This is a genomic window from Psychrobacillus sp. 05T411, assembly GCF_056396485.1.
Genome location: NZ_JBFTLO010000004.1, coordinates 115,343 through 172,504 on the forward strand (window position 1 = coordinate 115,343; position 57,162 = coordinate 172,504).

Below are 57,162 nucleotides of genomic sequence, written 5' to 3' on the forward strand. Positions count from 1 at the left end.
AAATTAGCATCTTGATAAAGAATATTAGAAGGTAATTTTCCTTCTATTAATTGTTCTAGTAAATCATTTTTAAAACGTTTGTCCACTTCGGCAACAGCGAATCTTTTAACTAATTCAAGGGAAAGTGAAGTTGCAGCATTTTCCACTGCAATAAAATCAAGTTCTTCCAAAGGTTTGTTCATTTCACCGATCAATAGATAAGTTTTAATATGGTTAATCGTTTCAATTGGAACAACTATTTGGTGTCCAATTCTCTCTTTTTGTTCCATGTACTTAACAATTTGACGGTAATGTGGAAATTTCATCTTTTCTGTTTCATCATAGTAATAATTTTTTTCAACAATTTCAAAGTTAGTTAAACAAGGGAGTGTGGAAGCTATGCAAAAGAAATTTCGGTCAAACAAGGCAACAGGATTTCCAATTAATTTTTCTAATGTCTCTATAATTTTTTCTGGACTTTCATCTGCTAGTGATAGGGCTGTAAATTGGTCATGGATTTCTTTATAATACTGAAGTTTTTTTACTTGAAGATTCAAAATTTCTTCCATCACAGGATACAAAATATCCACATATGGAACTTCTTTAGGTATTTGAATAATGGGCAATTTACACTTTTCCCCTTCATCGATGATGGACTGGGGAATCTCATTTACAAACCGATGATTTTTGATCATCAATGCACTTACTTCTTTTTCAGCTAACTTCGCGATAAACTGTTTTTGCTCCTCCTCATTAAAAAAACGAATCGGATATAAACTTGTTAAAATTAGCTCTCCACCTATTAACCAGTCCGTTATGTCTGGAGCTTCCATAATAGTTGAGCCTTTGACAACTTTATGCAAATACTGAGCACCACTTAATACAATTGCCTCTTTGAGCGAAGCTAATTTCAACACATCTTCCACACGAAATTCCACATAGCTCCCCTCCTTTCTACTAGGAAAAGAGCTGAAAAATACCTCAGCCCTTTGTAGTCCATTATTTCTTATTACGCACAGTATATCAACTGTTATATACTTTTAGTAAAATGACCGTTTTCATAAACGACCTTCCCATTTACAATAGTTTTCTTTACTTTTCCTTTAAATGTCATACCTACATATGGAGAATGTTGATGACGATAGAACAAGTCTTCTTTTTCTAATTTAAAGCTTTCATCTAAATTAACGATGGCGAAATCTGCATCATAACCTGCAGCGATATCTCCTTTATTGGACAAACCAAAAATTTTCGCAGGATTTGTTCCCATTAGCTCAACGATCTTTTCCAAAGGTAGATTACGTTTTGCATAGCCTTCTGTCAGCATAAGATTAAATGTAGATTGTGCCCCGGAAATACCGCCCCAACCTTCGAAATAATTATCTGTAATTGTCTTCATGGAAGCTGGCGCTGGAGAATGGTCAGAGGAAATCACATCGATTTCACCATTAGCAACTGCTACCCATAAATCTTCTACTTCATTCTCCTCTCGTAAAGGAGGTGCACATTTTGCCAATCCACCCTTTTCTTCTAAGTCTTTTACAGTTAAGGATAAATAATGTCCACATGTTTCAACCGTTACATCTACTCCTCTACGTTTTGCTTCTTCTACTACTTGGACTACTTTTCTGCTGCTGGCATGAACGATATGCAATTTACATCCTGTTGCTTCAGCATAAGAAATAATTCGTCGAACAGCTTCTATCTCGGAAATAATCGGTCTTGATTCCACAAAATCACGGGCAGATGTTTTCCCTTCTAGCAACTTCTGCGTTGCAAGCTGTTCACAAATTACTGTGCTTTCCGCATGAACACCAAGTAATGAACCTATAGAGGCGATTTCTTTCATCCCTCTATAAAGCGTTTCATCATCAGCATGATGAAAATCCTCTATGCCACTCGGCGACATAAATGCTTTAAAGGCGACGACACCATTATCGTAAAGTTCCTTCAAATTATCAATGTTTTCCGGTACTAGCCCACCCCAGTAATTCGGATTTACAACTGATTTTTCTTCAGAAAGTTTTCTTTTTAACGCTAGATTTTCTTTATTTATCGTTGGAGGTGTACTGTTTAAAGGCATATCACAATAAGTCGTTACTCCGCCCGCAGCCAAGCTTTTACTGCCTGTTTCGACACCTTCCCATTCCGTTCTTCCAGGTTCATTAAAGTGCACATGAGAATCTATGAGTCCTGGGAAAACATGAAGACCATTTGCATCTATTTCGTTCGTACCTGTTGCACTAATTTCTTTATTACTGGATACTTCGGCGATCTTACCATCTTTAATCGCAATATCTCCTTTGGCAACTGATTGTGAAGTTACAATATGACCATTTCTTATGATTAAATCGTAATTTGTCAAAATAATCGCTCTCCCTTTTTTCAAATATCTCACCACTTGTAGAAGTGGTAGACTTCTGCTCCTGCGTAAGCTCGTCGCAAAAAAAAATTTACTGAATAATGAAGTTAAAAAAGTTAGAATTCCTATTTTACTGCTGCTAATAGCTTGCCGATTGGTTCTCCTACAATTCCTTTTTGTAAATCGAAAACGATATTTCCTCGAACAACCGTTTTCGTTATACGACAGTCAATTTTTCTACCTTCATAGGCACTATGTTTGTTTTTGTAATATAGATCTTCTCTTCTTAAAACATAGGATTGATTTGGATCCAATAATATAATGTCTGCATCTTTTAATACAGCTATTTCCCCTTTATAAGGCAAGTTAAACCGCTCCGCAGGGTTAAATGAAATCAAATCAACAAACTTTTCAACTGCCAAGCCTCGTTGTTTAACAGCTAAATCAAACATCAAATCAACATTATTTTGAACCCCACTAATTCCGCCCCAAGCCTCAAATATATTTCCTTGTTTCAAGTCTTCCGTACATGGTGAATGGTCAGAAGTTAACCAGTCAATATTGCCATTCAATAACTCGTCCCATAATTTTTCTTGGTCTTTTGCTTTTCGGATTGGCGGCTGACATTTTGCTTCTGGACCAATTTCCGCTACTTGTTCAGCAGTCATCGCAAAATAGTGCGGGCAAGATTCAACCGTTACATCTAAACCTTCCGAACGCGCTTTTAATATTACTTGAACGGCTTCCGACGAGCTAATGTGTACTAAGTGTAATTTACAACCTGTTTCCTTTGCAAACAAAATGGCACGGCTAACAGCATCTACTTCCGTGAAAATCGGACGTGAATCAACATACTCCGCTGCAGATGTACGACCTTCTCTAATCATTTCTTCCGTAAGCTTAGACGTAACGGATGGGTTTTCAGCATGGATACATAAAATCCCACCTAATTCCGCTATTTTTTGCATCCCCTTATACATTGTATAGTCATCGACATTGGTAAAATCCCCAGGAATATCACTTGTAATATCGGAAAGAAAACATTTAAAAGCTAGAACTCCTGCATCCCATAATTCCGCAAGTTTATCTAGATTTTCTGGTACAAGCCCGCCATAGAATCCATAGTCAACATAGTTTTGATAAACTGCTGCTTCTAGCTTAAGATCAAGTGCTTCTTTATTAATCGTTGCAGGTAATGCATTCAGTGGCATTTCCACATAACTTGTCGTACCTCCAGCTGCCATTGCTTTTGAACCTGTTTCAAATCCTTCCCACTCAGTTCGGCCCGGCTCACTAATATGAACGTGCGTGTCAACCATTCCGGGCATCACATATTGCCCACTCGCATCAATAACTTCCTTTGCTCCCTCTGTTATTTCCTCCGCTATGCAAGTAATTTTTTCATTTTTCACTCCGATATCCACTTGGCGAACACCATCACGAAATACAACATTTCCATTTTTAATAATCAAATCGTACATCCTTGTTTTTCCTCCTCGATTAAATAGAATATATTAGGATCTTTCCTCCACTACTGGATGAGATACCCGTTTTTTAGCAATTAGTGAATATAAAATAAAAGCTATTATTGTCCCCGTGAAGAACGACATATCATAAAGCGGCTTAAAGACAGGAACAAATTGACCAACTAAACTAATAACCCCAGCAATAACAAGGGTTATAATTGCTTTCATATTAAACCCGTTGCGATAATTATAAATACTGTTTGAATGATACAATCCATTCAAATCAATATGCTTCTTTGCAACAACAAAATAGTGAGAAAGCATAATACCGAGTACCGGGCTTAATAAACCCCCAATGACTCCTAAAAAAACAAAAATACTAGTTGAGTTTTCCATAAGCTTCCACGGCATTATTATTATTCCTACTAGCGCTGCGATAAATGCCCCTGATTTGAATGTTAACTTTTTCGGGAACAGCGATGCTAATTGATAGCCCGCTGGAATGATATTCCCCGTAATATTCACTGATAAAGTTGTTAAACAGATGGTTAATACGGAAACCGCAACGGCAAATTTACTATCAAATTTTTCAACGACATCCAGTACATTCCATATAGGAGTGCCAAACGCAATTTCTGAGCCGACAATTACAGCGATACTTGCAAAGGCGAATAATAAGTATGAAAGAAGTATTCCTGCAATTTGTCCAATCGTTTGAACCTTTTGGGATACTGCTTCCCTTGTAAAATCTGAAATACTAACTGCAGGAGCTGCCCATGTTGCTAAGAGCGCACTTACGCAACCTAGGAAAACGAACAACTCATTTCCTTTCATTTCTTTCGGTATATATTGCAATATTGAACTGATGCCCCCAGCTAAATTAATAGCCCAAATGGCCATTCCTCCAAACACAATATAAATAATGGGGGAAAGTATTTTTGTGAATTTACCCAAAATCCCCATTCCTCCATAGACAAATGCAACGTTTACGGCCCAGAATAACAAGAATGAAATTAACCCCGGTAAACTTAAACCAAAGAAATTCCAATCGCCACCTAAAGTTAAATATACAGGCCAAAGTTTCCCGATTAAAATCGTTACCGCAAGACTACCTGCATACGTTTGAAAACCAAACCACATAATTGCTGCAATAACTCCTCTAATTACACCAGGTACAATTGCCCCTCTAATACCAAATGATGTTTTTAGTAACATAGAAGTGGGAATCCCATACTTTGTTCCTGCATGTCCACCTATAGATAAAATCGCCCCTAAAATAATGGCTGCAAGTATAATTGTCCAAAATACCTGACCGACGGATAATCCAAGGGCAAAAAATCCCCCTACTGTTATATAGGCTGGTACGTTATGTACCGATCCCATCCAAAGGGTAAAATAGTTTCCCAACCCCCACTTTCTGTCTTCTAACTTAACGGGCATTAAGTCCTTACTAATAGTTTGTTCTGGTGGAGTCGTTTGCTGTTCCACGGGACTCTCCCCCTTTAAAGATATTTTTTCAGCGTCATGCCAGCAAAGAACATTTAAGATGACCACTGTTTTACGTCACAATACTTCCACCAATCTCTATTGTTTACCCCAAACTATTCTGGGCTATTCGATTTGAATTTTGCAGTAGCCATTAACGCCATCGCATCTCGTGCTTCATATGTAGTGTTTCCACTAGGAGATGTTAATACAACATTTTTTAGTTTTTTCAAGCCTTCTCCAATAGAAGGTTCAAACTCAAATACATCTAGTGCTACACCTTCCATTACTTTTTCATTCAAAGCCTCTATTAATCATTCCCTAAATTCACGCTTTTATAGATGGCAATACGTCGGGCGAACACTTTCATTTTGTTTGGTTTTTTACTAGTTATTTTGAACTTTCTTCCACTGTTTATGAGCAATCCTCTTAGTTTACTGCTTATTTAAAGGAAATCTATTTTTATGATATAATTTATGAAGGATGATTCATAATAAACAAATGTTAAATATTTTATATAAGGTGTGTGTCACAACAAATGAAAACAACTGTCGTTTATAAAAAAAGTGAACAATTTGAAATAAAAGCAGACTTTTATCCTACTTCTATACAGTTTGCTCCTGTCATTGTTTATATTCATGGTGGGGGTCTATTTTGGGGATCTAGAGAAGATGTAAAAGCTGAACAGGTTGAATTATATTTGCAAGCAGGATTTAATGTATTTTCCATTGATTATCGTCTTGCACCCGAAACAAAAATTCCTGACATCATTACCGATATTGCAGATGCACTTTCTTGGCTAGAGCATGAAGGTACACAACAGTTTGACTATAATCCGGAAAAAATAGCAGTAATTGGCGGCTCTGCTGGTGGCTACCTTGCTCTTTTATCTGGAACTTTTGATACAAAACCGCAAGCCATTGTCTCGTTTTATGGATACGGTGATATTACTGGCGAGTGGGCATTAAAACCAAGCCCTCACTATCGAAAAATGACAGCTGTTCCAAAAGAACTTGCCGACATGCTTATAACAAATGAAGTCATTACCGTTGGACCGATTCAAAAACGTTATGCCATCTATATGTACGCAAGACAAAATGGTGCTTGGATTGGGCAAATAAGCGATAGGGACATAAAAGAGCTCCAGTCTTTTTGCCCATTATATTCTGTAAATGCAGATTATCCGCCAACACTTTTATTACACGGAACAATGGACGAAGATGTTCCATACGAGCAATCCGTATTGATGTCCGAAGCTTTGACAAAGTCCGGAGTAGAAAACCAATTAATAACTATTCCTAACGGCAAACACGTATTCGATGAAGATTGGCAAAGTGCTACTGTGCAAAATGCATTTGATGATGTCATTCAGTTTTTAAAAGAGCATCTTCAAAAAGATAATTAATCCAAAATCAAAGAGGGTGTCCACTTAACTTAAGTGGACACCCTCTTTCATTACTCAGTTGTACTAGATGGTCTAAATAGTTATTTTATCTACTTCTACAGTTACAAGACTCTGCTTTTTATACTCATCATATACGTTTAATGCCGCCTGTAAACTTTCGCCTCTATTAACATTAAAACCTTTTCGAATAAGCGTCCCTTCTAATGCTGAAAGAACATGAAGTATATTTTTCTTACGGGAACTATATCCCATTGCCCCAACTCTCCAAATCTTTCCGTGAAGCGGTCCAAAAGAACTGGCAATTTCAACTTCAAAGTCTTCTAACATCATGGAACGTATTTCATCTCCATTTATTCCTGAAGGTATCTCAATTGCAGTAACAACAGGTAGCTTGTGCTTTTGATCACCAAATAGTTCCAATCCCATCGCTTTGATGCCTGCTATTAATGCTTTTTCATTCAACTTGTGTCGGGCAAATCGATTTTCAAGTCCTTCTTCCAGAATAATACGAAGTCCTTCTCTTAAAGCATATTGCATACTTGTTGCTTCCGTATGGTGATTAAGACGGACAGGACTCCAATAATCCTGTAGCTGTGCTAAATCAAAATAATTACTCATAATTCGATTGTTCGATGACTCGCTCTGAGATGTTTTCAAACCTAATTCAATACTTTTTCTTTTATTTATCACTTCTTCAACCCGATTGTTGTAAGTAATCGGAGATAATCCGGATGGAACAGACAAACATTTTTGCGTGCCACCAATAACGGCATCAAGCTTGAGTTCATCCACCTTAAGGTCGACTCCACCCAATGAGGCTACAGCATCGACAACTAACAAGACATCTGCATTTCGGCAAGCTTCACCAATTTCCTTTAGTGGCTGCATGCAGCTAGTGGAAGTTTCAGCATGCACAATGGCAACCATTTTTGGAGAAATCTCATGAATTTTATGGATAATTACTTCAGGGTCAAAAACCTCTCCCCAAGGAACTTCCATCGTCGTAACCTCTGCTCCATAACGCTGGCAGATTTCAGTTAAAAGATAGCCAAACCGACCGTATATGGGAACCAAAACCTTATCTCCCGGTTCAATCATACTGCACAGGACAGCTTCGATACCTGCTCGGGAAGATCCATCAACCGGGAATGCCCATTGATTATCCGTTTGAAATACAGCTCGGAGCATTTCCATTGTTTCATTCATAATATTCGTAAATGCAGGATCAAATTGACCTAAAATCGGGGTAGCCATCGCTCTTAATACTCTTGGGTCAACTTCTACCGGACCAGGTGTCATTATTGTTCTAAGTGGGACATTTAAATCTCTATACTTTGTCATATATCTTAACTCCTATTTTGAATTTATTTTAACTCGAATGAATAATTATGAAACATTTTCGATTAAACAATATACTTTTAGAAAATAATAATTAATTTTAACAGGATAAAACCTTATAATCAATGGATAATTCAATAAATTAATTGAAAATTGTTTCCATTTCCCCTAAATATTTATACGCAAATCATTATTAAGATACACATATATCACTTTTTGCAAAGTATGGGTAGCACACAAACTAATCATGGATAGACTTGATCATTCCAATAATTAAATCAGCAAGAACGACTCTCCATGTGACAAATGAAATGAAAAAGAAGCCTCTCAAAAGTTTGCACAACTAATGAGAAGCCTCTATATTCAAAATGTTATCCTTTTAAAAAAATCGGAATACTTGTTTACAATATACTCAAAAAGGAGGGATGAATATTCTTCTTTATTCATTCCCTCCTTTTTTTATTCAGTTCAAACTATTGTGCTAGAGAGTTACTCTTATTTTAAGAAGTTCATAAAGTTAGAGAATGAAGCTACTAGGTCTTGATAGTATCCTAACATTTTATCCTGTAAAGAGACTTGGTCGGATTCTTTTTCTAGCTCATCTTGACTCACTTGTTCTGTTTCAGTAGCCGAAATTACTTCTTCATTTACTGTTTGTACTGGTTCTTCAAGATCTGATACTGTATTTTCCACTGATTCCACCGTTTCCTGCTCTGGTGTTTCTACATCAGAAGGTTGTTCTTCATTTTCTACAACGACTGGAGTTTCAAGATTAACGTCAGTATCATTTGCTAAACCTGTATTTTCGTTATCAACAGAGATTTCTGGAGATGCATCTGCCTCTAAAGTTGTTGTATCTGTTACACCAGCATCAGCAGATATATCGGATACTACATCAATAGTTTCCACGTTTTCAGATTCTTCACTTGTTTGAGCTAAGTTTTGCTCAATAAGGGATTGATAGTATCCAATAACACTTTGATAGCCATTACCGATAAATTGATAAGTATCATCTACCCATGTATTTGAGTCATCTTCTTGATTTTGTGAACCCGCTACTTGGCCATCTTCAGCTGTTGGGGCTTCCGTTTCTTCAGTCGCCGCGCCTTCTTCCACTACTTCTGTTTCTTCTTCTACTTGGCCGTCTTCAGCTACCGGAGATCCCGTTTCTTCAGTCGCTGCGTCTTCTTCCACTGCTTCYGTTTCTTCTACTTGGCCATCTTCAGCTACYGGRGMTYCCGTTTCTTCAGTCGCCGCRTCTTCTTCSACTGCTTCTGTTTCATCTTCTACTTGGCCGTCTTCAGCTGTTGGGGCTTCCGTTTCTTCAGTCGCTGCGTCTTCTTCCACTGCTTCTGTTTCATCTTCTACTTTCTCTTTTTCAGCTGTTGGGGCTTCCGTTTCTTCAGTCGCCGCGTCTTCTTCCACTGCTTCTGTTTCATCTTCTACTTGGCCATCTTCAGCTGCTGTATCGTCACTTATTTCGCCTTCTTGTGGCGCATCATTATTTGTTTCATCTATATTATCATCATTATCTTGATCAGCATTAGTTATGCCGGAATTATTTTGAGCTAGTTTACTAACCAATTTACCTTTTTCAGGAGAACCTGGTAGACTTTTCGCTAATGCAGATACTTCCTGACCATGATTTTTCACTTGTTCAATAACTTCCGGATTAACACCCTTTGTATCAAGCTCTGCTGCAGAAATAGGTGCACCAGCTGCTAAAAAGGTTGCTGCCAACATTGATGTTGACATCACTAGTGGTGCTACTTTCTTCGACAATTTTTTATTTACCTTCTTAGAATCCATTTGTTTTTTATTCATTACTTGATCTCTCCTAGTTCGTATTTTTTTCTACTGATAGGATGGATTTTTCATAAATTCCGTTATTTATCGTTTCACCTCCTAACAACCTGAGTAAGACCATCACCCAAATTTTCCGACAGCACCATCATCTGCCTGTTTCGAATATACCAAAGCTTTGTTACCATTTTGTGTTACTCTGATTAAAAAAAATGACGCTTCCATTACTAATTTATCGAATTTTGCAATATATGAAATAATATATACTACTTAAACAACTCTAATCGAAATATATAATTCCGCTCTCATATTTGTTCTCGCAGACATTTCAAGTGTTTTCCTAAGCCGTATAATTTGATAGAATAGTTCAATTTTTACTTTACAAATAAAACTAGAAAGTAAAGATTATTAAACAAAAGAATCATTATTTAATAAATCTTTACATTCAATCAACTTAATGAACCCCGATAAAAAAGCAAATTGAAGAAAGTGAGTATTTTCAATGCAGGAACATTTTTATAGTACTTTCCTTTTCACAAAAAAAACTCCACCATTAACGAAAAAAGTTAATGGTGGAGTTTATAAAACTACCAGGAATCCTAAATTTTTATAACTTAAAATGTCTGACTAAATCATTTAGTTCTTCAGCTAATTTTGCTAGCTGACCCGATCCTCCAGCTACTTCCTCCATAATACTGCTTATTTGTTGAGAAGATGCAGATGTCTGTTCAACACCAGCTGCGGATTCTTCCGAAACGGAAGCAATTTCTTCAATTGCTCCATTCATCTCCTGTGCATTAGCTGCAATTTCAGTTAAGTTTTCAGCAATAGTTGTAATACTATAAACCATTTCTGTTACAGCTTCACTAATTCCACGGAAAGTCTCGCCGGTGGATTCAACCTGTGCTTTTCCTTTTTCCACTTCTTCATATCCTACTTGTAACGAATCCGATACAAGACCAGATTCTTTTTGAATATTACCTACTATATCTGTTATATTCGTTACAGAATCAGATACTTGTTCAGCAAGTTTTCTTACTTCATTAGCTACTACTGCAAATCCTTTTCCATGTTCTCCAGCCCTCGCAGCTTCGATTGCAGCATTTAAAGCTAGAAGATTAGTTTGGTCAGCAACGTTCTGAATCACGGTTACTAAATTGGAGATTTCTTGTGACTGCTTGTCTAGCCCTTGAACCTTATGGACTGAGTCCCTCACTATTTTATCTATTTTGTCCATCTGAGCAATTGAATTCTTCATTAAGTCAGATCCATCTTTTGTCATATTTAAAACTTCTTTTGAATTTGCTTCAATACGGTAACCATTTTCATTTGCTTCTTGAACTTTTTCTGCAAAATTATTCATACCAAATGATAAGTCACTCGCACTATTGGCTTGCGTTTCAGAACCATACGCTAATTCCTGCATTGTAGATGCCACTTGTTCGGCGCCCATTTTTACTTCGTTTGCAGATTGAGTCAGTTCTTCACTTTGACTGCTTACCGTTTCAGAAACTGTATTGATTTGACTTACTATTTCTCGCAAGTTCTGATTCAACTGGTTTGTAGATGTTATTAATTGACCTATTTCATCTTTAGATTTTGATTGTAATTCTCCCTTACTTAAATTACCTAAAGCTAGTTGCTCCATTACATTTGTAACATGAGGAATTTCTCTTAACATACGTTTTAATAGGAAGAATACTAAGATAATAAGGATGAGACAAGCAATACCAAAATATAAACTCATCATGATTGTAAAAGTCTTAAGACTACTTAATGCTTCCTCTTGCGTTATAGACGTTCCGACAGACCAATTGGTTGTTGGAACTGGTGAATATCCGATGTATTCTAAGCCATCATTTACTTGCGTTAGTTCAAGTCCCTTTTCACCATCAACCATTTTCTTGCCTACATTTCCTATCTCACCAGAAAGTGATTGAAGTTTTTGTTCCAATATTAGCTTACTGTTTGGATGATACAGTATGGTTCCATCGCTGGAAAGTAAAAATGAGTATCCATTTTCCCCCATCTTATAAGATTGCATTAATTGCGGTAATTCATCTAAAAACAGATCTATCGCAACGATACCAACCGTTTTTTCACCCTCTTTAATTGGTTTCATCGCACTTAAAATCATTTTTCCAAATACTTCATCCATATATGGCTCCGTAAAATATACCTTATCTTCTGCTATGGCTTGTTCGTACCAAGGCCTGTTTTTTATATCGAAACTTGGATCTGATACTACATTATTACTTCCAACTAGAAAATTGGATGTATTGCTGGCAATCCAAGCCATTGCAACAGCATCATCTGTTTTAACAATCGCATCAAGTGATTTTAAAACCCCATCGTAATAAGCATTTGTTGTTGCCTCATCTCTTGATGCAACTGTATTTAAGTATTTTAGTATCTCTTGGTTTGTTGCAATTTGTCTTACAATCGTTCCTTTATCTGCAAACATATTATTAACTTGATCAGCAATTGCCTCGCTTTTCGTCGATACATTATCTTCTACACTTTGAACTAATATGGATTTCGTATATGAATTAATCAAAAACCCCGTAATTGAAAATACAATGATGATCGCTATAAAAAGAACAAAAGCTACTTTTGTTGAAATACTATTACTAATCCAAGAAAATAAGTTTAACTTCGTTTCATTATCTTTTTTACCCATTAATATATTCCTTCCTATCCTATGTAGACTATATCTTGTATCTTTTATAAGGCATTGTGTACCGCTTTTTTTACTATATCCTCGTTAAAAGTTTTACAACAAAATCAATATAGCCAGCTTATATAGACTCCAAAATCATACTTCACTGTCCCACCGCTAGAACAAATAATAACTTTACCACTGGAATTCGTCTTTTAAATTTTTACTGCATCGTTACCATTTTTCCCTTCCCTCTAGATAAGAGATACTTAGATAAATCACCTTATGCTTCATTATCCTCAGTGAAAGGATAAGCAATCTCCATGATTGCGTTGAAATTAAGCACATCTCATCCATTTCTTCGTGTAATCCAAGTTATTTGAATCAATTCCAATGTTAATGATTTTTATCTTTAAAAAAGACTCCTTCCCTACATAAACTTATACTCTGTAGTAAATCTTTCACATTAATTATAATTGATTTTCCAAGCCTTAAGAACCACCAAAATATAGTACTTAATGATTATATTTTAACGATTCTTGAAAAAAATATATCGAAAATACCAATTTACCCTTAATTAAAATAGAAAATTAGTTAAATTCTTATAATTAATAACACATTTTTTTCAAAATCTGTTGCAATTCTAGAAAAGGAATAAACACTTAAAGAAACAAAAAAAGGTTTCTCAAAAGTTCGGGAACTTATGAGAAACCTCTTTATTTATGTGTTTTTTAAATTTAGGAATCAATTGGGTATCAAATTCCTCTCTTGATATCCTTGAAACGTTGATGTAACAGATTTTTAAGTACTTGATTACATGACTGTTTAAAAAAAGAAGGCTGTCTCCATTTTCATTGGAGACAGCCTCTTTTTATGACTAGGATATACAATTTTGCATTCACCATCAGCATTAACGAGTAACTTTGATAGTTCCTATGTTTACAAACAAATGCCTGTTATGCTTTTGGAGGTGTTCCTTCAGCGTTTGACACAATAGCATCGATTTGGATTAAAGCATCTTGAGGTAAAGCTGATACGCCAACTGTTCTTCGTGCAGGAACTCCGCCTGGGAAGAATGTTTTGTAAGCTTCGTCTACAGCATCCATATCTGCGATGTTTTTAACGAAGATATTTACTTTAACGATATCTTCCATAACGTGATCGATACTTTCAACAATTGCCTTAATGTTTTTCAAGCACTGTTCTGCCTGCTCTTTTACACCACCAGCTACCAATTCACCAGTTTTTGGATCTACAGGTAATTGAGCTGAAAGGTTATTATAATGAGAGAACGCTACAGTTTGTGTAGATAGAGAACTTTTTGGTGCATTTTCAGTGTTATTTGCCCATATAACGATACCATGTCTGTCTTCAATAGCTTGTGGAGGTGTACCATCTCCGTGTGATACTACTGCTTCAATTTGCACTAAAGCATCCATAGGTAAGGCTGAAGCTGCGACTACCGTACGTGCTGGGACATAAGCTACGGCTCTAGCAATAGCCGAATCTGGGAAAAATGTTGAATAAACTTCATTTACAGCTTCAGTATCCGATAGATCTTTAAGGAAGATATTAATTTTAACAATATCGTCAAAAGGAACGTCAATACTTTCCAAAATTGCTTTAATATTTTTTAAACACTGTCCAGCTTGCTCTTTTACACCACCAGTTACCAATCTACCAGTTTTTGGATCGATAGGTAATTGAGCTGAAAGATTATTGTAATGAGAGAATGACACGGTTTGTGTAGATAGAGGACTTGTTGGTGCATTTGCCGTGTTATTTGTAAGTTTGATGAGGTCGCCTGCTTGTGGGGCGTTTGGAATTGTACCTTCACCGTGTGAAACAAGTGCTTCAATTTGTACTAAAGCATCCATTGGCAAAGCTGCAACTGCAACTGTTGTTCGTGAAGGAACATAAGTTGGGAAGAATGTTTTATAAACTTCATCTACAGCGTCAACATCTTTGATATCTTTAACGAATACTGTGATTCTAACAATATCGCTCATAACATGATCGATGCTGTTTACAATTGCCTCAATATTTTTAAAGCACTGTTCAGCTTGCTCTTTTATACCGCCAGCTACCAATTCACCAGTTTTTGGTTCGATAGGTAATTGTGCTGAAAGATTGTTGTAATGAGAGAATGCTACAGTTTGTGAATATAGACCGTTTCCGCTTGGAGCATTTTCCGTATTTTTTGCTGTTACTGCGTTATAGTTGCTCATGATAAGATTTCCCTTCTTGATAAATATTTACTAACATAAGTATGCACCGAAAAACACGGTCTTAACCGCTCGGATTGCACTACAAAATTATAGCAGGGTTTGTTCATTTCGTCTAACGTTTTGTGATAAATGAACAACTAAAAAATAAAAACAAAAAACTTCCCACAAGTCCATTGAACTTGTGAGAAGCTTTTTTTTTATAAGGGAATGTATTATTACATCATGCCGCCCGTAAGGTGAAAGTGTGTAATATCTTTCACGATGTAATCTAAAAGTGCGCTATATCAACATTTCTAAAAATGTTCATTGTAAGATCTTTAACGGAATTTTATCGCTTTTCATTTGGTTGCGTTAGCAAAATGTTAGCATCTATTCACACACTAATTCTGTGTTACTTGTAGGTCACAGAGGTATTAAATGATGTAGTCTTGTTAACCTAACTAAAACTACGTCTTGAGTTCTGCATTTATTTTTATAAAAAGATCTAGAGTTCTTCCTCCTGAGTAGTTAACCACTGATTTTTCGGAGTTTATTACTCCATTCTTCTGATAACCAGCTCATGGATAAAACTAAAATCTACATGGCGATAAATTTTTCGCAATAATTGATGTTCAGGTGATGAGTTATTTATTATCATAACGTACTAAGCCGTAGTTCATAAAAATACTGCACAATTGGATGCTTTAACTTCATTTTCTCGTTCATGTTTAAAATTCGTTTTTTTCCAACCCGTTTGTCCACCAAAGCTAAAATATTCAATAGGATATCATTACTCTCTATGCTTTCCTCTATAGAAGTGGATAAAAACTTATTAGCTACAACGGTAAAATTTGATTTACTTAATGATGACTGCGCTGACAAAAGCTCTTTTGCATATTCCGACAATTTTCTACCCCTTGCAATTACTTGGAGACGATCTTCCGGAACCATTCCCTTGGTTTCTTTTCTTACCGCTTCAATTTCCTCATTATTGATAGGAATTTGGATATCTGAATCATTCTTAATTTCCAGCTCCGTCTGATACCATCTGATTAAGGTAGTTTTATCACTCATATTGAGTACATTCTTTTTATCTACCGCAATATAACAAAGTCCTGCTTTATCAGGTAAATAACGGTAGCCGGTTGCACTGTATTCAACCCTTCCATCTAATGCAGGACAGAGAAAACTCTCCAGATTTTTCTTCAATTTACTCCATGCCATATAATTCTCCTTCATTTTTATATTATAAATATTTATTGAGGCAGTCGTTCTTTTATCCATAATACAATAACCAACACATCGATCATACTAAATACTAGATTTAAGTGTGACTTGAATTTCTGATGTATCGATAATAGTGAGCAAATAAAATTTATAGACTGATGAGACATAACTATAGGCTTAAGACAACAATATTATTTAAAAAGATATATCGAGCATATAGCATCAATAATAATCATCCTAACACAAATAAGACTCGAACAAATCAGGGATTGACTTGGCATTTAGATTACATATCATCAAGAATATCCATCTCCACGTTACTAAAGAAATGAAAAAAGAAGCCTCCCATAAGTTTAGTCAACTCATGAGAGGCTTCATTTTTAATCTTTTATGTTAGCATTTCACTTTCACCTTACATATAAACCCATACATATCAAGGGTTGATGCGACTTATTACATCATGCCGCCCATACCACCCATATCAGGCATGCCCATTCCGCCGCCTGCTGGTTCTGGAATGTCTGCTACTACTGCTTCTGTCGTTAAGAACAATGCAGCTACAGATGCAGCATTTTGTAGAGCTGAACGAGTTACTTTTGTTGGGTCTACGATACCAGCGTCGATCATGTTAACCCATTCGCCGTTCGCTGCGTTGAAACCAGTACCGATTTCTTCGCGTTTTAGACGGTCTACTACGATTGAACCTTCTAAACCAGCGTTGTTTGCGATTTGGCGAACTGGTTCTTCTAATGCACGAAGTACAATTTTCAGACCAGTTGCTACGTCGCCTTCTTGAGCTTCTGCCACTTCAGCTACTTTGTTATATACATTAACTAGTGCAGTTCCACCACCAGATACGATACCTTCTTCCACAGCTGCGCGCGTTGCGTTTAGTGCATCTTCAATACGAAGTTTACGTTCTTTTAGTTCTGTTTCTGTTGCTGCTCCGACTTTCACTACTGCTACACCACCAGCAAGTTTAGCTAGGCGCTCTTGTAGTTTTTCTTTGTCGAATTCAGAAGTTGTTTCTTCTAATTGTGCACGGATTTGACCTACACGGCTAGCGATGCGATCTGATTCTCCGTTACCTTCTACAACTGTTGTGTTGTCTTTTGTTACAACGACTTTAGAAGCTCGTCCAAGTTGTGTAATGTCTGTAGATTTTAAATCTAGTCCTAAATCTTCTGTAATTACTTCAGCGCCAGTTAGGATAGCGATATCTTCTAACATTGCTTTACGACGATCACCGAATCCTGGAGCTTTAACCGCTACAGCATTGAATGTTCCGCGTAGTTTGTTTACAACTAGCGTAGCTAATGCTTCCCCTTCTACATCTTCAGCAATTAGTAAAAGTGGTTTACCTTGTTGTACAACTTGCTCAAGCACTGGAAGGATTTCTTGAATGCTAGAGATTTTTTTATCCGTAATTAAGATATATGGATTGTCCAAAATTGCTTCCATTTTATCTGAATCTGTAACCATATAAGGAGATGCGTATCCACGGTCGAATTGCATACCTTCTACTACGTCAAGCTCAGTAGTGAATCCTTTAGATTCTTCGATTGTGATAACTCCGTCGTTTCCAACGCGTTCCATAGCTTCAGCAATTAGTTCGCCAACTTCTGAATCTCCAGAAGAGATCGCAGCAACTTGAGCGATAGACTCTTTGCCTTCGATTGGTTTTGAAATTGTTTTTAACTCTGTAACTGCCGCTGCAACTGCAAGGTCGATTCCTTTGCGGATTCCAACTGGGTTTGCTCCAGCTGTAACGTTTTTCAATCCTTCACGGATCATTGATTGTGCTAAAACGGTAGCAGTTGTTGTACCATCACCAGCGATATCGTTTGTTTTAGAAGCAACTTCTGCAACTAGTTTTGCACCCATGTTTTCAAATGCATCATCTAGTTCGATATCTTTTGCAATTGTTACACCGTCATTTGTAATAAGTGGTGAACCGAATTTTTTCTCTAAAACGACATTACGTCCTTTTGGTCCAAGCGTTACTTTTACAGCATCTGCTAGTTTATCTACCCCACGTAGCATTGCACTACGAGCGTCTTCACTGAACTTAATTTCTTTTGCCATGATTTAGTTACCTCCTAAGTTTTGTTTCGATTTTTTATTAGCCAATTACTGCTAGAACATCGCTTTCGCGTAATATTAAATATTCAGTGCCTTCATATTTTACTTCAGTACCTGCATATTTAGAGAAGATAATGCGGTCTCCTTCTTTTACGTCCAATTCTACGCGAGTGCCGTTATCAAGTACTCGTCCAGAACTTACAGCAACAACTTTCCCTTCCTGTGGTTTCTCTTTAGCAGAGTCTGGAAGTACGATGCCAAATGCTGTTTTTTCTTCTACTTCGATTAATTCGATTACGATACGATCACCTAATGGTCTTAACAAGTGAAACAACCTCCCTAAATTTGTCGAATTTTATATTATTAGCACTCTTAGTCTTTGAGTGCTAACACACTTATAATAATAATTAATAACAGAACATTTTGCAAGTAAGAAGGCTAACTTTTTCTTTTCTCCTATATTTCCTTTACAATAAAAGAAGATTGTTAATATAGAGAGGAATCATTTCAAATGAAACAACAAAAAACCGCACTATACATTTTGATCACCTACTGTGTAATGCAACTTTCAGGAGTAGTTTTTGTACCCCTCCTTCATAAATTACTCCAAACAATGGATGTGCAAGATCCAGTGCTCGCCACTTACGGTTGGTGGATGTTCATCAGCATGGGAATTGCTACCTTTTATACATTGTATATTATCCGCAAAGACAGCACATTTCTACGCCCACTAAAAGGACAGCAAGCTACTTTAGGGGGAGCAATCGGCTTTGGTATTATTGGATTTTTCCTTGTTTTTTTTGGTCAAATTTTTGCAGCAAATTTGGAGATTAAGCTGGGAATAGAACCAGGTTCTGAAAATACAGCGCAATTTATTGAGATTTCACATAGTGTTCCTTTCGCGATATTTGCCATTGTAATTTTTGCGCCTATACTAGAAGAAATTATCTTCCGTCGCATCATTTTCGGTTCTTTATTGCCTAAAACGAACTTTTTTGTAGCAGCGCTTGTTAGTGCGATCGCATTTGCAGTTATACACTTCGAGTTTACGCACATCCTACTATATGCGGTGTCTGGGTTTATATTCGCTTTTATTTATTACAAGACAAAACGCATTATAGCTTCGATTATTTCCCATATGTTACTGAATGGGTTTGTGGTACTTGTTCAGTTTTACGGCCCTGCGATTAAAAAGTTCTTGGAAACTTATTCGCAAATACCATAAAGAAAAGCCTTCCATTTGCTGGAAGGCTTTTATTCATTCTTCTGTATGCTCATTTCGTATCAAGTAAATCAACGTTTGCACCTCGACAGACAAGTCAATCGTATGTACTCGAATCGTATCTGGCACGGATAACCTCACCGGGGTAAAGTTCAAAATCCCTTTTATAGTTGTTTTCGCTAAACGGTCGGCAACTTCTTGTGCAGAACGACTTGGAACTGTAACAATTACTAATTCAATCCCGTACTCTGCCAGTTTTGCTTCCATCACACTTGGATGAAAAACCGGGATATCACTTTTCATTATTCCTTCTACTGGTGCTTTCGTGTCAAAAGCAACGACAATTTTTGTATTGTGATTTTTCTGAAAATTATACTTGAGAAATGCAGTTCCTAGACTACCTACACCTATTAATGCTACATGAGCAGCTTCGTCTTGGTCTAGCGTTTTTCGGAAAAATTCTAGCAGTGTCGGAACATCATAGCCGTATCCTTTTTTACCGAGTGCGCCAAAATGAGAAAAATCTCTTCGTATCGTTGCGGAATCTATTTTCATTGCCTCGCTTAGCTCTTGGGAAGAAACTCGTTTATGTCCTGCATTATGAAAGCTTTGCAAAAATCTATAATATAACGGAAGTCTTTTCGTTGTTGCTTGAGKAATTCTTGGAAGTTCAGGTCTCATGAAAAACCCTCCTATTTCATTGGTACAAATCGTTATTATATTACTAGACATTTCCTTCCTTGTAAAGCTAGGGCGTTGCAACGTTTGTCCCTATCTATTACACTAAGGAGAGAATTGAGGTGCCAATAATCGTGATTGTTTTACAAGTCAATCAAGTAACAAAATCCTTTAACGGAGAAGATATATTAACAAATGTAAAGCTAGAAGTCCAAGACCGAGATCGTGTCGCACTCGTCGGACGAAACGGTGCTGGAAAGTCTACTTTACTTAAAATAATTGCCGGTGACATGTCGTATGATTCCGGCGATATCATTATGCCAAAAACTGTTCGCCTAGGTTATCTAGAGCAACATGCAGGACTTGAATCGAAGCTTTCCGTATGGGAAGAAATGAAATCCATTTTTAGCCATCTGATCGACTCGGAAAAAGAGCTACGTTCTCTAGAAGCACAAATGGCAGATCCTTCGATATATGAAAATGCTGACGCTTATGCACGCGTAACTGCAGCGTATGATGAACTACAACTTGCTTTCAATGAAGCGGGAGGTTATCGATTTGAATCGGATATCCGCTCCATTTTACACGGCATGCAGTTTTTCCCTGAAGATTACGATAAGCCTGTACAAGCATTATCTGGTGGACAAAAAACAAGGTTAGCCCTAGCAAAAATGTTACTAAGCAAACCTGATTTGCTTATCCTTGATGAGCCAACGAACCATTTAGACATCCAAACACTTAGTTTTTTAGAAAATTATTTAAAAAACTATAATGGGGCCATTTTAATCGTTTCCCATGACCGCTACTTTTTAGATCAAGTCGTGAACTTTGTATATGAAGTTTCTCGCCATAACGTGACTAGATATGTTGGGAATTATAGTGCTTATTTAAATGAAAAAGCAAAAAACTATGAGCTCGACAAAAAGAAATATGAGAAACAGCAAGAGGAAAAAGCAAAATTAGAAGACTTTGTGAGCAAAAATCTAGCACGTGCTTCTACGACAAAAATGGCACAATCCAGACGGAAAGTCCTTGAAAAAACAGACTGGATGGATGCCCCAGATGGCGATGAAAAATCGGCAACTTTTGGATTTTCTATCGATCGGCCGAGTGGAAATGATGTATTAAGACTGGAAGAAGTGGCAGTTGGATATCCAAACAAAACAGTTTCCTCGAATATCTCGTTTTCCGTTTATAAGCAAGATCGTATTGCGCTTGTCGGGCCAAATGGCGTTGGGAAATCCACTTTACTGAAAACACTGATGAAGCAACTGGACAATGCAGCCGGAAAAATCCAATATGGAACAAACGTCCAATTCGGTTACTATGACCAAGAACAAGCTGCTCTCACTGGCAATAAAACCGCTTTGCAAGAACTATGGGATGAATGGCCACTGATGAACGAAAGAGATGTCCGCACTGTTTTAGGGCGCTTCCTATTTAGCGGCGATGATGTCCAAAAAACAATTGCTACCCTATCAGGCGGAGAGAAAGCAAGACTTGCACTAGCCAAATTAATGCTATTAAAAGCAAATACACTTGTACTCGATGAGCCGACAAACCATTTAGATTTAGATAGTAAAGAAGTACTTGAAAATGCATTACTAGACTTCCCAGGTACCATTATTTTTGTATCGCATGATCGGTATTTTATTAACCGGATTGCAACAAAAGTGATTGAGTTATCCAGCGATCAAGCGACCCTTTTCTTAGGCGATTACGATTACTATTTGGAAAAGAAAGAAGAACTAGAAGAACTTGCGCAGGAAAATGCCGTCATAGAAAACACGGTTGTTGTGAAGGCAAACACTTCTACAATTGATAAAGAAGCAAAAAAGAAGGAACGTCAATTACGTCGTCAACTGGAAGAGCTAGAAGCCCAGATGCCGACAGTAGATTCTGAGATAGCTTCCGTAGAAGAAAAACTTTGTGATCCAGCAATATTCCAAGACCACGAAGCAGTACAACAATTGCAAATAGAACTGGATACGTTAAAAGAAAAACAAGATGAACTATCAAATGAATGGCTAGAGTTACAAGAATCATTAGAAGAAATAGCTTCAAACTAAAGGGATTCCTATATGGGAATCCCTTTTTTGGTGAGTGGAGAGTTACTTTTCATATTCACAGGTTAGTTTGTCACGCTCAGCCATTTATTGCAAGATCATATGTCGAATTTTAGCTATATATGTTGGTCAAGTACTTTTTTTCTCGATTTTATTTTCCACAATCTTATTCACAAGAAAAATCTAGTAATACCAACATATCAACAGACTTATGCACACTATCCACAGATTTCAAACTACACTATCCACATAGTTGTGTGTAAATGAGACACAATATATAGAAAATACAAAACTTATGCACATCTTATCCCCAGTCTGTGCATAAGTACGAATGTTCTCTATTGACAAGTCGAATAATACCTGTTAAAAAATCCCCTTTTCTTGTCGAAGAAAAGAGGATTTCGATTAGTTCCAGCTATTTAATTCCATTCCTGGTCGACCATTCATCGACATATCACTTGTTTTTCCAGCAGAAAACTTAGAATTTCCAGCAGCTGCAATCATTGCTGCATTATCTGTACATAATGAAATCGAAGGCACGTAAAATGGAATGTTTTCTTTTTCGAATGTTTCTTCAAGCGATTTACGCAGCCCTTTATTTGCAGCAACTCCACCTGCAGCGATTACTTGTTTCACGTTAAATTCCCGTGCTGCTCTTAATGTTTTGGTCGTTAACACTTCAATAACACTTTCTTGGAAACCTGCCGCTAAATGATTGGGATTAATCTCTTCTCCGCGTTGCTCCGCGTTATGTTGATAGTTAATCACAGCAGATTTCAAGCCACTGAAGCTAAAATCATAAGATCCTTCTTCCAACCACGCTCTAGGAAATGGCACTGCTCCGTCACTCTCATTAGCGAGTCGGTCAATATGTGGCCCACCTGGATACGGTAAGTTTAATACTCGGGCCACTTTATCGTACGCTTCACCAGCCGCGTCATCGCGGGTTTCTCCGATTAGTTCGAACTGACCGTCTTCTTTCATCAATACTAATTCAGTGTGACCGCCCGATACGACTAATGCCAATAGCGGAAACTCCATCGGTTGCACAAGTGCATTTGCATATATATGACCAGCGATATGATGCACGCCTACTAGTGGAAGACTGTTTGCAAATGCAAATGCTTTTGCGGCATTTATGCCGATTAATAACGCACCTACTAGTCCCGGCCCTTCTGTGACCGCAACTGCATCTAGATCCTTTGCTGTCATATTAGCTTGCTTCAGTGCCTCTTCTATAACAATCGTAATTTGCTCCACATGATGTCTGGACGCTATTTCAGGTACAACTCCACCGAAACGCTTATGGCTTTCGATTTGAGAAGCGACTACGTTGGAAATGATTTCATGTCCATTTTTTACGATGGAAGCAGCCGTTTCATCACAGCTCGTTTCTATTCCTAATATAAATTGATCTTTTATCATTTGAACTCCACCCACATGACAAGAGCATCCTCTTGTGTATCTGTATAATAATTTTTTCGTATGCCACCATCTTGGAAACCTAGTTTATAATACAAGTTTTTGGCGATATCATTCGTCACACGTACTTCTAGTGTCATTAGGACAACATCTTGTTCTAACACTACACGAATCGCTTCACGCATTAAGCCTTCGCCAATTTTCAGTCCCCGCATACGTTCTGAAACGGCTACATTCGTTATATGACTTTCATCCATGACAACCCACATTCCACAGTAACCAACGATTTCTTTCGTTTCTGTCTCTGCCACAATATAGTGCGAATACAAATTCGTCGTCATTTCATGTTCAAATGCTTCTCTTGTCCATGGAACAGGAAATGCTTCTTCCTCTATTACTAAAATTTGATCGATATCGTCTATGGTCATTTTTCGATAGGTAATGGTTTGATTAGTTATCATGTTTCTTCTGCTCTTTCATCCAATTTGCTTCTGCCTCTGTAATGCGTAAGTATTCGGGCACGGTCGTATGTGCTTCTGTTGGTTGTTGTTTTTTAGCTAGTTCGATTAACACTGCGGCACTCGGTAAAGAGAATGCCGCATTCGCACACTCGACTTTATCTCCAAGCACTTCTTTTATTTGTTCCCAATGTATGTTAACGTCCATCCCGACAAATAAAACCGGTTGTCCCATTTCATCCACTGTTTTTAACAATTCTACAAGCGACATATGTGCCTCTTTCACTACTTCCCCATTCGTATAAATCCCTGCGAATACATTGCCACGTCTTGCATCCATAATAGCGCAAACAATTCCAGGAAAATAAGGTGCATTTCCGGCTAACGCTTGTAAGCTTGATACCGAAACAATCGGTACATTCAAGGTCCATGCAAGTGTTTTTCCTATCGTTACACCAATTCGAACCCCTGTATAAGAACCCGGTCCTTTCGCAACAGCAATCGCATCAATATCACTAGGCTTAATATCCGCTTTCTTTAATAACTCCTCTATTGCAGGCATTGCCCCAATGGAATGCGTAATTTTAAGGGATGACTTATACTCTGCAAGTACTTGGTCATCCTTTACAACAGCTACCGCAAGCGGAGTATGGGATGTATCTATTCCTAACCAAATCATTCAAAAAGCTCCTCACATAATCGTTCATATCGTTTTCCAAACGGAGTAAACGTAAATTTTCGCTTATCATCTTCTAGTCGATGAATTTGAATTGCCAAATGCTCCGGTGGCAAGTCTTCATTTATCAAATGAGCCCATTCGATAATACTTACTGCCTCTCCGTAAAACAACTCGTCCCACCCTAAATCTTCATCACTATCCGCTAAACGATATACATCTAAATGGTTTAAAGGCAGTCTGCCCTCATATTGCTTTAAAATAGTAAACGTCGGGCTATTCACATTCCTTGTAATTCCAAGCCCTTTAGCTATACTTTTGGTGAACGTTGTCTTCCCCGCCCCTAAATCGCCTTCTAGCGTAAGCACATCACTTGGCTTTAAAAGTTCGGCAAGTTGCTGAGCAAGCTGTTCTGTCTCCTGTTCCGAATTAATCATACGTTCATATATCATCAGTCGCTATCCTTTCAAGTACTTATCTGTTTGCTTCTATTATAAAGAAATAGTAGAAGGAATGTAAGTAGACAGCCCTTAAGGCAAAAAAAATCACTTCGCGAAATGGCGAAATGATTTTGCTTTCATTAGTGCACGAGACGTACAATTTCTTGTACGGCCTGTTCTCCAGCATGCACCCATCTATTTTTATCCTCAATTTTACCGTCTTTGTCGAGAGGTTCTTGGAACTGATTGAACCCACTAGAAGTTAATAATGAATTTTCATCCCTATCTAAACCAACATTCACAACATGCTTAATAACATAAGGAGTTTGAAATCTTATATATGCTTGTTGATGATCCAAGTCACCTTCCAGTACTTCAAATGGAAGCCTTAAATAGATTGTCTCTCCTGCTTCCCGCCATAAAACATTATCGAAGCTTCCTTTATGATAATCCCAGTTCCCTCCAATACTATATCCCAAGCGCTGAATGCTATCTCGCAATTGTCCAAAGTAAGCTTGCTTTCCTTCTAAATCTGTTTCTAGTTGTAACATAATCGATTCACTCCTTATTAAATACTCTGTTCTATCTTCACCAATAAAGAATGATTCAATTCAAGCGACATGTAAAAAGACCGATAAAAAGAGCAAATACTCCTTTTATCGGTCTTTTGATAGTAATTTAATATTTTCTTAATGCCAAAGGTTTTTTAGAAAACCATTCCCGGCGAATAAAGGAAGTACATAAGGCTAATAATTCTTCAATTCGTTGCGTGGAAGAAGCTAGAATTCGGATTGTGAACCCCGACTCATGAAGCATCGACATTCCTATTTTACAATCCCCGATATGACTCTCCAACTCTTCATACAATTGATTAAGAAAACTAGTTGTACATCGCACGTCCACAACAATCATGGAACCTAAATGCGTGAAGTTTTCCATAAATCCTATATCATCTACTTGTGAATCACTAGGTTGTAATTTTAAATGATCGAAAGCAATCAACTGGTCTTCCATATATATTTCATTCTTAAGCCTCAGATGATCATATTTAAACCACTTACCATCTGGAGACCAACCTGGTGTTAATATATCAGTATAAACAAGTGTGGATCCTTTTTGCATTCTAATTACTGTGTTTTGGTTATACCTCGCATCTCGATAAGCAATTAAGGGATCTGGAATATATTCGAGCACACTACCCTTTTTTAATATAAATTCCGTTTCCTGTAGAACTGGTGCTGTCGGCGTTCGATATACTTTCGTAGCAGATTGGGTTGTGAGTATTAACTCAGCCTGTTCTTCCAGCGTCACTTCTATTCGATAACGGTCCCCACCAACATAACCACCACCAGGATTCACGATAAAAAAGCAGGCCTGTCCCGTATTATCCAGATAGTTCGGGCGAAGCACCTTCAATGCACCTTGGAAATACACCGTTTTTGTGACGGTTTTTTCTTTCTTTTTTTCCATCACAAGTTGTAGAATCCCCGTCCAATTTTCCATCTTATTTCAATCCTGAAAGTAATGCATTTTTACGAATCCAATCCATTACTTCTTCTAAGCCAGTATTGTCTTTAAGATTTGTAAAGATGAATGGTTTATTTCCTCGAAACACTCTTGTATCCGAAGCCATCACGTCTAAGTTTGCACCTACATATGGAGCTAAATCAGTCTTATTGATAATGAACAAATCGGATTTAATCATCCCTTGTCCACCTTTACGAGGAATTTTTTCTCCTTGTGCAACATCGATAATATAAATGGAGAAATCAACAAGCTCCGGACTAAATGTTGCAGCTAAGTTATCTCCACCACTTTCGACAAAGATCAAATCTAAATCAGGATGACGTTTTTTCAAATCTTCAATTGCTGCAGAGTTCATCGATGTATCCTCACGAATAGCAGTATGCGGACACCCTCCTGTTTCAACCCCAATAATACGATCTTCTGGAAGAATCCCATTTGTCATTAAAAACTTAGCATCTTCTTTTGTATAAATATCATTGGTAATAGCAGCCATACTGATTTCATCTGCCATATGACGGGTTAGTTTTTCTACTAACATTGTTTTCCCAGCACCTACTGGGCCACCTATTCCTATTTTAATTGGTTCCATTATAAATAATCTTCCCTTCATTAAGACATGAATATGCGAATATTAACGCGCTCATGTTTCATCTGCGATATTTCTAATCCTGGCGCCACAGCCCCAAAATCGTCTTCTTCGAGAAGCGCTATCTTATCAACTGCTTCCCCGATGTGTGTTTGAAACTCTCTTAATAATTGTTGTCCGGCCGTTTGACCTAATGGAATGCCACGAACTGCATTTTGAACTAATCCTGAAATAGAGGAATAAAGAAACGCTGAAATCCCCATATTTTGAGGAACTTCCAACTGAAAAGCGATGATGGAGAATACAATAGCAGGGTGCGCAAATGACACACCTTCTGTTACACGTTGTCTATATGTTTGCAGGAGAGGGCTTGGATATAAATCTAAGCCTAAAGTGAGCATTCTCTCTCCCATTTTGTTCGTGCCTTCGCGCGTTTCACGAGCTAAGTTTTGAACCGTAATACGTCGGTCCAATTCCCATATTTTTTCGAAATCGTTCGTCGCTAATGCCTCGTAAACTAGTCTACTGGCAAGCCCATCTGAATAGACGAGTTGCTCATCTAAATACATTTTAAGCCACTTGGAAAAGCTTGTTTTATCATGCACTTTGTTTTCTTGAATATACGTTTCCAAGCCAAACGAATGACTAAATCCCCCAGTTGGCAAATTGGAGTCGCAAAGTTGAAACAAAGACAACAAGTAATTAGTCATGACTATGTCCAATATGTCGGAAGGCTTGTTTCACTTTTCGTTTCTCACGAGAGAAAGGAATCTCAAGTTGCTCTAATAACTCCTCTACCAAATAATCATATTGAACGAGCATTTGGTCTTCTTCAAACTGAGCAGGTAAATGTCTATTCCCTAATTGATGGGCGATGGTCCCCATCTCATGCATGCTCCGTGGCGAGATAATTAATAAATCATCCGGAAAAACTTCAATGATAATCATATTTTTCTCGTCCATGTACAGGACGTCGCCAGCTTGCAAATCCTTTGCTTCCTTTAAGCGAATTCCGATTTCTTTGCCATGGTCCGTCGTGACTCTTTGAATACGCTTAACAAGGTCACTACTTTCCAAATATATTTTTTCTTTATGTGTACTTTCTAAAACTTTTGGATCTATTTGATCGATATGTGTTATTACTTCTTCAATTATCATTTCGTCACCTCAGAATAGGAAATATCGTTGGCCCATTGGAACTGTATCCACCGGGTCACACGTTAGAAGCTCTCCGTTTACACGTACTTCATATGTTTCTGGATCTACGTCGATCTCTGGCGTTTCTCCATTTAGTTTCATATCTTTTTTCGTTAAATTACGAATACCATGTACAGGAAGAACTGTTTTTTGTAAACCAAGTTTTTCATGCACACCCGCTTCATATGCCGCAGTCGAAACAAATGTAATCGATGCTTTATATTTTGCTTTTCCCATCGTTCCGTACATAGGACGATAAAGAATAGGCTGTGGAGTTGGAATAGAGGCGTTGGCATCTCCCATTAAACTTTGTACCGCAATTCCACCTTTAAGAATCATGCTTGGTTTTACACCAAAAAATCTTGGTTCCCATAAAACCAAATCTGCAAATTTCCCTACTTCAATAGATCCTACATAGTCGGAAATTCCGTGTGCGATAGCAGGATTAATCGTATATTTTGCAACATATCTCTTTACACGATTGTTGTCGCCGATTCCTTTGTCGTTTTCAAATTTTCCGCGTTGTTTTTTCATCTTGTCCGCTGTTTGCCATGTACGAATGAGCACTTCTCCGATACGTCCCATTGCTTGAGAGTCCGAACTAGTTATACTAAAAACACCCAAGTCTTGTAGAATATCTTCCGCAGCAATTGTTTCCGCCCGAATACGAGAATCTGCAAAAGCTACGTCTTCTGGGATATCAGGGCTTAAGTGATGACAAACCATTAACATATCTAAATGCTCATCAATTGTATTTACAGTAAAAGGAAGTGTAGGATTGGTAGATGCTGGTAATACATTCATCTGACTCGCTACTTTAATAATATCTGGGGCATGTCCACCGCCCGCACCTTCTGTATGGAACGTGTGAATCACTCGATCTTTGAATGCAGAAACTGTATTTTCTACAAATCCACCTTCGTTCAATGTATCCGTATGAATCGCCACTTGAACGTCGTATTCGTCCGCTACTTTTAACGACATGTCAATTGAAGAGTATGTTGCCCCCCAGTCTTCATGCACTTTCAAGCCAATTGCTCCTGCACGGATTTGCTCAGCAAGCGGTTCTTCTGCCGCCGCATGACCTTTACCTAAGAAACCAACATTGATCGGCATATCTTCTGCCGCTTCTAGCATTCGATGCATATGCCATTCACCTGGGGTTACCGTCGTTGCTTTCGAACCTTCAGCAGGTCCAGTTCCCCCTCCGATTAACGTCGTAAGTCCAGCAGTTAATGCCGTCTCGATTTGTGCCGGGTTAATGAAATGCACATGTGTATCAATACCACCAGCTGTCAATATTTTATGTTCACCGGCAATTATTTCTGTAGATACACCGATTACGATATCTACATTATCCATTAATAATGGATTTCCAGCTTTTCCTATCGCGACGATTTTACCATCACGAACTGCTACATCCGCTTTGTAAATTCCTGTATAATCTAAAACAATAACATTTGTAATAACTAAATCTGGAATACCTTCATCACGTGTTGCAAGAGGATGACTCCCCATTCCATCACGAATTACTTTTCCTCCACCGAACACAACTTCTTCACCATAAGTTGTGTAGTCTTTCTCAATTTCGATAAAAAGTTCAGTATCCGCTAGACGAACAGCATCCCCGGTTGTTGGACCGTACATAGAAGCATACTGTTGTCTTGACATTTTGAAACTCATCGTATTACCCCCGATCTAATGATCCTTCAGTTTTATTATTCAATCCATAAACGCGTCTTTCTCCACCGAAAGCGACAAGTCCTATTTCTTTTGGATCTCCCGGTTCAAAACGTACAGCCGAACCTGCTGGGATATTCAAACGAAACCCAAAAGCCTCTTGTCGGTCAAATTCAATCCATGAGTTAATCTCAAAGAAATGAAAATGCGAACCAACTTGTATTGGTCGATCTCCATTATTTACGACTGATATTATTTTCGTCTCTTTTCCTTCATTACAAATAATATCGTCTTCTTTTAAAACGTATTCTCCAGGTATCATGTCGAAATCCTCCTTATTAACGAATTGGTGAATGTACGGTAACAAGCTTTACGCCATCTGGGAATGTGGCCTCCACTTGCACATCGTCGATCATCTCCGGAACACCGTCCATCACATCTTCCGCTGATAAAATAGTGGCACCATAAGCCATTAGTTCAGCTACCGTTTTTCCATCGCGAGCACCCTCTAATATTTCGTACGTAATTAGTGATACTGCCTCCGGATGATTCAGCTTTAAGCCTCTTTCTTTTCGACGTCTTGCTAAATCTGCTGCAACGACGATTAATAATTTTTCTTGTTCGCGCGGTAACAAATGCACGGCATTTCCTCCAATCTTAAAAATGAAATAGGTTTATCTCATTTTATACTCACAATCGTAATTTGAAAATAATGTTTTCGGACAATATTTGCACACTTCCCTGTAATCTGAAAATTTTCGATTTTGTATGAAAAGTACATTTTTAATTTTTACAATAAGTAGCATCTTTCATTGGTAAGTTTAGGTTAATCAATTAAGATTTATACAGTAAAAAAAGACCCCCATAAAAGGTGCGGAGTTCTTTTGGTCAAATTTAGTGGATTTAGAAGAAGCTTGCCCATCAAATAAGCAAGCAGGGGAAGGTAATGTAACTTTTCATCTTTACAGATTATCTATACGTGTACGTTTGTCTGAAAAAAAATTTCAACTACAATTCTCATTATAATAATTGTTGTTCATAAAGTCTATTTAATAATTCGTTGATAGAAAGAAAGACAGCACATTGGCTGTCTTATGAAATATATGGTCCCAGTTTTTTTAACACTGCAGCTTCCACTTCATCTGAAAGGATTTCTTCCGTAAGATGCCCAGGTTTTGGATGAAACCAACTAATTTCTCCGTCTTTAAAGTGACCCTTGAATATACTATCATCCATATTGAAACTAAATTCAATGACTTCGTGAGGCAAGCCTTCGAAAATTCTTTCAATTTGAAAATTATCCATCATTATAAATATTCCTAGCTCTTGTTCTATTTTTTTCAGCACTGCTTCCTCTATCTCATGGGGAAGCACATCTTCTACAAGCTGCTCAGGCTTGGGATGAAACCAATTAATTTCCCCATCTTTATAATGACCTTTGAATGTATTGTTTTTAAAAGAGAAACTAAATTCGATTATATTATGGGGCAGGCCTCCAAAAATTTCTTTTTCATATTGAAAATTTTCTATCATAAAAACCCTCCTCTCTACATTTTCATAATTTACTTATTCAATTATACCCCTTTTTTATATATAAAACCCTCCTTTTAATATTTTATCAGTTAATTTATCTAAGTAAGTTGGCAGTTTTTCACAAATATTATCGAAGTTTTTTATGTTAAATTAATACGTAACTTATAAGTCTATCGATAATCAAAATGTAATCGAATTGAAACATACTATACGTTTATATTCCCTTAATATAGGTTACATAAACATATAGAATGATGCTTTGGAGGAAATTGTATGTCGCAAAAAAGATTAGCATGGGTGGATGTTACCAAAGGGTTTTTGATGATTCTTGTGGTCATCGGTCATTATCCTGGAGAACTAAATGTCCCATTCATCAAATATATTTACTGGTTTCATATGCCCGCTTTCTTCTTGTTAAGTGGTATATTTTTCAAAGAAATAAAAGATGATCAAAACACTAAAGTAACGATAAAGAAAAGATTTATGCAGTTAATGGTACCGTATCTATTTTTCCTATTTATTATTACAGCAGTTCGTTATAGTATGGAACTAGCTTTAGGCAACTTTGAGTTATCTTGGTATTTACAAGACCTATGGAAGCTAGTTATCGGAGGACGTTTTGTAAGAGGTGCCTACGGAGTTTTTTGGTTTGTAACGACCTTATTTTTCACCTATTTATTGTTCATTTGGATGACCAAATATTTAAGTCGTGTAAAACAAATCATACTACTTGTTATTTTCTATTTAGTAGCCCATTTAGAAAGTATTTTTGCTATGCATGTTATTAATGGAGCTCCAGCAGAAGCTGCTCAAACGATTCCAATGTTATGGAATTTAGATGTAGTGTTAATGGCAATCGTCTATTTTTCCCTTGGTTATTATGCCAAATCTATTTGGATGAATATAAAGCTTCCCTGGTTATTTGGTGCACTCGTAGTAGTATTTGGTGCAGTTGCTACAGATTATGTAGGTTTGATTGATTATCATCTGAGCATGAAGTTTTTACGCTATGACCATTTGGTGCTTGACTTAGTGATCCCAATGGCCTTTATCTTTGTCATTCTTGGTCTTTTCCAAAGGCTACCAACCATTCTACCGTTAGAATGGTTGGCGAAAGTGGAGAAACACTCGATTGCCATTATGTATTTGCATATTTTCACAGATATCGTGATGAACGATTATTTCCATTATGGATTAATTGGATTTACAACATTCGGTTTGGCTATTCCAATTATCGCATCCGTTGCTATTCAAAAATTAATCCCATATGGTAAGTTTTTTCTTGGAGATATTCGCGCAAAAAAACCAATTCATTTATAAAAGTTAACCTCTTCCTTGCTTCGGAAGAGGTTAACTTTTTTTTACAATGCATGATATTTTTTCACCCGCTTATCGAATCCAACAAGCTTTTGAACCCCTAAACACTTCAGCATATCTACATTCACAACCGTGAATTTCCCTAAATCGTCTGGATAATGAGAATCCGAAGACACAGTAAACTCCACTCCACGTTCCACTAAAACCTTCACAAAATCAGGTCCAGGGCACATTTCTTTCACCGGATAGCGATAATAAAGCCCAGCATTCACTTCCGTTGCAGTCCCTGTTTCCACTAGTGCATCCGCAATCCGTTTATACCAAGTCATTCTAAAATCCATTTCATCCACTTGAAAATTGAACACTTTCAAATTATCCAAATGCGCTACAAAATCAAACAGCTCCGAACGAATTGCATTTTCCACCATCGTAAAAAATTGCTCATACAATGCTTTCAAATCGACAGTTTCAAATTTCTCCACCGTTTGCGGATTATCGAACCCCCAGCCATCTACAAAATGAACCGACCCAATCACATAGTCCCATGGATACTCACTTAATAGCTCTGTAAGCTCAGACTCGCATCCAACAAAATAATCCGCTTCGATTCCTAATTTTAACTCGACGCCTTCACTGCGCCATTTCTTTTTTGCTCGCAAAATTGTATGTACAAAATCATGCATATTTTCTGTCATCACGCTGTCCAACCAATAACGTTGTAGCTGTCCTAAATCCGTTTCATCCAAAATCATATTTTTTTCAAAATACGCTCTCGTCTCGTGAAAACGATATAAATGATCAACAATACCAACTTGCTTCAATCCCAGCTGTTTTGCTCGCATTAAGTACAAATCTAGCCACTCTTCACTATAACAACCTTGATCTAATCTATTTTTCAACGCATTTATTTGCCAAGTTAGAAATTCCTTCGAGCCTTTTTCCAATCCGTCTGGCGAATGAAAAGCGGTAATTGCTTGAGAAGTTCGCTCCAACCAACGAAATGAATACGGACCTTCTTCCAAATGTACATGATAATCCATTTTCATTTACACTTACCTCCATCTACCACTGTCCAATTTCCTTCAAACTCTGTCCAATTAGAAGGACGTGCTTCATTACAAATTACTTCCGAAACGTCATTCAAACTACATATGGTATAAAAAGACTTTTTATTTAACTTCATAGTATCCGCTAACAATATGCGACAATAACTATTTTCTATCATCTTTGCAGAAACAAGTGATTCATCCAAATCGTAATCATAAACGATCCCTTCATCGATTCCTCCACAAGATAAAAATGCTTTATCCAAATTCATGCGGCTTAGCCATTCTAATGTCATGGCTCCAGAAACAGAAGATTGTTCTGGATTCGTCGTCCCTCCAAGTAAAATTACTTTCCCAGTCATTCTTTTTTCTTCTAAGGCTACGTTGAATCTTATCGCGGCAGAAATGGAATTTGTTACAACTGTTACATTACTCACTTCCACGAGAAAATCGGCAATATGGACAGTTGTCGTCCCAACATCTACCGCAATCGTATCGCCGTCCTTAATACGCGCTGCTGCAACACGAGCTATTTCACGTTTTGCCTCTTTTTGCATATCCATTTTCCGCAAATACTCCGGCTCTTTTCGTAAATTAATAAACTTCACAGCACCACCATGCACTCTTGTTAACAAATGCTGTTCCTCCAGCTCATCAAAATCACGACGAATTGTTTCTGGTGCCACATTCAACTCTTCTGCAATAACAGAGACCACTATTTTCCGATCAAATTCTAGCTTACTTAAAATATGTTCAAAACGCTCTAATTTGGAAAAAGTCATAATAGGGCAACCACATCTTCTGGTGATACATAGCATTCATATGTATTGCCAATTACTACCGAAGCATCTCGATCATGTAACTGCTCTACGGAAAAAGTACGTTCCCCTACTTGAAAAACAGTTCGAATGACATTTCCACTCATCACAGCTTCTTTCGCAATACCTGTAAAAGGTAAATCTCCCGCATTCGCTTTCAAATGGATGGCCTCTGGACGAATCGCAAACTTTTCCCGTTCACCAGGTAATTTGCCGCCGATCATTTGCTCCAATTCTTTCCTTGTAAATACATTGTAATGCCCGATGAAATTTGCAACGAATTCACTTTTTGGTTTCGTATAAATCTCTGTTGGAGTACCTTCCTGCGCAATTTCTCCTTTATTCATCACGAATATTTTATCCGACACTGCCATCGCTTCTTCTTGATCATGTGTCACCAGGACCATTGTCATGCCAAGCTCTGTTTGAATCGAACGTAGATCTGCTTGTAACTTTTTACGAATTTGCGCATCTAATGCACTTAATGGTTCATCTAAAAGCAATACTTTTGGACGTACGATCAATGCTCTTGCTAAGGCAACCCTTTGCTGCTGTCCTCCAGATAATTCATGTGGAAAAGCATGCTCTTTGTCGGATAAATGTACGATTGCCAGCGCTTCTTTTACTTTTTGCTCTATTTCAATCGCGTTCATTTTTTTCATTTTTAACCCAAATGCGACGTTTTCCTTTACTGTCATATTCGGAAATAATGCGTAAGACTGAAACACCATTCCTACTTCTCTATTTTTCGGTTGGATATTGTTCATATTTTTTCCTTCGATATTCACGACCCCTGAAGTAGCATCGGTTAAACCAGCGATAATACGTAAAATGGTACTTTTCCCGCAACCACTTGGACCGAGTAATGTCACAAACTCGCCTTCTTCAATCGTCATATCAATATTGGATAACACTGCATTCGTGCCATATGTTTTATGAAGATCTTCTATTACAAGATAACTCATGCTTTTGCCACCCCTTTTGATCGTTTCGTTAACATGGATATGATAAATGTTAAAATACCCATTAATACTAAGTAAACAAACACTACGCTACTCGCAATATGTCCGCTCGTACTTAACTTTTTCATCAAATAGATTTGAACCGTTTCAAATCGTGAACCAACTACTAGGTTGATCAAAACAAATTCGCCGAACAACACGGAAAATGATAATAATGCACCAGCAAACAGTCCCGGATATACAGCCGGTAATAACACCTTCGTAAAAGCTTGTGCTTTTGATGCACCTAATAATTCAGCAGCATCCAATAACTGTTTTGCATTCACACTGCGTAAACTATTTCGCGTCCCTTGATAAATGTAAGGTAATATACTAATCACATATACCCCAAGTACAGCTAATATCATGGGCACCCCAATATGCGCATACGCACGGATTAACCCGACCGCCAGTATGACACCTGGAAATGCATAGACCATTACAACTGCGGCTTGAATCCATTTCTCATACTTAGGAAAATAAAGTACGATGACAAAAATGGCAGGAACGATGAACAATAAAGCAAGTATTACAGCACCTCCAGAAAGTAGCACCGATCTTCCAAACGCCTCGATAAAACTAGCATCCTGGAATAAGGTAGCTATCCATTTAAAGGTTAGCCCTTCTGGTAACACCGTTTTGTTCCAATTAGTTGCAAACGAATAAAGCATCGTCGCTAAAATCGGGAGGAATAGATATAAAAGAAGAAAGACAAAGAATAGATCCGCAAAACCTCTCTTTTTCACTATAAATTCCTCCTTGTTTTCTTAATACTCCACTCACTTAATAGCATGGCGATAACCATTGTCACTCCGAGTAACACTGCAATCGCACTAGCGAGCTCTGGCTGTGCGAAAATATCCCCACTTAATAAGGCCCCAATTCGAATAGCGACTAAATTATAATTACTGCCAGTCAGTGCGTAGGCGGATGCATATGCACCCATTGCATTCGCAAACAACACACTAAATGTCCCAACAATTCCTGGAAGCATAATAGGAATACCAATTTTACGCCAAAATTGAAAGGTCGATGCTCCGAGTAATGCCGCTGCATCTCTCCACTGCTGCTGAATTCCATAGTAAATTGGATATAAAAGCATTAAGGAAAGAGGTAGCTGGAAGTAAATGTATACAAGTAGTAACCCACCCCAGCTATATAAAGAAAACGACGATAAGGAATCGATTCCCCATTTTTCAAATAACAGCGTAAACAAGCCACTGTTCCCTAACAACACGATAAAAGCAAAGGCTAATGGTATACCGGAGAAATTCGATGTCAAATTCGAAACCATTAAAATGCGCTCGCGAATCGGCTCTGAAAAACGCATGATCGCATACACTGCAAACAACGTTACAATTAGCGCAATAATAGCTGAAACAGCAGACAATGTAATACTATTTTTAAATCCCTGCAAAATATAACTACTCGTCAAAGCCTCTTGAAAATGACCGAGCGTAAAACCATCTCCGCTACTAAAACTTGAAATGACCATATATAACAATGGTACGATGAAAAATAACAAGACGAGCACTAAAAACGGCAATATCCATACGAACAATTGCTTTTTAGAAGTCAAAACAAAATCACTACTTCCTTTATCAAATTCGACTCGGCGAATTTGCTCCTGCGCAAGCTCGTCGCAGAAAACAGTGCGTCCAGATTTTTCTCGAGCTAACTCGAGAAATTCCTCTAAAAAATCTGTGACATCCGCCGGAGGCTTTAACTTCATTCATCAGGAGTTCACTAACTTCTGATGAATGAAGTTAAATAGAAAAGAGGCACTAGGCCTCTTTTTTTGTACGTGCACCATTCAGAAGAAGAGGAACCATTTCCTCTGAAGGCTCTATATCTAGTAATTGACAAACTAATGGTGCTACTTGTAGCTGCGAAACAATTCCTTCATAAATACCTGGCTTCACTAACTTCGACAATACAAACATCGGAACATGTCGATCCTCTATCGTATTTCCACCATGATTTCCATCGCTCGTCATTCCGTGATCCGCAGTCACCACGACCTCATATCCTTGCTCCAAACAGAGAGGAATGAACATGGAAAGAATTGCATCTACCGCTAATACACGATTACGATATTCCTTGGAATCCGCCGTAAACTTATGTCCATCATCATCCACATTCATCGGATGAATATACAGAAAATCAGGCTGTTTCTCATTCATTAGCCATGCTGCTTCAGCAAATAGATGACTATCTGGATAATGATCTTCGAAATAAAATAAGCCATTTTCAATCGGAAGATCGGTATCCAATTGAATACGATCTGCAAAATGATTAAAAGGAGCACGATTATATAGTTCACTTACCCAATGATAAGCAGCAGCAGCGGTTGTTTTCCCACTCTCTTTTGCTAAATGGAATATGCTTGTTTGATTGGATAAGCGAACTGTTGCATTACTTATGACCCCATGAATAATTGGTGGTGTCCCCGTTAAAATCGTCTCATATAGTGGACGAGATAATGATGGTACTTCTGAGCGCACTTCATAGCGCGCAGCAACACCTCTTTCCACTAAATGTTGCATAAATCCCATATGTGTACATGCTGTATCGTACCTAAGTGCATCTACAACTATAAGAACTACACGATTATTTGACATGGATTAACACCTGTTCTTGGTACATTTGTGGAATTTGTTTTGTTGTTTCTTCCCACGCTTTTTGATCACCAACTGGTTTTGCATTTGTATACATTTCTTCCGGCAATAATAAAGCTTCTACTTCTGCTGAAAGTTCTACGTTTTCACGGATTGGACGAGCATATCCTTTTGCCAGATTTTCTTGACCTGCATCTGATAAAATATATTCACGTGTTAACATTGCAGCATGTGGATTTTTTGCGTATTTATTAATAACAGTTGCATATCCAGAAATAACAGAACCCTCTTCTGGAATGACTACTTCAAAACGTGACTCATCAATTTGGTTACGGTAACCTAACGAGTTGAAATCCCACATAATTGCTACATCAATTTCGCCTTTTTCCAAGTTCGCAACAGTTGCGTCTCCTTGTAAACGACCTTGTTTGGCAAGCTCCGCGAAGAAATCAATTCCTGGTTGTAGGTTTTTCTCATCCCCACCATAAGCCATAGCTGCTGCTAAAATAGCAAACTGTGCTTGGTTTGCAGTAAGAGCATCTCCAATACTTACATTAAAGTCACCGTTTTTAATATCGTCCCAAGATTTAGGTGGATTTTTCACATTATTTGTATCTGTTAAAAAGGACATTGTTCCTGTATATCCAACAATCCAGTGGCCTTCATCGTCTTTTGCCCAATCTGGAATATCATCCCAATAAGAAGTTTTATAAGCTAATGTTAAATCTTTGTCTTTAGCAATCGGCCCAAATGCAATACCAACATCTCCGATATCAGCTGTAGCATCTTCCTTCTCGGCTTCAAACTTTGCAAGTTCTTCTGCACTCGACATGTCTGTATCTGTGTGTTTCAAGTTGTACTCAGTGCCAAGCTCTTTCCAAGTTTCCACCCAGTTGGCCCAAGTATCTGGCATACCTACCGAATTTACTGTACCTTCTTCTTTTGCTTTTGTTGTAATCTCATCTAACGATAAATCGTTGCCATTAACTATTGACTTGGCTGAACTATCTGAACAAGCCGCTAAAATAGAAACTGCTAATACACCGATTAAACTTTTCTTCCAAATTCGTTTAAAAGACATGAATGAAAACCTCCGCTTGTTTATGTTTGTTTTGATTTGCTTACAAGGATTATGTTACAAAACAAACATTAAGCAAGTATATGAGATTTAATAATGTTAAGTAAAAATTGTTGAGGTTTTGTGAAGGGGAGGTTGTGCAATATAGGGAAAGTTCGTCGTAGTGCGTTGACTAGTAATCGCTGTGATTTTCGCTGCTGGGCGGACGCTTTCCATGGGGCGAGCGATGAGCCTTCACCGCCGCTTGCGCGTACGTTGTGAAGTCTCATTTTGCTCACTTGATCCCATTGGAGTCGCCGCCAGCATCCAAAATCAATGGAAATTGCTAACTTATTCAGTATCGACTTGCTAAAAAACAAAACTTTTGCAGTTTTTCGACTGTGTGAATCCAATAAATGGCTTAGAGCAACCAATCGGTCATCGAAAGCAACCAATTCTATTCTGAAAGCAGTCAAATCAGCATGAGAGCAACCAAATTGCTGATGAAAGCAACTAATTTCTTACAATAGCAAGTTTACTTAAATTGAGACAACCATGATTTCGACATATTATAGGAATAATATGCCTAAAAGCCCGACGAACTCGCCTGGCTGGCAACTGCGCGACTAGTTTGTCGTGTTCAGCAGTCTTATTGTCACGTTCGAGGTGTGCATTGTCGTCTTCAAAGGCGAGATTGTCGTGTTCGTGGTCTATATTGTCCCGTTCAACCATTTATTGTTAATATTGGATCTCAGTAAGTTAGCATATTCCATTGATTTTCGTGAAAGGATGCCGACTCCAGCCGGATGAATGGGCAGATGAGACTTCACATCGCACGCGCTAGCGTCGGTGCTGGCTCATCGCTCACCCGGCGGAAAGCGTCGATCCTGTAGCGAAAATCTTAGTGGATACTTCTTTCTCTTTAAGACGCATCATTTCTAAAAATTTCCATTCTTTATCGGTGAGAGAAAGTTATCCACATAACATATATTCGATAGCTTCTTATAGTACAAAAAAATCCAGGCTTGAAACGCATAACAATCGTCTCAAACCTGGAGCTATTTATTATTAATGAAAGACAATTGTTTTATTCCCTTCCACAATTATGCGGTTCTCTAAATGCCATTTCACTGCTTTAGCAAGTACCCGTCTCTCAATTTGGCGCCMAATTTTCTTTAAATGAACGACATTATCTCGATGGTCCACTCGTTCCACGTCCTGCTCAATAATCGGTCCCTCGTCTAGATTATTCGTCACATAATGGGAAGTAGCCCCGATTAATTTCACACCGCGTTCATATGCTCGCTCATAGGGTCCTGCACCAATAAACGCAGGCAAAAAGGAATGGTGAATATTAATGATTCGACTCTCAAAGCGGCTCACAAAATCTGGAGTCAAAATTTGCATATATCTTGCTAGAATTAATAAGTCGACTTCATACTTGTCCATCAAACGCGTTTGCTCTTCCTCTACCTGTTTCCTAATATCTTTATTTGCAGGAATGTAATAGAAAGGAATTCCCAATGACTCTACGAGAGGACGAGCATCTTCGTGATTACTAATAACAATGACAATATCCGTATCAAGATCACCATTTTGCCATTCCCACAAAAGCTCCATCAAGCAGTGCGTTTCTTTTGAAACAAATATTGCAGAACGCTTTCGCTCATTACGATAAGAAAAATCGTAATCCATTCCGTGAATGGCCGCAATATCGCGAAAATTATGTTCCATTTTTTCCTTCTCGTTTAGCAAGTTCTCTCGATGATACTCAATCCGTATAAAAAAGATTCCGTTTTCCGGGTTACTTGAATATTGGCTTGATTCGATAATATTAGATTGGTGATTATGTAAGAATGTAGATAGAATGGATACTATCCCTGGTTTATCAGGACATTTAACTAACAAACACCCTCTATTTTCTAGTTGTTTATGTTCTTGCTTCGAGTTCACTTTAACCTGTGTATTAATAGACATAAAAGCACATCCCCCAAACTACTTATCAGTTTTCTAATTATGCACTATTATTAAAATATTCTCAATACCACTTTTCATATAAAAAATCCTATGCAAAGCGCTTTGCATAGGATTCCTCTCTTAATTGAGTACTTTAAGTTTTACCTTTTTGACTCCCCATTCCATCGCACTATCATAAGAAGGAATGAATACATCAATTTTATGTCCTTTAATAGCCCCACCTGTATCACCAGCAATAGCCTCTCCATACCCTTCCACCCAAACCTTTGTGCCGAGTGGAATAATTTTTGGATCTACGGCTATCACTTTCTGATTCGGATTGGAACGCAAATCAATTCCATATGCCGTCGTTCCGGAACATCCTGGACAGTAGGCAGTATAAGCAGTCGCTGTAACTGTCAGTTCATTCGCCACCTGCGCTTCTTCCACTTCTACTTTTTCTTCCTTCACTTCCGGCACTTCGACTGGTGGGGATGTCACAATTGGGGTGGATACTGCCGCCACCTTCCGATCAGGTTTCTTATGAACGGTCTCTAATTCCAAGCCCGTACCGCTCACAATCAGTTCATCCCCAGGGTGTATAGTATTTCCAGATATATTATTCCACTCAATCAATGACTCTAGTGAAATATTATGGTTCAGCGCGATTCGAAACAAATTATCCCCTTCCGTGACCTTATAAGTTTCATGCTCTTCCTCCAGTTCCATCGGCGGATAATTGACTAATCCTAAATCTAAAGCATATTGGAATGGCAAATCATATTCTTCTGGAAAACCATAAAAAGTCTCGAAATCGCCTCCTCCTGTTCCTAAAGGGGCAGGATCGGCCGCTTGTGTTACGGTGTTCATCGAGAATGCTATAAGCACCGTGAACAATAATGTTCTAAACTTCAAAATAATACTCCTCCTTTACAAGTAAACTGTGAAACATTTTTATTACGACACAGTCTTGCCCAAAAACTTCGAAAAACAAACATTCTAATTAAATAAAAAGAAGCCATCCTCTAAAACAACTAAAATCTGTTTTAGAAAATGGCTCTATATTCTAAACAATTACAATGTAAGAAAATAGAAATTTAGTAGAAATTAATGGCGAAGGGAGACTAACTTACTTATGAGGGCAAACGGTTCTATGAAGTAAACAATCAAATAGAACACCAGCAACTAGTTCGCTCACAAAAGGAATCAGTCTTCCATAGTAATAAGTAAACTATGGTAAAGATAGCTCCTTAAAAGCGCGTGGTGGAATTATTTTCTTTTATTAGTTACAAAATGGCGAAGGGCGACCAATTTACTCATGAGAGCAACCAGTTCCAAGAGAACAGCAACCAAATCGAGCACTTAAGCAACCAATTCACTCGCGAAGGCAACCAGTCTCCCACAAAACAAAAGAGCTGCCAAAGCAGCTCTTCCTCAAACTTGCATATTCTCAATAATAGTTGCAATGCCCATACCGCCCGCGATACATAGCGTCACTGCACCATATTTCTTACCAGTACGTTCTAACTCATGCACCAACTTGGTCAATAAAATTGCACCAGTTGCACCAATTGGATGCCCCATCGCAATAGCTCCACCATTTGGGTTCACTTTGCTAAACTCGAGACCTAACTCATTCACACATGCAACGGCTTGTGAAGCGAACGCTTCGTTCAATTCCACCACATCTAGATCTGCTATCGTTAGGTTAGTCTGCTTCAATGCTTTTTGTATCGCATAAACAGGACCCATTCCCATCAACTCAGGTGCACAACCAACCGAAGCTTGAGCGATAATTCTTGCTTTTGGTTTGTAACCGCGATTTAATGCTTCGTCTTCAGACATTACTAATAATGCCGCTGCTCCATCATTGCGACCACTCGCATTTCCTGCGGTTACCGTGCCGCCTTCTTTGAAGACTGGCTTAAGTGTTGCAAGCTTCTCTAAAGTTGTTTCTCTTGGATGCTCATCCACTTTAAACTCTACAATACCTTTACGAGTCTTCACTGGATAAGGAGCGATTTCTTTTTCAAAATAGCCTTTTTCAATCGCATTTTTCGTTTTTTCCTGACTGCTTAATGCGAATTCATCTTGCGCATCTCTTGAAATCCCGTACTTTTCTGCGACGTTTTCCGCTGTAATTCCCATGTTTAAGTCGCCATAAGTTTCCCTTGGCTGGGAGCCTGGTTGACTTGCGGTATTTGGATCTTTCAGCGAAACATCCCCAGACTTTGTACCAAAGCGCACACTATTTACATAGTAAGGCGCAGTACTCATTGACTCTGCCCCACCCGCAATAATAATATCACTTAGTCCTGTTTGAATCTGTTGCATCGCAGAGTTTACTGCTTGCACGCCTGATCCACATTGACGGTGGATGGTATACCCAGGAATCTCTACAGGAATGCCTGCACGAAGCATGGCAACTCTTGCTAAGTTGGATACATCCGCACTTTGTTTTGCCTGTCCCAAAATGACTTCCTCGACTGCAGTTTTATCTAGATTTGTACGACGTATTAATTCTTCTATTACATGTGCCCCTAAGAAGTCTACTGTCTCATTGCCAATGCTACCACCAAGTTTTCCTATTGCTGTACGAACTGCATCTACGATTACTACATTTTTCATCTTCTCATCTCCACCTTAAAGACTTCTCGCATAGTGTTTTACTTTTTCGCGATCAATTTCTACTCCGAAACCTGGTCCGTTCGGTATAACTACTTCAAAGTTTTCGTATTTAATAGGTTCCAATGTAAGATCATCTTTAAATAATAAAGGTCCAAATATTTCTGTGCCGAATTTCATCTCTGGAATTGTGGCATACAACTGTGCACAAATAGCTGTTCCTAAACTCGACTCAATCATCGTGCCACCATACAATCCAATTCCTGCTGCTTCTGCGATGCCCGCGACTTTCTTTGTTTGCGTTAATCCCCCTGCTTTACAAGGTTTCAGTGCAATGCAATTCCCTGCACGATGCTTAGAAATTTGAAACACATCTTGTATACTGTTTGCAGCTTCGTCTGCCATAATCGGCACTTTGAAACGAGAAGTCAACCTTGCCATTCCTTCATAATTCCAAGTTGGGAGCGGTTGTTCTACCATCGAAACGCCACCATCCTCTAATGCAGCGATACAATAATTGGCCGTATCCTCATCCCATGCTTGATTGACATCGACAGTAACGCGCGCCTCGTCTCCAACTGCTTTTTTAATCTCACGAACATGCTCCACATTTTTAAATGGATCGCCTTTTCCGATTTTCAACTTGAAAATATTATGACGTTTTTGATGCAAAAATTCTTTCGCTTCTTCAATATCTTTTGCTGTATTCCCACTTGCTAGCGTCCATGCAATTGGCAATGAAGTATGGATTTGTCCACCAAATAATTCAAAGGCTGCCACTCCTTTACTACGTGCGGCTAAATCGATAATTGCTGCTTCCACAACTGTTTTAGCAAAATTATTGCCTCTAACTTGCTTCGAAACTTCATGCATAATCTTGTCAAAGTGAATAGGATTTTTTCCAATAACTAGTGGCGCAATATACGTATCAATATTTGCTTTAATCGCTTCAGGTGTAGACTCCCCGTAAGAAGCTCCACCAATAGTTGCTACTTCGGACCAACCTTCTCGTCCTTCTTCATCCGTGACACAGCCTACAACAACCGATTGGGAGACAATCGTATGCATCGCCAATTGATGCGGGCGAATCGTTGGTAAATCTACTATATAAACTTCAAAAGAATGTATTTTCATTTGGAACCAACTCTCTTAGATTTAGGATAAAAAATCAGCTTCCGTTTTTTCTCGTACCTCTTCAATTGTGACACCCGGCATTAACTCAACCAGTTTCAACTGCTTATCTACAACTTCAAATACTGCAAGTTCCGTAAAAATCATATCGACATTTCGAGTAGAAGTAATCGGGTATGTACACTCTCTTAATAGTTTGCTACTACCATCCTTCGATGTATGGCTCATCGTTACAAACACTTTCTTCGCACCGACCAATAAATCCATCGCACCGCCGACACCCATAATATTCTTTCCAGGAACCGCCCAGTTCGCAATAACGCCCGTCTGATCCACTTGAAGTGCTCCCAGAATCGCTACATCTACATGACCACCGCGAATCATCGCAAAGGAATCCGAACTATTAAAGTAAGATGCTCCAATTGCTTCTCCAACTGGTAATTTTCCTGCATTTACAAGGTTTGGATCGATATCCGCCTCTTCCACGTCCGTTACTCCAAGCAGACCATTTTCCGTATGCATATAAATATCCGCTGCATCCATATATTCCGCAACGAGCGTAGGAATACCAATTCCTAAATTCACGACACAAGGTCCTTCGAGTTCCGCCGCTACACGCTTGGCGATTAAATGTTGCATATCTGTTTTACTCATTGTAGTCATTTGTTCACAACCCCTTCCTTCGTCAACACTTGCTGCGCCAAAATGATTGTATCAACGTACAAAAATGGTGTGACGATTTCTTCTGGATTTAACTCACCAGGTTCCACAATTTCATCCACTTCAACGATTACTTTCTTCGCAGCAGTTGCCATGAGCGGGTTAAAGTTACGTGCTGTTTTGTAATAAACGAGATTACCTAGTGTATCTGCTTTATGCGCACGAATAAGTGCAACATCTGCCCGAATCGCCTTTTCGAAAATATAGGTTACTCCATCGATTTCACGCTCTTCTTTTCCTTTTGCAAGATCGGTTCCAGCACCAGTCGTTGTATAATATCCTCCAAGACCTGCTCCACCAGCTCGTAAAGATTCAGCTAATGTCCCTTGAGGAAGCAATTCTAACTCAATTTCCCCTTTTTGATACTTGTCCCCGACATCTCGGTTACTCGTAAAATAGGAACCGATTCCTTTTTTGATTTTGTTTTGATTGAGTAAAATCCCTAGCCCTTTACCGGATTCACCAAGATTATTACTAACAATCGTTAAATCTGTTACGTCTTTTTCTGTTAAACCTTCTATTAATGAAAGAGGTGCTCCTATCAATCCAAAACCACCTACTAAAACGGTATGTCCACTTTCTACAGAAGTTAAAGCATCTTGAATATCATTCATAACTTTTGACATATGAAACCCTCCTTACTGGGTAGCTAATTTTAATGAATCGCTCAATTCAAACCACGCTGGAATACCAGCTGTTAATACGCAAATATAGCCAATATCCGCAAGTTCTGCTTCGGTTCCCCCTACATCTCTTGCCTTTTCTATCCAAGGAACAGCACCTGCACCACGTAGTTGTGTAATATAGTTTCCAACCATATTCAAATGCTTCATACGAGTGGATACATGCCCCTCACTTAGGAGCTTGGCTTCTATTTTATCCTTGTCGCCACTTTGAATGATTGCAAGAGAATCTACTAAAAAGCTCGTATCCTCGTCGCCTAGCCACGTGATCATCGTTTCGAAAATCTCTTCAATGGTCTCTGGATCTTTTGGGTTTTGTGCTACTTGCCGTCCTTTTAGTTCTAGCGCATAAGCAAGTCCCTCCAGTGATACTTTTAAAGCAGCCGTTCCTCCGTATAAATAAGAAACTAAAAAGTACTCCACTAGTTCAGGAATCGTCGAACCAAAATCGACTGCACCTTTCGTATGGTAACCCATGCTACGTGCATATAATCGAGCAGCGTTCATACTCGCTAAAAGTACATCTTTTTCCTTTCGAGATAATGCACCATCTTGCATAATCTCTCCACGTAATCCCGTGTAATGATCGAGTACAATCGGGCTATAATCATGCATTTTCTGGACCCAACCCGGAACCTCGTCATATACCTCTTTAAAATATGCCAATCCTTTACTCATTTTTTCACTCCTAAACTTCAAATTATTTTAGAATTTCCGGATATTCAAACTGATTGATACCAAATATTATTGGAAGCACGAAATAAACAAACAAAACAATTAGAACAAATGCCAGAACCGTCAGACCCGTCCCTTTTCTCAGCATATCCATCATGGTGATTTTGCCGGTCGCAAAAATGATGGCATTCGATGGAGTACCAATCGGCAACATAAATGCAAATCCAGCTCCCATAGCGACCGCTGTCATAAGCGGAAGCGGATGAACATTCATTGCTAGCGCCAAAGCTGCAGTAATTGGAACAAGAATCGTCACTGTAGCTGTATTCGGCGTCATTTGCGTCATACCAATACCAAGCAAGGTAGTAACACCTAGAATCACAAGGTAGGTAGCACCATCTAGTAAAAGTAATTGGCTACCAATCCAGCTCGCCAGATCCGTTCCGTTAAAACCAGCAGCAAGCGCAAGTCCTCCTCCAACTAAAAGCAGAACATCCCATGGCATATTCTTGAGTGAATCCTTGCCAAGGATACGTTCGCCCGGTCTATTAGATGATGGAATAATATGTAGTAGAACTGCAGCTACCATAGCAATCATCGTATCGCTTAAACCAGGGATGATATCACTCCATAAGAATGTTCTTGTCATCCACATGAATCCAGTTAGAAAGAAAATGGACAAAACTACTTTTTCTTCATACGACATTTTCCCAAGTTCTTTTTTCCGATCGCTTACAAACTGACGACCGTTCTTGATTTTTTTAACTTTCATTGGATAAGCAATTTTTGTAATGTAAAAAATGGAAAACAGCATTAACAATGCAGTTAGCGGAAAAGCAAAAAGAAAAAATTGGGCAAAAGATATTTCAAACCCTAATAGTTCTTTGGAAAGTCCTGCAAGCACAAGGTTCGTCGGTGTTCCTATCAATGTGGCGCTTCCCCCAATTGTTCCTCCAAAGCCTATTGCAAAAATAATTGATTTCGTGAATTTCATTTCCTCTTCTTTGGAATAAACATTATCTTCTTTCATGAGGGTCACGACTTTTGCGATGATGGCCGTACCAATTGGAAGCATTAACATAACTGTGGCCATATTCGATACCCACATTGATATTAATCCTGTTGCTAGCATAAATCCTAAAACGAGTCCCGGAGTACTAGTCCCTACCGCACTGATAATCGTAATCGCAATTCTTTCATGGAGATTCCAGCGCTCCAAAGCTAAAGCTAGCGCGAACCCTCCGATAAATAAAAAGATTAAAGGGTTTCCGTAGCTAGCAGCAGCAACACCCTCCCCGACCGCACCCATGACTGGCAATAAAACTAGAGGCATTAAAGAAGTAATACCTAATGGGATAGATTCCAAAATCCACCAAACAGCAATCCATGCAGTAATTGCAAGTACAGATCGTCCTCCATCACTCAGTCCTGGAAGAGGCAAGAAAAACAATATTAAAAGAAATAATAATGGTCCTAAAAAGAGACCAACAAATTGCGTTGTGCTATATGAATTATTACGTTTTGTCTGTTCATTCTTAGTGGTGCTCATTTTTCCAATCGGTAAATCAGCAGATACCACCCCTGCATTGCTGTGATTCCGAAGCTCCGCCATTGTCAATAAATCTTTCGTTTGCTTGTGAGATTTCCACAGAGTTTTATTTAAATTTTCGAACGAAATTTTCATTTTTTTCTCCCCTTAAACCAATCCTTTGTAGTTGTTCATTATAATTTTTGCAGGAATGCATCTATAGCTTTTTCAATATCTTCCCGATTCTCAAATACCATTGTGTAATGATTACAATCCGAGATGACGGTTTCTATTTGCTTTGTATAGGCTTGTGTTTCTTCATAATCTGCTAGGTAAAAAAGTGGTGGCATCGAACCAATATCGCCTTTTGCGTAAACGAGCAATACTGGACATTCAATTTGGGAACAAATCTCTTTCGGACTAAAGGTATAGAAGCTATCAAAATCAGCAACTATGCGTGCTTCTGTTGACTTATTCTCCCAATGTTCTCCTACAGGACCTACCTCGTATTCGACAGTATCCTGTAATACATCGTTCCACTCAACACCTAAGTTCGTATATATTTTTCTGATTTCTTCTACATAATGTTCTTTTGACGTAAACTTTCTGCTAATTCTTCCTAGAGATGGCTGTACAATTCCTCGCTGATGTTCCGTCGCTTTTGCAGCACCGTCCAGTAATATTAAACCTTGTACAGACTTCAATCGACTTGCAACTATGGCTGAAATAAAAGCACCCATTGAATATCCTAATAGAATAGGATTTTCAATCTTTAACTCCTCAATAAAACCGACAATATCATCCGCATGTTTGAATATGGAAGGTTCTACATCTGTCTCCTCACTATTTCCACGGCCGCGCAAATCTACAGAAATAAAACGATACTCTCCCTTGAACTTTTCTGCATAGTAATGCATGTTCTTATGTGTGCCAGTTAGCCCATGAATGGCGATGATTGGTCCCTTTTCACCCGGATAATCAGCAACTTGAATAGCTTTCCCATTTACATTTACTTTGTAAAAATCCATTTCGCACCTCTTTCACTGTACGTTAATCGTATACATTTACTTCATTCGTACAAGTTATATATTTATTTTATCAAAATAATCAAAAAACTATAATAAGAAATAGCTGTCAAGATATACTCGACAGCTATGAAATTGAAATTTTATTCAGTTCGCATAACAAAGTTTAAAGCAGCCTCTTTATGGTCACCTTTATCAATTAGTTTAGTAGTAAGCGTTGAACGAACACCGCCAGCTACGTCTGTTTCTAACCATTGGTCTCCTTCAAAGAACACTTGCGTAATTAATGTCTCGTGCCCTTCGTGTTCGAATTTAATATGAATATGTGCCGGACGGTATGCATGATAACCAGCAGCAAATGTAAATTCACCAGTAGGACCATTCGTTGGAATTTGATATGGAATTGGTACGATCGATTGTACTTCAAAATCTCCATTCTCATCTGTATAAAATTGACCTCTTAAGTTGAAATCTGGTGCGGTAGAATCATAGTTTGAATATAATCCATCCGCGTCATCTTGCCACCACTCGACTTTCGTATTTCCGATTGGTCCATTTACAGAGCTAACGTTTCCGAAAAACGTCAATTTATCTCCCGGCTCATCTTGACGTTGCGGAATAACGACTTTAGATCCTTCAAGTAATGGTGAGTTTTCTTCATAGTAAGGTCCAAGTAACGACGGCTCTGTTCCAGGAGTATTTTTATATTTTGCTTCTAATACATATGTTTCTACAAAAACATCTAAGAATAATGGAATTTCACCACTTCTACCTAATCGATCTGCCCATTTTACAAAGTTTGTATATTCCTCATGGTTGAACTGTTGCTCATCTAAAAATGCTTTCATATGTTTTACGAATCCTTCATACGCCTCTAATACTCTCGCGTTTTTCACTGCTACTTCTGCCATTTCCATTTCCCCCTCAAATTTTGTTTGATAATCCCCATCATAAAAACTAATTGTAAGCGTATTCATACACTTCCAAAAAAATTAATACTCCTTCGTAAAGCACTTGCAAAATTCGCTTTCTCGTTGTACGATATACGTACACATTTATATTATTCGTACAAACTTATTTTAACATGAAGGGTGATAGTTTTGTCAATAGAAAAAACAGACAATTTTAAACAGTCAGGAGACTACATACAATCATTGGAGCGTGGACTTCAAGTAATCCAAGCATTTTCACAAGAAAACCAAGCACTTACTATTAGTGATGTTTCAAAATTAACAGGGCTTAGTAGGCCAACTGCTCGTAGGATATTGTTGACCCTGGAACATTTAGGTTTCGCCGAATCCAACAACAGTGTATTCTCATTGACAGCTCGTACACTATCGCTCGGCTACGCATACTTATCTTCTAATAATAGTTGGAGCATTGCCCATTCGTTCATGCGTGAATTTGTCCATAAAACTGGAGAGTCTTGCTCCATTTCGATTTTAGATGGAACCGATATTATTTATGTAGCACGCGTTTCCACCAAACGAATTATGTCCATCAATTTAGACGTTGGTTCGCGGCTACCAGCATATGCAACATCCATGGGACATGTGCTACTGGCATATTTACCAAAAGAGAAGCTAGAAAATTACTTAGATACAATTGACTACGAAAAGTTTACAGACAAAACAATTGTGGATAAGGCACAATTACTTGCTATTTTAGAGGATGTCCGGGAGCAAAGTTGGGGTGGTGTCGACCAACAATTAGAAGAAGGTCTCCGCTCTATTGCTGTGCCCCTCCGCGATGGAACCGGCAAAGTATTCGCCGCCTTTAACTGCTCCGTTCATGCAGGGCGCATTTCAAAAGAAGTACTACGTGATGAATTTTTGCCGCTTTTACAAGAAACCGGTGAGAAAATTAGCCAGGCGATGGCTATTACGAAGAGTTCAAGATATGTATAACATTTGATATATACACAAAACAAAATCCAGGAAAAAAACATTTCTAAAATGTTTCTTTTCTGGATTTTTACTTGTTTACTGTCCGTATACCAAAATGAAAGTTTAATTCATTTGGAGTAGCTTACTTTACAAAACAATCATAAAACTAACTAAACAGATGGATACTCTTTCTCATCAACTTTACGTATTCAGTATAATCTGAATTATGTGAAAAGTCGTTGTGCAAATAAGGTTTAGGTGGTAAACTATTTTTTAATAACACACCATTCTAAAGTTTTGGCGGTGTTTGAATGAAGTAAGGAGTACTTTACAATCGACAATCATTAAAAAAGGGGAGGGCTTATAATGAAAATAAGAGAGACCGTTGCATCCGTCGAACAATATGTGCTTGATATCCGACGTGATTTACATCAATATCCTGAAATTGGATTACAAGAAGTGCGGACAATGAATGTTGTAACCAAGGAACTATCCAATATGGGGATTCCTTATGAAATTGTACAAGATGGTGGCATTATTGGTTTTATACATGGGGCACAGCCAGGAAAGACGATTATTTTACGAGCCGATTTAGATGCATTGCCAATGAAAGAAAGCCTATTTAATCTAAAACAAAAGAAAGCGATTACATCTAATACACCAAATGCAGCGCATACATGTGGACATGATGCACATACCGCGATGTTACTTGGTGCCGCAAAGATTCTATCCTCTCAGAAGGAACAAATAGCAGGAACGATTATTCTTGCCTTTGAACAAGGTGAAGAAATGGGTGGTGGCATTAAAAACTTACTAAATCGACTGCATCAAATCGGAGCAGATGGTATTTGGGGAATCCATTTGAAATCCGATTTAGAAGCTGGAAAAATTTCCGTAGACGCTGGCCCACGTATGGCGGCCGCTTCTGGATTTAATGTCGTACTCAAAGGGAAAGGCGGACATGGTTCTCGTCCCGATTTAGCTGTATCACCCGTCGATTGTTTCGTTGATTTTTACCAAGCGTTACGGAATATGCGTCATAGTCTATTAAATCCATTTGAAACAATAACGTATTCTATCGGAATTGTGGAGGCAGGTTCAGCACTCAATATTATTCCAGATACACTACAGTTTGCAGGATCATTCCGTTATTTGAAAAAAGAACAAGGAGAGCAAGCTATTCAAATTTTCAAGGATTTACTGACACATGTTTGTGGTATGAACAACTGTACTTTCGAATATAAAATGGAGCCTGTCGTTTCTGATTTAGTTGTAACCAATGAAGCAACATGTGCTGAGATTGCAACTGCAGCAGTAGAAAAAGTGCTTAGCAAAGAGGTATTGGCTACTATTCCAGCATGGATGGCTTCGGAATCATTTAGTTTCTATTTGAAGTATTTCCCTGGGGTTTTCGCTTTTCTAGGTGTACAAAATGAAGAACAAGGAATGGGCGCTGAGCATCACAATGAGCATTTCGATATCGATGAATCCGCCTTAATAGTTGGCGTCACGTCGACTATACAATATGCCTTGGATTTTCTTTCTTATAAAGGAGGAATAACGTACACAAAGGAAGAAAAAGACGTACATGAATTACTTGCACAATACGGGTTTTAGTTAAGGGGATGAAATTAAAAATTTGAAGGGGTGATCTCGAGTGAATGCTGTGGAGATACAAGAAGAAAAAGCGAAGAAAAGTTATTTAAGGAAATTGCAATTTAAATTACCAAATGTATTAGTAATGATGCTGTTGATTATGATGTTCGCTTGTTTATTGACGTACATTGTACCTGCGGGGGGATTTGAATACACAGAAGACAAGAAACTAATTGCTGGTTCTTATCATACAGTAGAGCAAACACCCGTCAATCCAATTTTAGCAATTACGCTCATTTTAGAAGGTGGAATTGCAGCAAGCCCTGTTGCTATTTTACTTTTATTTATCGGAGGTTTTTTAGGCGGGATTTTCATGTTGGATTCGGTTAATAACGTTATTTCCATGCTCATTAATAAGTTTGAAAGAGCCGGTTCCAATGTATTGGTTTTAGGGTTGTTCTTATTAATGTCGTTCATCGGATTCTTCATCGGCGGGGATATGATGATTGTCTTTGTTACATTAGGGGTCATTTTGACTCGTAAATTACGATTGGACCCAATTTCAGCACTTGCAGTCACTTTTTTACCGTTATTTTTAGCCTTTTCAATCGCTCCATCTGGAGAAGCACAAATTGCTCAATTATTTGCTGGTATTCCGCTTTACTCAGGTTATCTGGAAAGAACGGGCATGTTTATCCTGTTCGCTATTGTTACTGCGGTGTATGTAGTATTTTATACAAACCGTGTAAAAAATAATCCGCTAAAAAGTGCGATGTCTGATACAAAATGGCTAACAGAATTAGATGAAGTGCAAAATGTTTCCATAGAGAAAAGCGGGAAAGTCGATTGGAAAGATTTTCTTGTAGTTGCAATTATTATTATTGCACCAATTACTCTAGCATATGGGAATACTATTCTCGGATGGCCAGCAAAATACGGGAATGGTGCTGTTATTACCGTGTTTGGTATCGCCTTCATAACGTGCTTTCTTTTAAAAAGAAAAAATACAGAAGATATGATTATCGCATTCTCTAAAGGTGTGCAAGACATAACGATTGTTGCAATTGTGATTGTACTAGCCCGAACAGTCAGCGTCATTCTTGAAAAAGGAAATATTTTAGGCACGATTGTTAATGGCTTAACAGGTTCCTTGAATGACTTTTCAAGTGGTATGACAGCTATTATTATTTTTATCGTTGCAACGATTTTTAACTTCCTCGTTCCATCTGGTTCAGGTATGAGCGGTGTCATGATGCCGATTTTACAACCTGTTGCAGGAATGCTAGGTATGACAGACCAAGTACTCGTAACAGCTATCCAGTTCGGTGGTGGTTTAGGAAACCTAATCATTCCAACATTAGGTGCTACGATGGGTGCGATTGCTCTAGCAAAAGCAAACTTTGGTTCTTGGATAAAATTTATGGTTCCTCTGTTTGCGCTATGGATAGTGCTTGGTTCCATCATTTTATACTTTATCGCATCTGTTGGCTGGGTTGGTTATTAAAATAAATAAAGCTTGTCCTAAAAATCGGTGAAACCCAATTTTTAGGATAAGCTTTTTTCGATCTTCTTATAATAAGGATTATCTTGCATTTGCAACCATCGGTGTATCAGATGTTATCCCCTTTTTATTGCATTACGTACCCCAAAGCCCACCAATACCGTGCCAACGAGCAAATTCAATCCTTTCAGTACAACTGGCTCTATAAAAATTAATAGGAAAGTCCCTAAAATAGAGATTATTGTTAGAAAAAAGAAAGTAGATAACACTGCACCAAACCCAAAGAGATACATATCCTTCTGCTGTATATTTTCTTCCACAAGTTTGGTTGAAAAAACTCCTATCCAAAATAATATAGTTAATGGATTGGAGAGAGTTAAAACAAGTGTTTTCCAAAATATAACGTTCGCACTTTGCTCCGAGAGAAATTCTAAACTAGGGATTATAGATACTTCAAAAATACTCACTATGTTACTTAAACCGAACAATACAAGGACTGCTGCTCCAAAATAACGAATGACCTCTTTCATTCTGGGATACTTATTCAGTATCTTTCCTATTCCAAAAATTGCTGCAAGTATATAGAGCCCATCAATTATGGCTACTCCCAATACACCTGTTTCTGCTGCAAAAAATCCAGAAGTAGCTGCAGTTTGAAAAATAAAAAGACAAATAGGTCCCACAGCAAACTGCAGAAACATTCCAAATCGAAACCCTTTCCAAATCATCTGCTATTCTCCTACCTATTTAACTTCTCTTTTAATGTGGATAACACGATCAAAGTGTTGGAAGTTTGAACTCCTTGAATCGATTTTAGCTTTTCACTTAAGAAATCCTCTAATTTGGCAGTATCTTCTACTAGTACCTTTAACATATAATCATATTCCCCCGCCATATGATGGCACTCCATCACTTCGGAAAACTGAATAATCGCTTCTCTAAATTGTTGGATATTCGCTGTATGATCGATATTTACAAAAATAACTGCTAACAATTTGTATCCCATTTTTTCACGGTTTACTTTAACTGTATATTGTTCAATGACGTTTGCTTCTTCTAATTTTCTAATCCGCTCTGATACAGCAGGAATAGAAAGGTTCACTTTTTTGCTAATGTCAGAAGCTGTGGACCTTCCATTTTGTTTTAACACTTCTAAAATTTTTGCATCGATAATATCCACCACTTCATCATCCTTCATTATTAATTTAAATATATTATATAAAATTCTTTAGATTAATAAAGAGTTTTAAGAAAAACAAAGAATAAATAAGGTATTTTACAAATATTCTTTATTTCTTTCTTTAAAATTACTAATATTTGATTGAATACTAAATAATTTAAAGCCCCATTGCTCAACCATTAGTGTTTTTTTGGGGAATCTTAGTACATGTTTTATTAATAACAGAGCAAAATAAAAGAGAGGTCTCAATCAAATAAGGAGGGAAAGAAACTTGAAGAACGAAAAAAGGTTCAATGAACAAGCTGCTATGAATAACAATTTAGATTCTGCAACTATACAAATGAACCCTGATATTGCTAAACAACACGGAAAACCTAAGCCAGATATACAAAAGACAGAAAAAAACGATAAATTCAATAAAAAGGAGAGCCTAGGCACTCTCCTTTTTATACATAATTAAAGTTATTTCCGCCCACTAAACCTATTCCAATAAAGTCATTACCGCAAAGAAATGCAAGATAGATGCTGCTAAAACAAAAATATGCCAAACCGCATGATGATATGTAAATCCGCGCCATACATAAAAAACTGCACCTACTGTATAGAGCACGCCACCTACAGCAAGATAAATAAGCCCGTGAGTCGAAACGTTTGCCAGAAGTGGTTTCCATGCAAATACCATCAACCAGCCCATGACTACATACAATAACGTTGACGTATGCAAAAAACGCTTCACAAAATATGCTTTAAATACCGTACCAGCTATCGCAAGCCCCCACACAATCCCAAACAATGTCCAGCCAAGTGCCCCTTTTACCGCAAGAAATAAAAAAGGAGTATATGTCCCCGCAATAAAAAAGTAAATGGCCGAGTGATCCATTATCTCAAACACATTTTTTGCTCGACCTGCTGGAAACCCATGGACGAGTGTGGATGATGTATATAACAGCACCATCGTCACTCCAAACAAAGTAAAACTTACCACATGCCACGCTGTTCCTCGGGTCACAGAAGATACAAGCAAAATGACAAGCGCCGCAATACTTAAAAGAGTTCCAATTCCATGAATGATTGCATTCGCGATCTCTTCACGCTTGGAAAATATATGTGTATTACTCACCCTGGTTCATTCCCATCTGATGATATATTATTGGTTCAACGTCAAATGTTGGGGTGATGTGATTTTCACCCAGCCCTTAACCAAGATGTACCCCTATTTCTTTATACTTTATATTTAATAAAATCTTTGCCCGAAAGTGATCGAAGCGACGAAAACCATATGCGTTACGCTTCATCACTTT

The 57,162-nt window shown here is 38.1% G+C and carries 53 protein-coding genes and 1 pseudogene (1 of these 54 running past the window's edge); 8 read left to right on the plus strand and 46 right to left on the minus strand.

Going from position 1 to position 57,162, the window contains the following annotated elements; genetic code table 11:
* The 5 genes and pseudogenes from AC1DFT_RS04715 to AC1DFT_RS04735 form a co-directional block, all read right to left on the minus strand.
* Nucleotides 1–917, minus strand: the 5' portion of a protein-coding gene (locus AC1DFT_RS04715; protein ID WP_477918038.1) for a PucR family transcriptional regulator. It extends 748 nt beyond the left edge of the window; 917 of the gene's 1,665 nt are visible here — the first part of the coding sequence; the start codon lies at nucleotides 915–917; its stop codon lies beyond the left edge, outside the window.
* Nucleotides 918–1,009: 92 nt separating this feature from the next.
* Nucleotides 1,010–2,344 carry an allantoinase gene (locus AC1DFT_RS04720; protein WP_477918039.1) on the minus strand — a complete coding sequence of 445 codons (1,335 nt, stop codon included), beginning with the start codon at nucleotides 2,342–2,344 and terminating at the stop codon, nucleotides 1,010–1,012.
* 122 nt (nucleotides 2,345–2,466) lie between these two features.
* Nucleotides 2,467–3,822 carry an allantoinase AllB gene (gene allB / locus AC1DFT_RS04725; RefSeq protein WP_477918040.1) on the minus strand — a complete coding sequence of 452 codons (1,356 nt, stop codon included), beginning with the start codon at nucleotides 3,820–3,822 and terminating at the stop codon, nucleotides 2,467–2,469.
* 33 nt (nucleotides 3,823–3,855) lie between these two features.
* On the minus strand, nucleotides 3,856–5,295 hold the full coding sequence (allW, locus tag AC1DFT_RS04730; protein ID WP_477918041.1) for an allantoin permease: 1,440 nt from the start codon (nucleotides 5,293–5,295) through the stop codon (nucleotides 3,856–3,858).
* A 113-nt stretch (nucleotides 5,296–5,408) separates the two neighbouring features.
* A pseudogene (locus tag AC1DFT_RS04735) lies at nucleotides 5,409–5,606 on the minus strand (NAD(P)-dependent oxidoreductase); the annotation flags it as partial.
* 224 nt (nucleotides 5,607–5,830) lie between these two features.
* On the opposite strand from AC1DFT_RS04735, the gene AC1DFT_RS04740 reads away from it, so the two are divergent.
* Nucleotides 5,831–6,697, plus strand: coding sequence for an alpha/beta hydrolase (locus AC1DFT_RS04740; RefSeq protein WP_477918042.1), 867 nt, complete (start codon nucleotides 5,831–5,833; stop codon nucleotides 6,695–6,697).
* A 72-nt stretch (nucleotides 6,698–6,769) separates the two neighbouring features.
* On the opposite strand, the gene AC1DFT_RS04745 is transcribed toward AC1DFT_RS04740, so the two are convergent.
* From AC1DFT_RS04745 to groES, 7 genes are all read right to left on the minus strand, one after another.
* Nucleotides 6,770–8,038 carry a pyridoxal-phosphate-dependent aminotransferase family protein gene (locus tag AC1DFT_RS04745; RefSeq protein ID WP_477918043.1) on the minus strand — a complete coding sequence of 423 codons (1,269 nt, stop codon included), beginning with the start codon at nucleotides 8,036–8,038 and terminating at the stop codon, nucleotides 6,770–6,772.
* A gap of 492 nt (nucleotides 8,039–8,530) precedes the next feature.
* Nucleotides 8,531–9,859, minus strand: a complete 1,329-nt coding sequence (locus AC1DFT_RS04750) for a hypothetical protein (RefSeq protein ID WP_477918044.1) — start codon at nucleotides 9,857–9,859, stop codon at nucleotides 8,531–8,533.
* A 586-nt stretch (nucleotides 9,860–10,445) separates the two neighbouring features.
* The gene (locus tag AC1DFT_RS04755) at nucleotides 10,446–12,518 is read right to left on the minus strand and encodes a methyl-accepting chemotaxis protein (protein WP_477918045.1); all 2,073 of its coding nucleotides are present in this window, start codon (nucleotides 12,516–12,518) and stop codon (nucleotides 10,446–10,448) included.
* A 935-nt stretch (nucleotides 12,519–13,453) separates the two neighbouring features.
* Nucleotides 13,454–14,725 (minus strand): RidA family protein, encoded by a 1,272-nt coding sequence (locus tag AC1DFT_RS04760; RefSeq protein WP_477918046.1) that lies wholly within the window; start codon nucleotides 14,723–14,725, stop codon nucleotides 13,454–13,456.
* A 633-nt stretch (nucleotides 14,726–15,358) separates the two neighbouring features.
* On the minus strand, nucleotides 15,359–15,928 hold the full coding sequence (locus AC1DFT_RS04765; RefSeq protein WP_477918088.1) for an SF0329 family protein: 570 nt from the start codon (nucleotides 15,926–15,928) through the stop codon (nucleotides 15,359–15,361).
* Between the two features lie 456 nt (nucleotides 15,929–16,384).
* Nucleotides 16,385–18,016, minus strand: a complete 1,632-nt coding sequence (gene groL, locus AC1DFT_RS04770) for a chaperonin GroEL (RefSeq protein ID WP_477918047.1) — start codon at nucleotides 18,014–18,016, stop codon at nucleotides 16,385–16,387.
* 37 nt (nucleotides 18,017–18,053) lie between these two features.
* Nucleotides 18,054–18,338, minus strand: coding sequence for a co-chaperone GroES (gene groES / locus AC1DFT_RS04775; protein ID WP_093274211.1), 285 nt, complete (start codon nucleotides 18,336–18,338; stop codon nucleotides 18,054–18,056).
* Nucleotides 18,339–18,524: 186 nt separating this feature from the next.
* Here groES and AC1DFT_RS04780 point away from each other — a divergent pair, with 186 nt between their 5' ends.
* Entirely contained in the window at nucleotides 18,525–19,238 is a 714-nt protein-coding gene (locus AC1DFT_RS04780; protein ID WP_477918048.1) for a lysostaphin resistance A-like protein, read from the plus strand.
* Between the two features lie 33 nt (nucleotides 19,239–19,271).
* Here the strand turns inward: AC1DFT_RS04780 and AC1DFT_RS04785 are convergent, their stop codons facing one another.
* On the minus strand, nucleotides 19,272–19,916 hold the full coding sequence (locus tag AC1DFT_RS04785; protein ID WP_477918049.1) for a redox-sensing transcriptional repressor Rex: 645 nt from the start codon (nucleotides 19,914–19,916) through the stop codon (nucleotides 19,272–19,274).
* Nucleotides 19,917–20,047: 131 nt separating this feature from the next.
* Here AC1DFT_RS04785 and AC1DFT_RS04790 point away from each other — a divergent pair, with 131 nt between their 5' ends.
* Complete coding sequence (locus AC1DFT_RS04790; protein ID WP_477918089.1) at nucleotides 20,048–21,982, plus strand: ABC-F family ATP-binding cassette domain-containing protein; 1,935 nt, start codon at nucleotides 20,048–20,050, stop codon at nucleotides 21,980–21,982.
* A 402-nt stretch (nucleotides 21,983–22,384) separates the two neighbouring features.
* Here AC1DFT_RS04790 and tsaD read toward each other — a convergent pair whose 3' ends face one another.
* From tsaD to AC1DFT_RS04855, 13 genes are all read right to left on the minus strand, one after another.
* Nucleotides 22,385–23,404 (minus strand): tRNA (adenosine(37)-N6)-threonylcarbamoyltransferase complex transferase subunit TsaD, encoded by a 1,020-nt coding sequence (tsaD, locus tag AC1DFT_RS04795; RefSeq protein ID WP_477918050.1) that lies wholly within the window; start codon nucleotides 23,402–23,404, stop codon nucleotides 22,385–22,387.
* Nucleotides 23,401–23,862: a ribosomal protein S18-alanine N-acetyltransferase gene (rimI, locus tag AC1DFT_RS04800; RefSeq protein ID WP_477918051.1), complete on the minus strand. Its 462-nt coding sequence runs from the start codon at nucleotides 23,860–23,862 to the stop codon at nucleotides 23,401–23,403. The genes tsaD and rimI overlap by 4 nt, the downstream gene beginning before the upstream one ends.
* Nucleotides 23,852–24,538, minus strand: coding sequence for a tRNA (adenosine(37)-N6)-threonylcarbamoyltransferase complex dimerization subunit type 1 TsaB (gene tsaB, locus AC1DFT_RS04805; RefSeq protein ID WP_477918052.1), 687 nt, complete (start codon nucleotides 24,536–24,538; stop codon nucleotides 23,852–23,854). Before tsaB ends, rimI begins: the two co-directional genes overlap by 11 nt.
* Nucleotides 24,535–24,987, minus strand: a complete 453-nt coding sequence (tsaE, locus tag AC1DFT_RS04810) for a tRNA (adenosine(37)-N6)-threonylcarbamoyltransferase complex ATPase subunit type 1 TsaE (protein WP_477918053.1) — start codon at nucleotides 24,985–24,987, stop codon at nucleotides 24,535–24,537. The genes tsaB and tsaE overlap by 4 nt, the downstream gene beginning before the upstream one ends.
* 128 nt (nucleotides 24,988–25,115) lie before the next feature.
* Complete coding sequence (locus tag AC1DFT_RS04815; protein ID WP_477918054.1) at nucleotides 25,116–25,526, minus strand: YugN family protein; 411 nt, start codon at nucleotides 25,524–25,526, stop codon at nucleotides 25,116–25,118.
* Between the two features lie 127 nt (nucleotides 25,527–25,653).
* Entirely contained in the window at nucleotides 25,654–26,478 is an 825-nt protein-coding gene (locus AC1DFT_RS04820) for an urease accessory protein UreD (RefSeq protein ID WP_477918055.1), read from the minus strand.
* Nucleotide 26,479: 1 nt separating this feature from the next.
* Nucleotides 26,480–27,091, minus strand: a complete 612-nt coding sequence (gene ureG, locus AC1DFT_RS04825) for an urease accessory protein UreG (protein ID WP_142604883.1) — start codon at nucleotides 27,089–27,091, stop codon at nucleotides 26,480–26,482.
* A gap of 20 nt (nucleotides 27,092–27,111) precedes the next feature.
* Complete coding sequence (locus AC1DFT_RS04830) at nucleotides 27,112–27,798, minus strand: urease accessory protein UreF (RefSeq protein WP_477918056.1); 687 nt, start codon at nucleotides 27,796–27,798, stop codon at nucleotides 27,112–27,114.
* On the minus strand, nucleotides 27,791–28,246 hold the full coding sequence (gene ureE, locus AC1DFT_RS04835; RefSeq protein WP_477918057.1) for an urease accessory protein UreE: 456 nt from the start codon (nucleotides 28,244–28,246) through the stop codon (nucleotides 27,791–27,793). The genes AC1DFT_RS04830 and ureE overlap by 8 nt, the downstream gene beginning before the upstream one ends.
* Before the next feature lie 9 nt (nucleotides 28,247–28,255).
* Nucleotides 28,256–29,968 carry an urease subunit alpha gene (gene ureC / locus AC1DFT_RS04840; protein WP_477918058.1) on the minus strand — a complete coding sequence of 571 codons (1,713 nt, stop codon included), beginning with the start codon at nucleotides 29,966–29,968 and terminating at the stop codon, nucleotides 28,256–28,258.
* A 4-nt stretch (nucleotides 29,969–29,972) separates the two neighbouring features.
* On the minus strand, nucleotides 29,973–30,287 hold the full coding sequence (locus AC1DFT_RS04845; protein WP_477918059.1) for an urease subunit beta: 315 nt from the start codon (nucleotides 30,285–30,287) through the stop codon (nucleotides 29,973–29,975).
* Between the two features lie 16 nt (nucleotides 30,288–30,303).
* The gene (locus AC1DFT_RS04850; protein WP_142539785.1) at nucleotides 30,304–30,606 is read right to left on the minus strand and encodes an urease subunit gamma; all 303 of its coding nucleotides are present in this window, start codon (nucleotides 30,604–30,606) and stop codon (nucleotides 30,304–30,306) included.
* Nucleotides 30,607–31,057: 451 nt separating this feature from the next.
* Nucleotides 31,058–31,498, minus strand: a complete 441-nt coding sequence (locus tag AC1DFT_RS04855; protein WP_477918060.1) for a DUF5342 family protein — start codon at nucleotides 31,496–31,498, stop codon at nucleotides 31,058–31,060.
* A gap of 273 nt (nucleotides 31,499–31,771) precedes the next feature.
* On the opposite strand from AC1DFT_RS04855, the gene AC1DFT_RS04860 reads away from it, so the two are divergent.
* The gene (locus AC1DFT_RS04860; protein ID WP_477918061.1) at nucleotides 31,772–32,818 is read left to right on the plus strand and encodes an acyltransferase family protein; all 1,047 of its coding nucleotides are present in this window, start codon (nucleotides 31,772–31,774) and stop codon (nucleotides 32,816–32,818) included.
* Between the two features lie 41 nt (nucleotides 32,819–32,859).
* Here AC1DFT_RS04860 and AC1DFT_RS04865 read toward each other — a convergent pair whose 3' ends face one another.
* The 17 genes from AC1DFT_RS04865 to AC1DFT_RS04945 all read right to left on the minus strand — a co-directional run bounded on the left by AC1DFT_RS04865 (nucleotide 32,860) and on the right by AC1DFT_RS04945 (nucleotide 50,609).
* Nucleotides 32,860–33,861 (minus strand): histidinol phosphate phosphatase domain-containing protein, encoded by a 1,002-nt coding sequence (locus tag AC1DFT_RS04865; RefSeq protein WP_477918062.1) that lies wholly within the window; start codon nucleotides 33,859–33,861, stop codon nucleotides 32,860–32,862.
* Nucleotides 33,858–34,643: a DeoR/GlpR family DNA-binding transcription regulator gene (locus AC1DFT_RS04870; protein WP_477918063.1), complete on the minus strand. Its 786-nt coding sequence runs from the start codon at nucleotides 34,641–34,643 to the stop codon at nucleotides 33,858–33,860. Before AC1DFT_RS04870 ends, AC1DFT_RS04865 begins: the two co-directional genes overlap by 4 nt.
* Nucleotides 34,640–35,644 (minus strand): ABC transporter ATP-binding protein, encoded by a 1,005-nt coding sequence (locus AC1DFT_RS04875; RefSeq protein ID WP_477918064.1) that lies wholly within the window; start codon nucleotides 35,642–35,644, stop codon nucleotides 34,640–34,642. The genes AC1DFT_RS04870 and AC1DFT_RS04875 overlap by 4 nt, the downstream gene beginning before the upstream one ends.
* The gene (locus AC1DFT_RS04880) at nucleotides 35,641–36,426 is read right to left on the minus strand and encodes an ABC transporter permease (protein ID WP_477918065.1); all 786 of its coding nucleotides are present in this window, start codon (nucleotides 36,424–36,426) and stop codon (nucleotides 35,641–35,643) included. Before AC1DFT_RS04880 ends, AC1DFT_RS04875 begins: the two co-directional genes overlap by 4 nt.
* Complete coding sequence (locus AC1DFT_RS04885) at nucleotides 36,426–37,259, minus strand: ABC transporter permease (RefSeq protein ID WP_477918090.1); 834 nt, start codon at nucleotides 37,257–37,259, stop codon at nucleotides 36,426–36,428. The genes AC1DFT_RS04880 and AC1DFT_RS04885 overlap by 1 nt, the downstream gene beginning before the upstream one ends.
* Before the next feature lie 205 nt (nucleotides 37,260–37,464).
* The gene (locus AC1DFT_RS04890; RefSeq protein ID WP_477918066.1) at nucleotides 37,465–38,301 is read right to left on the minus strand and encodes an alkaline phosphatase family protein; all 837 of its coding nucleotides are present in this window, start codon (nucleotides 38,299–38,301) and stop codon (nucleotides 37,465–37,467) included.
* Nucleotides 38,291–39,379, minus strand: a complete 1,089-nt coding sequence (locus tag AC1DFT_RS04895; protein ID WP_477918067.1) for an ABC transporter substrate-binding protein — start codon at nucleotides 39,377–39,379, stop codon at nucleotides 38,291–38,293. The genes AC1DFT_RS04890 and AC1DFT_RS04895 overlap by 11 nt, the downstream gene beginning before the upstream one ends.
* A gap of 1,044 nt (nucleotides 39,380–40,423) precedes the next feature.
* Nucleotides 40,424–41,326: a formyltetrahydrofolate deformylase gene (gene purU, locus AC1DFT_RS04900; protein WP_477918091.1), complete on the minus strand. Its 903-nt coding sequence runs from the start codon at nucleotides 41,324–41,326 to the stop codon at nucleotides 40,424–40,426.
* 126 nt (nucleotides 41,327–41,452) lie between these two features.
* A complete protein-coding gene (locus AC1DFT_RS04905; protein WP_477918068.1) occupies nucleotides 41,453–42,226 on the minus strand; it encodes a 3D domain-containing protein in 774 nt (257 codons plus the stop codon).
* Between the two features lie 519 nt (nucleotides 42,227–42,745).
* Nucleotides 42,746–43,939 (minus strand): thiolase family protein, encoded by a 1,194-nt coding sequence (locus tag AC1DFT_RS04910; protein WP_477918069.1) that lies wholly within the window; start codon nucleotides 43,937–43,939, stop codon nucleotides 42,746–42,748.
* Between the two features lie 15 nt (nucleotides 43,940–43,954).
* Entirely contained in the window at nucleotides 43,955–45,070 is a 1,116-nt protein-coding gene (locus AC1DFT_RS04915) for a muconate cycloisomerase family protein (protein ID WP_477918070.1), read from the minus strand.
* Nucleotides 45,071–45,091: 21 nt separating this feature from the next.
* Nucleotides 45,092–45,730, minus strand: a complete 639-nt coding sequence (locus AC1DFT_RS04920; RefSeq protein ID WP_477918071.1) for a 3-oxoacid CoA-transferase subunit B — start codon at nucleotides 45,728–45,730, stop codon at nucleotides 45,092–45,094.
* A complete protein-coding gene (locus tag AC1DFT_RS04925; protein WP_477918072.1) occupies nucleotides 45,727–46,413 on the minus strand; it encodes a CoA transferase subunit A in 687 nt (228 codons plus the stop codon). Before AC1DFT_RS04925 ends, AC1DFT_RS04920 begins: the two co-directional genes overlap by 4 nt.
* Nucleotides 46,414–46,425: 12 nt before the next feature.
* On the minus strand, nucleotides 46,426–47,148 hold the full coding sequence (locus AC1DFT_RS04930; protein ID WP_477918073.1) for a carboxymuconolactone decarboxylase family protein: 723 nt from the start codon (nucleotides 47,146–47,148) through the stop codon (nucleotides 46,426–46,428).
* Nucleotides 47,149–47,170: 22 nt separating this feature from the next.
* Nucleotides 47,171–48,829, minus strand: coding sequence for an SLC13 family permease (locus AC1DFT_RS04935; RefSeq protein ID WP_477918074.1), 1,659 nt, complete (start codon nucleotides 48,827–48,829; stop codon nucleotides 47,171–47,173).
* Nucleotides 48,830–48,867: 38 nt separating this feature from the next.
* The gene (locus AC1DFT_RS04940) at nucleotides 48,868–49,701 is read right to left on the minus strand and encodes an alpha/beta fold hydrolase (RefSeq protein WP_477918075.1); all 834 of its coding nucleotides are present in this window, start codon (nucleotides 49,699–49,701) and stop codon (nucleotides 48,868–48,870) included.
* 140 nt (nucleotides 49,702–49,841) lie between these two features.
* Nucleotides 49,842–50,609 (minus strand): dioxygenase family protein, encoded by a 768-nt coding sequence (locus tag AC1DFT_RS04945; RefSeq protein WP_477918076.1) that lies wholly within the window; start codon nucleotides 50,607–50,609, stop codon nucleotides 49,842–49,844.
* Nucleotides 50,610–50,798: 189 nt separating this feature from the next.
* Here AC1DFT_RS04945 and AC1DFT_RS04950 point away from each other — a divergent pair, with 189 nt between their 5' ends.
* From AC1DFT_RS04950 to AC1DFT_RS04960, 3 genes are all read left to right on the plus strand, one after another.
* A complete protein-coding gene (locus AC1DFT_RS04950; protein WP_477918077.1) occupies nucleotides 50,799–51,605 on the plus strand; it encodes an IclR family transcriptional regulator in 807 nt (268 codons plus the stop codon).
* A 345-nt stretch (nucleotides 51,606–51,950) separates the two neighbouring features.
* On the plus strand, nucleotides 51,951–53,201 hold the full coding sequence (locus AC1DFT_RS04955) for an amidohydrolase (protein ID WP_477918078.1): 1,251 nt from the start codon (nucleotides 51,951–51,953) through the stop codon (nucleotides 53,199–53,201).
* Nucleotides 53,202–53,241: 40 nt separating this feature from the next.
* The gene (locus AC1DFT_RS04960; protein ID WP_477918079.1) at nucleotides 53,242–54,684 is read left to right on the plus strand and encodes a Na+/H+ antiporter NhaC family protein; all 1,443 of its coding nucleotides are present in this window, start codon (nucleotides 53,242–53,244) and stop codon (nucleotides 54,682–54,684) included.
* A 113-nt stretch (nucleotides 54,685–54,797) separates the two neighbouring features.
* Here AC1DFT_RS04960 and AC1DFT_RS04965 read toward each other — a convergent pair whose 3' ends face one another.
* A complete protein-coding gene (locus tag AC1DFT_RS04965) occupies nucleotides 54,798–55,409 on the minus strand; it encodes a LysE family translocator (protein WP_477918080.1) in 612 nt (203 codons plus the stop codon).
* Nucleotides 55,410–55,420: 11 nt separating this feature from the next.
* Complete coding sequence (locus AC1DFT_RS04970) at nucleotides 55,421–55,861, minus strand: Lrp/AsnC family transcriptional regulator (protein ID WP_477918081.1); 441 nt, start codon at nucleotides 55,859–55,861, stop codon at nucleotides 55,421–55,423.
* Between the two features lie 271 nt (nucleotides 55,862–56,132).
* Here AC1DFT_RS04970 and AC1DFT_RS04975 point away from each other — a divergent pair, with 271 nt between their 5' ends.
* Nucleotides 56,133–56,321: a hypothetical protein gene (locus tag AC1DFT_RS04975; protein WP_477918082.1), complete on the plus strand. Its 189-nt coding sequence runs from the start codon at nucleotides 56,133–56,135 to the stop codon at nucleotides 56,319–56,321.
* A 21-nt stretch (nucleotides 56,322–56,342) separates the two neighbouring features.
* Here AC1DFT_RS04975 and trhA read toward each other — a convergent pair whose 3' ends face one another.
* A complete protein-coding gene (gene trhA / locus AC1DFT_RS04980; protein WP_477918083.1) occupies nucleotides 56,343–56,981 on the minus strand; it encodes a PAQR family membrane homeostasis protein TrhA in 639 nt (212 codons plus the stop codon).
* Between the last annotated feature and the right edge of the window lie 181 nt (nucleotides 56,982–57,162).

Coding starts and splice junctions, on each gene's coding strand:
- AC1DFT_RS04760 (WP_477918046.1), bottom strand. CDS start 14,725: ATGAGCAACTATAACGCAGTAACAGCAAAAAATACGGAAAATGCTCCA.
- AC1DFT_RS04895 (WP_477918067.1), bottom strand. CDS start 39,379: ATGTCTTTTAAACGAATTTGGAAGAAAAGTTTAATCGGTGTATTAGCA.
- rimI (WP_477918051.1), bottom strand. CDS start 23,862: ATGATAACTAATCAAACCATTACCTATCGAAAAATGACCATAGACGAT.
- ureC (WP_477918058.1), bottom strand. CDS start 29,968: ATGAGTTTCAAAATGTCAAGACAACAGTATGCTTCTATGTACGGTCCA.
- AC1DFT_RS04830 (WP_477918056.1), bottom strand. CDS start 27,798: ATGACTAATTACTTGTTGTCTTTGTTTCAACTTTGCGACTCCAATTTG.
- AC1DFT_RS04755 (WP_477918045.1), bottom strand. CDS start 12,518: ATGGGTAAAAAAGATAATGAAACGAAGTTAAACTTATTTTCTTGGATT.
- tsaE (WP_477918053.1), bottom strand. CDS start 24,987: ATGATATATGAACGTATGATTAATTCGGAACAGGAGACAGAACAGCTT.
- tsaD (WP_477918050.1), bottom strand. CDS start 23,404: ATGATAAAAGATCAATTTATATTAGGAATAGAAACGAGCTGTGATGAA.
- AC1DFT_RS04865 (WP_477918062.1), bottom strand. CDS start 33,861: ATGAAAATGGATTATCATGTACATTTGGAAGAAGGTCCGTATTCATTT.
- AC1DFT_RS04955 (WP_477918078.1), top strand. CDS start 51,951: ATGAAAATAAGAGAGACCGTTGCATCCGTCGAACAATATGTGCTTGAT.
- AC1DFT_RS04765 (WP_477918088.1), bottom strand. CDS start 15,928: ATGGCATGGAGTAAATTGAAGAAAAATCTGGAGAGTTTTCTCTGTCCT.
- AC1DFT_RS04925 (WP_477918072.1), bottom strand. CDS start 46,413: ATGTCAAAAGTTATGAATGATATTCAAGATGCTTTAACTTCTGTAGAA.
- ureE (WP_477918057.1), bottom strand. CDS start 28,246: ATGATAATTGAAGAAGTAATAACACATATCGATCAAATAGATCCAAAA.
- AC1DFT_RS04845 (WP_477918059.1), bottom strand. CDS start 30,287: ATGATACCTGGAGAATACGTTTTAAAAGAAGACGATATTATTTGTAAT.
- AC1DFT_RS04870 (WP_477918063.1), bottom strand. CDS start 34,643: ATGACTTTTTCCAAATTAGAGCGTTTTGAACATATTTTAAGTAAGCTA.
- AC1DFT_RS04935 (WP_477918074.1), bottom strand. CDS start 48,829: ATGAAAATTTCGTTCGAAAATTTAAATAAAACTCTGTGGAAATCTCAC.
- AC1DFT_RS04875 (WP_477918064.1), bottom strand. CDS start 35,644: ATGAGTTATCTTGTAATAGAAGATCTTCATAAAACATATGGCACGAAT.
- AC1DFT_RS04780 (WP_477918048.1), top strand. CDS start 18,525: ATGAAACAACAAAAAACCGCACTATACATTTTGATCACCTACTGTGTA.
- AC1DFT_RS04745 (WP_477918043.1), bottom strand. CDS start 8,038: ATGACAAAGTATAGAGATTTAAATGTCCCACTTAGAACAATAATGACA.
- AC1DFT_RS04940 (WP_477918075.1), bottom strand. CDS start 49,701: ATGGATTTTTACAAAGTAAATGTAAATGGGAAAGCTATTCAAGTTGCT.
- AC1DFT_RS04915 (WP_477918070.1), bottom strand. CDS start 45,070: ATGAAAATACATTCTTTTGAAGTTTATATAGTAGATTTACCAACGATT.
- AC1DFT_RS04820 (WP_477918055.1), bottom strand. CDS start 26,478: ATGGAAAATTGGACGGGGATTCTACAACTTGTGATGGAAAAAAAGAAA.
- groL (WP_477918047.1), bottom strand. CDS start 18,016: ATGGCAAAAGAAATTAAGTTCAGTGAAGACGCTCGTAGTGCAATGCTA.
- AC1DFT_RS04920 (WP_477918071.1), bottom strand. CDS start 45,730: ATGACTACAATGAGTAAAACAGATATGCAACATTTAATCGCCAAGCGT.
- AC1DFT_RS04740 (WP_477918042.1), top strand. CDS start 5,831: ATGAAAACAACTGTCGTTTATAAAAAAAGTGAACAATTTGAAATAAAA.
- AC1DFT_RS04890 (WP_477918066.1), bottom strand. CDS start 38,301: ATGTCAAATAATCGTGTAGTTCTTATAGTTGTAGATGCACTTAGGTAC.
- tsaB (WP_477918052.1), bottom strand. CDS start 24,538: ATGATTTGGTTAGGAATAGATACATCCCATACTCCGCTTGCGGTAGCT.
- AC1DFT_RS04965 (WP_477918080.1), bottom strand. CDS start 55,409: ATGATTTGGAAAGGGTTTCGATTTGGAATGTTTCTGCAGTTTGCTGTG.
- AC1DFT_RS04910 (WP_477918069.1), bottom strand. CDS start 43,939: ATGAAAAATGTAGTAATCGTAGATGCAGTTCGTACAGCAATAGGAAAA.
- allB (WP_477918040.1), bottom strand. CDS start 3,822: ATGTACGATTTGATTATTAAAAATGGAAATGTTGTATTTCGTGATGGT.
- AC1DFT_RS04930 (WP_477918073.1), bottom strand. CDS start 47,148: ATGAGTAAAGGATTGGCATATTTTAAAGAGGTATATGACGAGGTTCCG.
- AC1DFT_RS04855 (WP_477918060.1), bottom strand. CDS start 31,498: ATGATAGAAAATTTTCAATATGAAAAAGAAATTTTTGGAGGCCTGCCC.
- AC1DFT_RS04860 (WP_477918061.1), top strand. CDS start 31,772: ATGTCGCAAAAAAGATTAGCATGGGTGGATGTTACCAAAGGGTTTTTG.
- AC1DFT_RS04945 (WP_477918076.1), bottom strand. CDS start 50,609: ATGGCAGAAGTAGCAGTGAAAAACGCGAGAGTATTAGAGGCGTATGAA.
- ureG (WP_142604883.1), bottom strand. CDS start 27,091: ATGGAACCAATTAAAATAGGAATAGGTGGCCCAGTAGGTGCTGGGAAA.
- AC1DFT_RS04815 (WP_477918054.1), bottom strand. CDS start 25,526: ATGTTACAACTAGAAACAGATTTAGAAGGAAAGCAAGCTTACTTTGGA.